We start from the raw sequence: 41,552 nt of genomic DNA on the forward strand, positions 1-41,552 counted from the left end.
AGCAACTGCAGGATGGACTGCGCCAATACATTCACTACTACAATCATGACCGCATCAAGCTCAAACTAAAAGGGCTGAGTCCCGTGCAATACAGGACTCAGCCCTTTCCGGCCTAGCCATCAACCGTCCAACTTCTGGGGGTCAGTTCATCCCCTACCGGACGGCGCGGCGTTTTGTCGCCTTATCGACGACTAGCCAGGTATCAGGCCACCTTCTTGTCGAAGAACTGCTCGTCTTCGGTCGAGCCCTTCAGCGCGGTCGTCGACGACTGGCCGCCTTCGATGGCCTGCGTCACGGCGTCGAAGTAACCGGTGCCCACTTCGCGCTGGTGCTTGACGGCGGTGAAGCCCTTCTCGGCCGCGGCGAACTCGTTCTCCTGCAGTTCCACGAACGCGCTCATCTGGTTGCGGGCGTAGCCGTGGGCCAGGTTGAACATCGAGTAGTTCAGCGAGTGGAAGCCAGCCAGCGTGATGAACTGGAACTTGTAGCCCATCGCGCCCAGTTCCTTCTGGAACTTGGCGATCGTGGCGTCGTCGAGGTTCTTCTTCCAGTTGAACGACGGCGAGCAATTGTAGGCCAGCATCTTGCCCGGGAACTTGGCGTGGACGGCCTCGGCAAACTTTTTGGCGAACTCCAGGTCCGGCTTGCCGGTTTCGCACCACACCAGGTCAGCCACTTCGGCGTAGGCCAGTGCACGGGCGATGGACTGCTCGATGCCCGGCTTGGTGCGATAGAAGCCTTCCACGGTGCGCTCGCCGGTCAGGAACGGCTGGTCGCGCTCGTCCACGTCCGAGGTCAGCAGGTCGGCGGCTTCGGCGTCGGTCCGGGCGATCACCAGCGTCGGGGTGCCCGAGACGTCGGCAGCCAGGCGCGCGGMCGTCAGCTTGGCCACGGCTTCACGCGTCGGCACGAGCACCTTGCCACCCATGTGGCCGCACTTCTTCACCGAGGCGAGCTGGTCTTCGAAGTGAACGCCGGCGGCGCCCGCGTCGATCATCGACTTCATCAGTTCGAACGCATTCAGCACACCACCGAAACCGGCTTCGGCATCGGCCACGATCGGGGCGAAGAAGTCGGTGTCACCCTTGCCTTCGCTCCACTGGATCTGGTCGGCGCGCTGGAACGTGTTGTTGATGCGCTTGACCACCATCGGCACCGAGTTGGCCGGGTACAGCGACTGGTCCGGGTACATCTCGCCGGCCAGGTTGGCGTCGCCGGCCACTTGCCAGCCGGACAGGTAGATGGCCTTCAGGCCGGCCTTCACTTGTTGCATGGCCTGGTTGCCGGTCAGCGCGCCGAGCGTGTTGACGAACGGCTCGGTGTTCAGCAGGTGCCAGAGCTTGTCGGCGCCGCGGCGGGCCAGCGTGTGCTCGATCTGGACCGAGCCGCGCAGGCGCACCACGTCTTCGGCGGTGTAGTGACGTTGAATGCCCTTCCAGCGGGGGTTGGTGTCCCAGTCTTTTTGCAGGGCGTCGATTTGTTGTTGGCGGGAAGTCATGTTCACTCTCCTGATGACAGATGGGTAGTTGGCGAAAATTCGGGTACTTGGCTTCGGATCTTGTGACACCCTGCGTCGCCGTGATTTTGGCGTCTCAGGTCATGTGTCTTATATAAGAGTGTAGGGAAGCTTCCCGCGTCGCAACAGCGCTCATTCATCGTCAGGCAGAGATTTTTAATCCTTAATAATCAGTATGTTGAAAAACAATTTTCACGATGCGGCACGCAATCTTTCATGATGAGAAATGCCCGTTGTGCCGCGCACCCATGTATTTTTGCGCACCAAAACAGCTTTCCACATCATGAAATATTGGCAGCCGAGGACGACACTCGGGCTTTTGCGAGGTCCGGCGACGCCGGTGCGCCTTCCAGATGGTCGACAAATTCGCTGACCATCGTCGCCATGCGCCGGGGCTGGGCCAGCGGCAACCAGTGGTGGGCCTCCACCTGCCGGCGCCAGAGCTCCGCCACCCATTTGCCGAGGTTCTCGGTGAGTGCGGGACGCACGTAGCGGTCCAGCGTCGGCACGATGACCTGCACCGGCGCATGGGCCCGGCGCTCGCGCGGGGCGCGCAGCCGGGCGCGGAAGTTGGCGCGATAGAGCCGCAGGCCATGGATGCCATCGGCGGTCTGCGTGGGATTGGGCGGCGCGAACAGCCCCTCGGTATGGCGCAGCCAGTGTGTCCAGCCGCGCCCGAGCCAGAGGCGCCAGTGCCATTCGGGCAGCTTGGGAATATGGAAGAAGACGATGTACCACGAGGCCAGCGCCTGCCGCAGCGTGGCGCGCCGCTGCGCCCACGTGCGCCGCTCCGATGTGCGCAGCGCGCTGGCGGCATGGTCGAGGCACGGCCCCGAGCACGAGGTKAACGACGCGATGCGCCCGTAGAGGCGCGGGTCGGTCACGAATTCCCAGCCCTGGATCGATCCCCAGTCGTGGCCKACCAGATGCACGCGCCGATCTGGCGCCACGGCGTCGATGACCGCGATGAAATCATCGGCGAGCCGTTCCAGCCGGTAGTCATCCACGCGCGGCGGCACGTCCGAGGCCCCAGCGCCGCGCACGTCGTACGCAATCACATGGAAGCGGTCGGCCAGCGCCTCGGCCACGCCGTGCCAGACGTGGCTGTTGTCCGGGTAGCCGTGCACCAGCACCACCACTGGCTTGGCGGGATCGCCCCACGCCGTTGCCGCCAGCCGTACGGTGCCGGACTGGACGTGGAACTGGCAGGCCGGATAGGGATACGGCTGCGGCCCGTCTCGCTCTATATCTATATGCAGGGGATGGCTGGCAGGCATCGGCGGCAGGCTCCGGGGATGGCGCGATGACAGCCGGTGCTGTCATCGTCGATCCATGCTACGCCGAACGCCGCACCGCCGCGAGCCGCGCGACGGTGTTTGAAACGTGACAAGTCTGGATCAGGCCGCCACGCCGTCGCGGGCCTTGCGGTAGGCCACCCAGTCGCCGCTGTCGATACGGGCGAGCCCGGCCACGGCAGCATCGGCCACCGGATACAGCAGACATTCGATGGGCGCGCCGTTGCAGTCGACGATGCAGGATTCGCGCAAGAACAGCGTGGCCTGACCCGGGTAGACCTCCTCGATCTCGTCGAGCACGGGCAGCAGCGCGTCGGGGATGTCGTAGAGATCGCCGGTCACCGGCCCGGCCGCCGCGTCCGGCACAAGCCCCGGATAGGTGCCGAAGTCATACAGCCGGCCCGCCAGCACGCCCGTGCCGATCAGCGTCGGCGCGGCAATGCCATGGCGCGCAGCCGCGCGGTTCAGGTCGTTGACCTCGCCGGCACGCAGCGTACCGTAGACGAAAACGCGGGGCATCAGGACGTCTCCTCAGGAAAATAGCCACTCGGGAAGCGGCCATGGTAGAGGAAATATGGCGGATTGAGGCGGCCTGCCGCCTTACATCTGCTTGAACAGGTGCGCGTACTGCCGCGCCACCGGCAGCACTTCCTCGCGGTCGCGCAGCCGCAGCGAGAGCCGGCCCAGCGACTGGGTGATCGCGCTGGCCACGCAGTCGATATTGACCACCGTGCCGCGATGGATCTGCCAGAAGCGGTCCGGGTCCAGCTGCTGCGCCAGTTCGCGCAGGCTGGTGCGGATCAGCGCCTCGCCGCTGGTGGAGACCACGTTCACGTACTTGTCGGTGGCTTCGAGGTAGACCACTTCGTCCACGGGGATGATGCGGACCTCCTGCCCCACCAGCGCCTTGATAAAGCGCAAATACTGCCCGGCGGAACGCGTCGGGGTCTGGTTCTCGAGCGACTCCAGCCGGTGCAGCAGTTGCGCGAGCTTGTCTGCATCGACCATCGCGCCCACGTCGTGGGTCTCGTGGCTGCTGTCCCGGGCCTCCATGCGCGCCTTGAGCCGGCAGACGGTGGCCTCCAGCCGCTCGCGCTGCACCGGCTTCAGCACGTAGTCCACGGCGGCGCGCTCGAAGGCTTCCAGCGCGAACTGGTCGTAGGCGGTGACGAAGACCACCAGCGGCGGGTCGTCGAACTCGATCAGTTCGCGCGCCACGTCCATGCCGCTCATGCCGGGCATGCGGATGTCGAGGAAGGCCACGTCGGGCCGATGTTCGCGCGCGGCATCGAGCGCCGTCACGCCGTCATGGACCACGGCGACGATATTCGCCTCGGGCCAGAGCCCGGCCAGTTCGGACGCCAGCACGCGGGCCAGCAGCAGTTCGTCGTCAGCGATCAGCAGGGTCGGACTCATGGGGTCGGACTCGGGGAGGCAGAAAGGAATCAGGAACTGGAAACGGCAGGCGCGGCCATGGCCGGCGCGCTACCTTGCGCGGGAGCGCGCACGGGGGCGAGCGTGGGATCGGTCCGCCGTACCAGCGGCAGCGTCACCCGCACCACCACGCCGCGCGGGGTGTTTTCTTCCATCTGCATGCTGGCTGTGGCGCCGAAGATCCGCGCCAGGCGCTCGCGCACATGGGTCAGACCCATGCCCGAGCCCTTGCTGTGGCCCTGGCAGAAGCCCACGCCGGTATCGGCGATGATGACCTGCACGCTGCCGTCGCCGGCTTCCCGGGCAGACAGCGTGATCTTGCCGCCCCGCATGCAAGGCTCGATGCCGTGCGTCACCGCGTTCTCCACCAGCGGCTGGATCAGCATCGGCGGAATCTCGGCCTCGGCCAGCGCCGGCGGCAGGTCGATCTGGAAGTCGAGCCGCGCGCCAAAGCGCATGCCCTGGATATCGAGATAGCTGCGCAGCAGCTCGAACTCCTGCTTCAGCGTGCACTGCTCCGCCCGCGTGTGTTGCAGCGACATGCGCAGGAAGCCGATCAGCCGCTGCAGCAGTTGCCGCGCCGCGCGCGGATCGGTGGCGATCAGCCCGTCGAGGTTGGCCAGCGAGTTGAACAGGAAATGGGGTTCGATCTGCGCCTGCAGCGCCATCAGCTGGGCGCGCACGAGCTGCTTCTCGGATTCTTCGCGCTGGAGCGCGTCCAGCGCGGCCTGCCGTTCCAGGTAGGCCAGCTTCTCGCGCGACCAGTAGAAATAGATCATGCTCGCCGAGGCCAGCATGCCCACCACCAGGCACATGCGCAGCATGTCGCCGGTCTCGGCCTGCGACTTGACCGGCAGCCCCAGCAGCGCGCGCGTGGCCCAGCTACCGAGCACCACGCCCAGCGGCACGGCCACCACGGCCAGGCACATGAACGGCCAGCGGCGCGGGCGGTCGTTCCACCAGATCAGCACGCGCGGCACGTCGATAAAGACCCAGATCGACAGGCCAATCAGCTGGCTATAGAGGAAGTTGTGCGCGAAGGTGCCACCCGTCTGGAAGCCGTAGTTCAGGCTGACGGCGATCACCGTGTTCATGCAAAGCACGAACAGCAGGTCGCGGCCAAGGATATTCAGCCGCGATGGCAGCGCGGTGGAGAGGCAGCGCTTCATAGGCGGACGTCCGCCAGGATGACGCACCCGTCCCCGGCGACATGGATTTGCCGCATGGTCTTCCCTCCTCGTTGATTCACGGCAATGGCCGCGTGGCATTCTGATGATGCACTGCAGCATGCATCCGCCTGTTATCGCAATTTGCTTAAAAGGCGGTCTGCGTGAGGGCACTTTACGCCGGACGCGGCGAGGAAGGAAGCATCGTGCGACGAAACGGCGGCACACGGCGCGAAGTGTGCGCCGGGCCGACCGGGAGGCAGGATTTTGGGGAGATCTGTTGTTGGCGACACCCGCGAACGGCCGTTTGAAAGCCGTTCGCGCAGGATCAGGCGGCCAGCGCCGGACGGTTGACGCTCTCGGCCAGCGCCGTGGACACCGTGTCGCGCGACAGATGCGGCGCGAACATATTGATGAACGCGTGCGCGTAGCCGCGCAGGTAGGCGCCCCGCCGCACAGCCACGCTGGTCGTGTTCGGCTCGAACAGATGGTCGGCGGAGATCCGCACCAAGCCGGCGTCCTTGCGGGCGTCGTAGGCCATCGAGGCGATGATCCCCACGCCCAGGTCCAGCTCGGCATAGGTCTTGATCACGTCGGCATCCATTGCCGTCAGCACGATTTCCGGCTGGAGACCGGCATCGGCAAACGCCCCGTCGATCTTGCGGCGCCCGGTGAAACCGGCGTCGTAGGTGATGATCGGGAAATTGGCGATGTCCTCCAGCGTCGGCTCGGGCAGCCGCGTCAGCGGATGCTCGGGCGAGACCACCAGCACGTGCTGCCAGCTATAGGCCTCGAACGAGGTCAGCCCGGCCTCGTTGGCCACGGCCTCCGTGGCGATGCCGATGTCGGCCTGCCCGGTCAGCAGCAATTCGACGATATGGGACGGCGACGCCTCCTGCAGCGCCAGCGTCACATGGGGATATTCGCGGCGGAAGCTCTGCACCACCTTCGGCAGCGCATAGCGCGCCTGCGTGTGGGTCGTGGCCACGGTCAGGCGGCCGGTATGGCGGCCCGCGAACTCATCGCCGGCCTGGCGCAGGTTCTCGGCCTCGAGCAATAGCCGTTCGACGATGCGGACGATCTCGCGGCCCGGCTCGGTCAGCCCGGTCAGCCGCTTGCCGTAGCGTTCGAAGATCTCCACGCCGAGTTCTTCCTCGAGTTCGCGGATCTGGCGCGACACGCCCGGTTGTGACGTATAGAGCGCATTGGCCACTTCCGTCAGGTTGAACTGACGGCGCACCGCCTCGCGGATCGATCTCAGTTGCTGGAAGTTCATGGGGGCGCTCCTGGGTGCTCTGTTTATAGGGGGCGATCAGTTACGGGTGCCGGCCGTGAAGACGCGCAACTGGCGCGGACGCACCGCCAGCAACTCGCCTTCCCGGAAGCCCGCATGGCGGAAGCGTTCGAGCGGCAGCGCCACCTCGATCACGTCCTGGTTGTCCTCGCGTTCCAGTTCGAGCTGGGCCACCGGGCCCAGCGTCAGCGCGCGGCGCAGCGTGACGGCGATGCCATCGGTGCCCGGCGCGTAGCGCTCCACGTCCAGGTCATGCGGGCGGACGTAGGCCACCGCGTCGCCGGCGGTCTCGTGGCCGCTGCCCACCACGGGCAGCACCGAATCGCCCGTGTGCAGCAGCCCGCCGGTATCGCCCACCTCCAGCCGGCCATGGAACAGGTTCACATTGCCGAGAAAGCCGAACACGAACGGCGTGGCCGGATGGTTGTAGACCGCCTCGGGCGTGCCGAACTGCTCCACGCGGCCGTGGTTCATCAGCACCACCTGGTCGGCCACTTCCAGCGCCTCTTCCTGGTCGTGCGTGACGAAGACGCTGGTCACGTGCAGTTCATCGTGCAGGCGGCGCAGCCAGCGGCGCAGTTCCTTGCGCACCTTGGCATCCAGCGCGCCGAACGGCTCGTCGAGCAGCAGCACGCGCGGCTCCACGGCCAGCGCGCGGGCCAGCGCAATCCGCTGACGCTGCCCGCCCGAGAGTTGCGCCGGGTAGCGGTCGGCCAGCCAGTCGAGCTGCACCAGCTCCAGCAGCGACTTCACCTTCTCGCGGATCTTCGCCTCCGAAGGCCGCTCGGCGCGCGGCTTCACGCGCAGGCCGAAGGCCACGTTCTCGAACACGCTCATGTGCTTGAACAGCGCGTAATGCTGGAACACGAAGCCGACGTTGCGCTGGCGCACGTGCTGCGCCGAGGCGTCCTGCCCGCCCAGCACCACCTGGCCCGCATCGGCGCGCTCCAGCCCGGCGATGATGCGCAGCAGCGTGGTCTTGCCGCAGCCCGAGGGCCCCAGCAGCGCGGTCAGCTCGCCTTCGTCGAAATCGAGCGAGACGTTGTCCAGCGCGACGAAATCGCCGAAATGCTTCTGTACGTTCCTGACCTGAATGCTCATGATGGCTGCCCTTGCAGTGTCGGCGCGGGGCGGCTCGCGCCCTCGTCCTGATGTTCCTTGCTGGCGCGGAGTTCCACCAGCGTCTTGATGCCCAGCGTGACCAGCGCCAGCAGCGTCAGCAGCGACGCCACCGCGAACGCGGCCGCGAAGTTGTACTCGTTGTAAAGAATTTCCACGTGCAGCGGCATGGTGTTGGTCAGGCCGCGGATATGGCCCGAGACCACCGACACCGCGCCGAACTCGCCCATCGCCCGCGCATTGCACAGGATCACGCCATACAGCAGGCCCCAGCGGATGTTCGGCAGCGTGATATGGCGGAAGGTCTGCCAGCCGGAGGCGCCCAGCACGATGGCGGCCTCCTCTTCCTCGCTGCCCTGGGCCTGCATCAGCGGAATCAGCTCGCGCGCCACGAACGGGAAGGTGACGAAGATCGTCGCCAGCACGATGCCCGGCACCGCGAACATGATCTTGATATCGTGCGCCTCCAGCCACGGGCCGAACCAGCCCTGCGCGCCGAACATCAGCACGTAGATCAGGCCCGAGATAACCGGCGAGACCGAGAACGGCAGGTCGATCAGCGTGGTCAGCAGCTGCTTGCCCCGGAATTCGAACTTGGCGATGGCCCAGGCGGCGGCCACGCCGAACACCACGTTCAGCGGCACGGCGATGACGGCCACCAGCAGCGTGAGCTGGATCGCCGAAACGGCGTCCGGCTCCACGAGCGCGGCGAAGTAGGTATCGACGCCCTTCTTCAGCGCCTCGTAGAACACCGAAGCCAGCGGGATGAACAGGAACAGGCCGAGGAACAGCACCGCCACTGTGATCAGGGTGTAGCGCACCCACGGGGCTTCGCCGGTGGCGTCGTGGCGGTGCGGGGCGCCGGTGTTGGCGCCGAGTCGGGAAATTGCGCCGGCCATGTCAGTTCGCCTCCGGATTGCCGTCAGGCAGCGCAGCAGCGCGGCGGCCCGACTGGGAACGGCGCGTCCACGCCTGCAACAGGTTGATCAACAGCAGCAGCCCGAACGAGATCACCAGCATCACCACCGCCACGGCGGTGGCGCCAGCGTAGTCGTACTGCTCCAGCTTCGAATAAATCATCAGCGGGGCAATCTCGGACACCATCGGCATGTTGCCGGAGATGAACACCACCGAGCCGTACTCGCCCGTGGCCCGGGCGAACGACAGCGCGAAGCCGGTCAGCAGCGCCGGCAGGATGGCCGGCAGGATCACGCGCCAGAAGGTCTGGAGCCGGGAGGCGCCCAGGCTGGCAGCGGCTTCCTCAAGCTCACGCTCCACGTCTTCCAGCACCGGCTGCACCGTGCGCACGACGAACGGCAGGCCGATGAAGGTCAGCGCCACCACCACACCAAGTGGCGTAAACGCCACCTTGATGCCGAGGGGCTCCAGATACTTGCCGATCCAGCCATTGCCCGCGAACAGCGCCGTCAGCGCGATACCGGCCACGGCGGTGGGCAGTGCGAACGGCAGGTCCACCAGCGCGTCGATCAGGCGCTTGCCCGGAAAGCGGTAGCGCACCAGCACCCACGCCACCACCAGTCCGAACACGGTATTGATGATGGCCGCCACCAGCGAGGCGCCAAAGCTCAACTGATAGGACGCCACCACGCGCGGCGCGGTCACCGTGGTCCAGAACGCGTCCCACGTCATCGTGAACGTCTTCAGGAACGTGGCCGACAGCGGGATCAGGACGATCAGCGTCAGATAGAAGATGGTGAAACCCAGGGACAGGCCGAAGCCGGGCAGCACGGTAAACCGTTGCGTGCCGGAGCGGGCCGGCCGACGCGGCGCGTCGGTGGGCGCGGGGGCCGCCAGGGTGATCGATGGGGGCATGTCGTCTCGTCTTATGAAGCCGGCGCATAAGGCGCCGGTGTACGAGACAAATTTTGCAGATGCGCCCTTATAAACAGAACGAATCTTTACGAATTTCTTTAATCGTTTTAAATATAAGGGAAGGTCGGACTGACCTCGGCGGAGGCCTCCCAGGTGTCTGACCCGTCACCTGAAGCCGAAATTCGTCCATCGGACTCAATTCTTTGCAGCAAAGTGGCGAGTAAGGCCTGCCCTTCTGGCCACTCGTCCAACCCCGAATCGGCATTGATATGACCGAGATGACCGGCATCGACCAGCTCGCTGCCCCACAGCGTGCCCCAGCAGAAGGCGGTGCGCTGGTGCATCCATGGATCGTTGCGGCTGGCGACGAGAATCGTCGGAAACGGCAGCCGGGAGGTCGGTAGCAGCGAGGCCACGCCGAATTTGTCCGGGTCGGCCGGGGCCACCAGCAGCACGCCCGCCACGCCGGCCGGGTCCAGCACCGCCTGGCGCAGCGTGGCCAGGCACCCGAAACTGTGCGCGACGAGTACCGCCCCGCGCGGCGCCACGCGCTGGGCGCGCGAGATGCCTTCCGAGACCCGTTCCGCCCAGAGCGGCAGGCTGGGGCGCCCCCAATCATGCTGATCGATGCGCTGCCAATCCGGAAACTTCGCTTCCCAACGGCTCTGCCAGTGGGCCGGCCCGCTGCCGTGGAGCCCGGGCACGGTCAGGATCTGCAAGCCGCGCGGCACCGCCAGGCGCGGCGCGGCCTTGCTATCCGGCAACAACGCAGACAACGAAGCGATCGATGCAGTCATGCGGGCTCCCTTGGCGCGGCAGTCGATGAATGTTCCGTTGCATGCAAGTGACGTGCCGACACCGGCTCCCCGGCCACAGCCACGCCCTGCCCCAGCGCGATGCCCGCGTCCTGCAGCCGCGCCACGGCCACGTCGTCCTGCAGCCGGCGGCCGATCAGCGTCACGCCGGCGGTATCGGCGCTCGCACGGAGGCCGGATAGCTGGCGGTCGGTCCAGGTGCGGCGCATGTCGAGCTTGAGCCAGTCCGGCAGCGCGTGCGCCATCAGCGCACCGGCCTCGGCCGGGTCCGATGCCTGCAGGCTCACCTTGAAGCCGTTGCGCCGGTAGTTGCCCACCACGTGCAGCAGCAGCGGCAGGTCATCATTGGCGCTAGCCGGCACCTGGATCACGAAACGGTCGATCGGCAGCCCCAAGGACTCCAGCGCGCGCCGGAACGCCGCGCCGTGGTCGTCCGCCACGGCGGCCAGCAGCCGATTGTGAACATTCAAGACAAGCTGATGGGAACCATCGGCCGCGAAGTAGTTGATGGCGTGCACCAGCCGCGACAGGCGGTCCAGCGAGACCAGCGAGGCATCGTCCGCCGCCATCGCGAACAGCTTCCACGCCGCCAGCCCCACGCCGTCCTCGGCATAGGTGCGGATGGAGCCCTCATGGGCCACCACCTCGCGCGCCGCCAGCGTCACCAGCGGCTCGAACGCGCTGGTCAGCGAGCAGTTGAAGTACTGGCCCTGCACCTGCCCGCGCGCATCGCGCCACAGCTCGCGCCCCGGCACCGGCTCACGCGGCAGGGTGTCGAGATAGGTGGCCAGCGAGCTGGCCGACGAAGACAGGGCTTGCGTCGAAAGGGTCATGGCAACTCCGCCGGCAACGCCGGTGTGTGGATGGCCTGATGGATCATGATAGAAGGTCGTCCGATAAAGGGGAGACGAAGTTTGTGGCCGCAGCGGGATGGCATGCGCCTACCCTCTCCCCCGCCCCTCTCCCGGAGGGAGAGGGGAGAAAGAGAGGCATTTCAAATGCTGAATGTGGTCTCCCCTCGCCCGCTTGCGGGAGAGGGGTCGGGGGAGAAGGTGGGCGCGTCAAACACCACGTGCGTCGGCTCTGCCTTCCGCATCACGCGGTCGAGCACCGCCGCCTCCCGTTCCGCAAACGCCGCCGCGCCGCGTTGGCGGGGCCGGGGCAGGTCCACGCGCTGGTCCAGCGCGATGCGGCCGTCCTCGATCAGCACCACGCGGTCGGCCAGCGCAATCGCCTCGGACACATCGTGCGTAACCAGCAGTGCCGTGAAGCCGAGCCGGCGCCACAGCGATTCGATCAGCCCCTGCATCTCGATGCGCGTCAGCGCGTCCAGCGCGCCGAGCGGCTCATCGAGCAACAGCAGGCGCGGATGGTGGACCAGCGCCCGCGCCAGTGCCACGCGCTGCCGCTGGCCGCCGGAGAGCCGCGCGGGCCATTCGCCGGCACGCTCGGCCAGCCCCACCTGGGCCAGCACGTTGGCCGCGTCGTCGCGGCGCGTGCGCGGCAGGCCCAGCGCCACGTTGTCCAGCACGCGCTTCCACGGCAGCAGGCGCGCGTCCTGGAACATCACGCGGATGTCCTCGCGCACCGCCTTGCCTGCCTTGGCTTCGCTGGTGTCGATGGTGACGGCGCCGCCATCGGCCGCCTCCAGCCCCGCCACCAGCCGCAGCAGCGTGCTCTTGCCGCAGCCGCTACGTCCGACGATGGCCACGAACTCGCCCGGCTGCGCCTGCAGGTCGATGCCGTGCAGCACCTCCCGGCCGTTGTAGCGCTTGACCACCTGCTCCACGCGCAGGGACACCCCCCCTGAAGGTCGGGTATCGCGCGTCACCGGCCGCGTCGGGGCGCGGGCGGCCAGCCCTGCGTCGAGGTAGGCCAGCGCCGCTTGTTCCACCGGATGGGTATGCATCGTCGACTCCTTGTTCGTCGTCATGCCGCGTTCAGGCGGACTGGTAGCCCGGATGCCAGCGCAGCCAGAAGCGCTCCAGCGCGCGCGACAGCACGTCCGCCAGCTTGCCAAGCAGCGCGTAGAGCAGGATGCCCACCAGCACCACATCGGTCTGCAGGAACTCGCGCGCGTTCATCGTCATATAGCCGATACCTGACTGCGCAGAGATCGTCTCGGCAACGATCAGAATCACCCACATCAGGCCGAGCGAGAACCGCACGCCCACCAGGATGTTCGGCAGCGCGCCGGGCAGGATCACCTCGCGGTACAGCCGCCAGCCGGACAAGCCGTAGCTGCGCGCCATCTCCACCAGCCCCGGGTCCACCGCGCGAATGCCGTGGTAGGTATTCAGGTAGACCGGGAAGAACACACCCAGCGCCACCAGGAACAGCTTGGCGGTCTCGTCGATGCCAAACCAGAGGATCACCAGCGGAATCAGCGCCAGCGTGGGGATGTTGCGCACCATCTGGAGCGTGCTGTCGAGCAGCGTGGCGGCGGTGCGGAAGGTGCCGGTCAGCAGCCCGAGCACGAGGCCCAGCCCGCCACCCACCGCCAGCCCTACCACCGCGCGCCAGGTGCTGACCCAGACATGGCGCCACAGCTCACCGGAGGCGGCCAGCGACCACGCGGCCTCCACCACGGCCAGCGGCGCCGGCAGCACGCGGTTGGACAGCCACCCCAGTTGCGAGGACGCCTGCCACACGCCAATCAGCAGCACCGGCACGATCCACGGGGCGATGGCCTGCGCGTTGAGGGTCGGCACGGAAATGCGTTTCGATTGAGACATCTTGAGACCCTCCCCCGCGCTAGCTCTGCGACGCACGCGGCACGATGCCGGTGGCCATCACTTCGCCGAACGGCCCGGACAGCACCTGTCCCGGCAGCTTCTCCCGCACGGTGCGCGGCAGCAGCGGGAAAACCAGCTCGGCGAAGCGGTACGCTTCTTCGAGGTGCGGGTAGCCGGACAGCACGAAGGTGTCGATGCCCAGCGCCGCGTATTCCTCGATACGCGCCGCCACGGTCTGCGGATCGCCGACCAGCGCCGTGCCGGCACCGCCGCGCACCAGCCCCACGCCGGCCCACAGGTTAGGACTGATCTCAAGCGCCTCGCGGGTGCGCTTGGCCCCGCCCGCGTGGAGCGCGGCCATGCGGCGCTGCCCTTCCGAATCCATCTTGGCGAAGACGGCCTGCGCGCGCGCCACGGTCTCATCGTCGAGCCGGCTGATCAGGTCCTCGGCGGCGGCCCAGGCGGCATCGTCGGTCTCGCGCACGATCACATGCAGGMGGATGCCGAACTTGACCGTGCGGCCATGCTTCGCCGCGCGGGCGCGCACATCGGCCAGCTTCTTCGCCACGTCTGCCGGCGGCTCGCCCCAGGTCAGGTAGGTATCGACCTGCTCGCCCGCCAGTTCGTGCGCGGCCTCGGACGACCCGCCGAAGTACACCGGCGGATGCGGGCGCTGCACCGGCGGGTACAGCACCCGGGCGCCCTTCACGGTCAGATGCTTGCCGCTGAAGTCGATCTGCCCGCTGTCATGGCTGGCGGCCAGCACGTCGCGCCAGATGCGGATGAACTCCGCCGAGGCTTCGTAGCGCGCCGCATGGTCGAGGAACACACCATCGCCTTCCAGCTCCGCCACATCACCGCCGGTGACCAGATTCACGAGCAGCCGCCCGCCAGAGAGTCGGTCGAACGTGGCCGCCATGCGCGCGGCCAGCGTCGGCGTCATCAGGCCAGGCCGCACGGCCACCAGGAACTTGAGCTGGCGCGTCACGGCGGACAACGCCGACGCCGCCACCCACGGGTCTTCGCACGAGCGGCCGGTGGGAATCAGCACGCCTTCGTAACCGAGCGTATCGGCGGCGACGGCAATCTGCTTCAGATAGTCGAAGCTGACCTCGCGCGCGCCTTCGGACGTGCCCAGGTAGCGGCTGTCGCCATGGGTGGGGATGAACCAGAACAGTTGCATGTCGGGCCTCGTGATTTATCTAGATAGGGGGACCAGGGATCAGCGTTGTGCCTGCTGGGTCGACGCCTTGCCGGCCGGCGGCGTCCAGGCGGCATCGGCCACCTGGATCGGCTTGGGAATCAGCTTGAGCGTGTGGAAGGCATCGGCAATGCGCTGCTGCTCGGCCAGCACAGCGGGCGTGACCGGCTTCGCGCCATAGGAAAATCGGGAAACGGCGAGGTCTAGCACGGTGGCGTCGAGGCCGGTTTCCTTCACCAGCACCGCGCTGGCGTCCTTCGGATGCTTCTCGGCCCACTGGCCCAGTTGCGCGAGTTCGTCGAGGATGGTGCTCACCACGTCCGGCTTGGCCTGCGCGTAGGGGCGCGAGGCCAGGTAGAACTGGTGATTGCTGACCACGTTCTTGCCATCCGCGCTGCGTCCGTCGATCAGCACGCGCGCGCCCAGCTGCTTCTCGGCGGCGGCCAGGAACGGGTCMCAGATCACCCAGGCGTCCACGGCGCCGCGCTCGAAGGCAGCCCGGGCATCGGCGGGCGGCAGGTAGACCGGCTGGATCTCGCTGTAGGCCACGCCGGCCGCCTCCAACTGCTTCACCAGCAGGTAGTGCACGTTCGAACCCTTGTTCAGCGCCACGCGCTTGCCGCGCAGGTCCGCCACGGACTTCAGCGCGGAGCCCTTCGGCACCACGATGGCCTCGGCGGTGGGCGCGGGCGGCTCATTGCCGATGTAGGCCAGTTGCGCGCCGGCGGCCTGCGCAAAGATCGGCGGGGCCTCGCCCACCGTGCCGAAATCGACGGCGCCCACGTTGAGCCCCTCCAGCAGCTGCGGGCCAGCCGGGAACTCGGTCCACTTGACCGTAATGCCCTGCGGCGCAAGACGTTTCTCAAGCGTGCCGCGCGCCTTGAGCAGCGTCAGCGTGCCGTACTTCTGGTAGCCGATGCGCAGCAGCTTCGGGTTCACAGTCTGCGACTGGGCCTGTACCGGGGCGGCCAGCAGCCCGTAGGCCAGGCCGGTGGCGAGTACCAGCGCGCCCGTCAGCAGGCGGCGGCGTTTGAAAAGGGAGCGAGCGATGGGCGATGTCATGCGAGTTGTCCTAAATCTGTCTGAAAGTGGAATCGGATAGCAACCGGCGACAGCCCTCCCTGCCGGCTGTCGAACAGCGGCATCGGGCACGTGGTCTTCCGGGAATGCGGCGCGCGTCAGGCGCGGCGCGGGGGATTCAGGTCAGGCGGGACATCGCCGGCGGGCGATGCGGAACAGGCTGGCGGACATCGGGCGCTCCTTGTTGGGTCTTCCTGATGGGTCTTCCGGATGGGCCGGGGCGGCGCACGCGATGGCGCCACCCCGTGACGGATTTACTTCCGGCCCGGCTGGTAGACCTGGTCGAACGACCCGCCATCGGCGAAGTGCGTCTTCTGGGCCTTCTGCCAGCCGCCAAATACCTCGTCGATCGTGAACAGCTTCACCTTCGGGAAGTTGGCCGCGTACTTGGCCGCCACCTTCTCGGAAATCGGCCGGTAGTAGTTCTTGGCGGCGATTTCCTGGCCCTCGTCGGTGTAGAGGAACTGGAGGTAGGCTTCGGCCGCCTTGCGGGTGCCCTTCTTGTCCACCACCTTGTCCACCACCGCCACGGGCGGCTCGGCCAGGATCGAGACCGACGGGGCGACGATATCGAACTTGTCCGGACCCAGTTCCTTGATGGCCAGGATGGCCTCGTTCTCCCAGGCGATCAGCACGTCGCCCAGGCCGCGTTCCACGAAGGTGGTGGTGGCACCGCGCGCGCCGGAATCGAGCACCGGCACGTTCTTGAGCAGCGCCGAGACGAAATCGCGGGCCTTGGCGTCATTGCCGCCCGGCTGGCGCAGCGCATAGCCCCATGCGGCCAGGTAGTTCCAGCGCGCGCCGCCMGAGGTCTTCGGGTTCGGGGTGATCACCTGCACGCCCGGCTTGATCAGATCGCCCCAGTCCTTGATCTGCTTGGGATTGCCCTTGCGGACCAGGAACACGATGGTCGAGGTGTACGGCGAGGCGTTGTGGGGGAGGCGCTTCTGCCAGTCCGGCTTGATCCAGCCCTTTTCGGCGATGGCGTCGATGTCGTAGCCGAGCGCCAGCGTGACCACGTCGGCGTCCAGCCCGTCGATCACGGAGCGGGCCTGCTTGCCCGAACCGCCGTGCGACTGGCGAATCGTCACGGCATCGCCACCCTGCGCCTTCCAGGCCTTGGCGAAGGCCGCGTTCACATCCACGTACAGCTCGCGCGTGGGGTCATACGATACGTTCAGCAGATTGGTGGCCGAGGCGGTCTGGGCGGCGCCGAGCGCGGAAAGTACGGCGAGGCCGATGGCCAGCTTGCGAATCATCTTGTCTTGCTCCCGTCTAGTGTCGTGAATGGCGTGGAAACCGGCCCGGATGGCTTCCGGGCTTCTGTCAGGGTTAGAGACTACCGACGGGGTCTTCTGAACGGAACGAATGGTTTCGCCGATCCAAGCACGAAATCCGCATAAGAACGGGCAGGAATATGCACATATCCGCCCGAAAGGCGCCGGGGCGGCGCCCAAAAAAGAAAGCCCGCGAAGCCGGAGAAGCATCGCGGGCCAAGTTTCCATTTCCGGAAACGGGTAGACAAGTCATGAAGAGCGCCCCCGCATCTCCATGACGGATGCCATCGTAACGACCGAGCCCTCGAATCACCTTGACTCAGATCAAGCGTCGGCAAAGCCGACGGCGCTGCCCGACTTCGCCCGGTCGTCCGTACCGTCGTTTTCAAAGATTTGGCTATTCAGGACCAAGCCCCCAACCTCCATTATTGGTGACATGCGGGAAGCCTTGGACGCCTAGCAAAAGTCTGAAGACTGCTCAGCCTCATTTGACTACGGTAGGAAGCGAAGATTATGAAAACGTCACGGAAAAGCACCAAGAACATCAAGTCCACCACGGCATTGCTGGCGATCAGCGCGTCCATCCTGAGCGCCGAAGATTCACGGGCCGGCTCGCTGGATGGCGGCAGGGCGACCGGCTCCAATGGCGCAATTGCTATTGGCAACCAGGCCCATGCCTCCGGCACGAGCGCCGTTGCGCTCGGCAATGGCGCCACGGCCTCCCACCACTCCGCCACAGCGATTGGCGTAGACGCCAAGGCTACCGCCCTCATGAGCACAGCCCTGGGCCCCAAAGCCCATGCCGCCGGTGTCTTCTCCACCGCGCTTGGCTTGAACTCCATCGCCAGCGGCATGAACTCCGTCGCGCTCGGTGCCGGGTCCAMCGCTACGGATCTCAATACGGTAGCCGTCGGCAGTGCAACTACCCGTCGCACGATCACCCACATGGCGGCTGGCCGAGGGGATACCGACGCCGCCAACGTGGGCCAATTGCGCGGGATTGCGGCGGGTCTGGGCGGTGGCGCCTCGGTCAGCGCCGATGGCACCGTCTCCGCGCCGACCTATACCGTCGGCGGCACCACCGTCAACAGCGTGGGCAACGCCATTACCAGTCTCGATGGCCACATCGCCACGGTMGATGGCCGCGTCAGCACGGTCGATAACCGGGTCACCACCGTCGATGGGCGCGTCAGCACGGTCGATGGCCGGGTCACCACCGTCAATGACCGCGTCACCACGGTCGATAACCGGGTTGCCGCAGTCGATGGCCGCGTCAGCACGCTCGATGACCGGGTCACCGCAGTCGATGGCCGGGTCAGCACCGTCAATGACCGCGTCAGCACCGTCAATGACCGCGTMACCACGGTCGATAACCGGGTTGCCGCAGTCGATGGCCGCGTCACGACGGTCGATAACCGCGTGACCAACGTCGAAGGCTCGGTGGCCCAGGTCACCAACCGGATCAACCGGGGCGCAGTCGGGCTGGTCAGGCAGGACGGCGCGGCGGGCGACGTCAACGTGGCCGCCACCCAAGGCGGCACGGTGATGAACGTGGCCGGCACGGACGGCGCGCGCCTGCTCACCGGCGTGGCCGACGGTGTGATTGGCGCGGGCAGCACGGATGCCATCAACGGCAGCCAGATCCACAGCCTGGCGGAGCGGCTGGCGAAGACCGGAGGCGTTGGCGTGTACTTCCAGGCGGTGGGCCGGTACGGCGGCAGCGCCGAGGCCGCCAGCGTCCGGCCGGATAGCGGCGGCATGGCAGCCGGCAGCGCCGCCGAGGCCAGCGGCGACGGCGCCGTGGCCCTGGGCGCCGACGCCCGGGCCCTCGGCGACAACAGCGTGGCACTGGGCGCCGGCTCGGTTGCGGACCGTGCGGACACCGTCTCGGTGGGCGCCGCCGATGCCGAACGCCAGATCGCGAACGTGGCGGCCGGCACCGAGGACACCGACGCGGTCAACCTCGGCCAGATGCGCAACCACACGGGCCAGAGCAACAGCCAGACGTTGATCCAGGCCAATACCTACGCCAGCCGGCTGGTCGGCGCGGTGCGCCGCGACGCCCACGCCGGCACCGCGTCGGCCATGGCGATGGCAGGCCTGCCGCAGTCGGTCCGGCCGGGMAAAGGCATGGCGTCGATGGGTGCCTCCGGGTACAGCGGGGAATCCGCGATCGCGCTGGGCGTCTCCAAGATGTCGAGCAGCGGGAAGTGGGTCTATAAGGCCATCGTGTCCTCCAACACGCGCGGCAACTATGGCTCGACGGTCTCCGCCGGCTTCCACTGGTAAGCCACGACAGCGGGCGCCACGCCAGCAAAGCCCGTCTCCTCCCGGAGGCGGGCTTTTTTCATGCGCCCCGGCACGGGAAAACCGCAGTGGCCGGCGCCCCCGGATCGGCGGACAATCGATGGCTCCCCATCGCCAGTCCCCACGCCGCCCATCGTGACGTCCCCCCTGCCCTTGCGCAGCCCCCGGCTGCATTTCGATCTCACGACGGTCCAGCTTTTCATCGCCGTGGCCGAACTCGGCGGCATCACGCGCGGCGCGGAGCGCCTGCACCTGGCCCCGGCCGCGGCCTCGCGCCGCGTGCTCGAACTGGAGGCCCAACTGGGCGTGGCCCTGTTCGAACGCCTGCCTCACGGCATGGCGCTGACCGAAGCCGGCCGCGCGCTGCTGGCCCACGCGCGCGGCATCACCCACACCGTGCAGCGCATGCAGGACGACGCCGCCTCCTTTATCGGCGGCGACCTGGGCGTGGTGCGCATTGCCGCGCCGAAGTCCGCCGTGATCCAGTTCCTGCCGTTCGATATCCAGCGCTGCGCCTCGGCTTGCCCCGGCGTGCGCATCGACCTCCAGGAAATGAACAGCCTCGAGGTGCAGCAGTCCCTGCGGCGCGGCACCGTGGACATCGGCATCTACGAAGGCAGCCTGGGTATGATCGATCTGCCGACCGCACCCTACCGCCATGACCGGCTGGTGCTGGTGGTGGCGCGCGACCATGCGCTGGCCGGGCACGCCCAGGTGACCTCGGACGATGTGCTCGACTGCGACCTGATCGTGCTGGGCGAAGGCTCGGCCATCTCGCTCGGACTGGAACGGCTGGCCGAGGAAGCCGGCCGGGTGCTACGCATGCGCATGCGCGTGGGCGGCTTCGACAGCATCGCCGCGCTGGTGGCGCAGAACCTGGGCTGCGGCGTGATGCCGGAGGCCGTCGCGGCCGAGGTGGCGGGCGGCAGCCGCTTCGTGCGCCTGCCCATCGACGCCCCCTGGGCGGAGCGGCAGTTCGTGCTGTGCCATCGCCCGGCGGACGCGCTGTCCTCGGCGGCGCTGGGCGTGCTCAAGGTGCTTGCGCAAAACGCGTAACCAGAATCCCCCAAATAGCGATAGCCCGCGCCGGGCGCATTGCGGATGATGGCTCCATAACGATTAAGGATGGAGACAGGCAATGCAGCGCAGACAATTCCTACTTGGAGCCGTGGCCGGACTGGCCGTGCCGGGCCTGATGCCCAGCCTGGCGCGGGCGGCCGATGTGGCCGGCCCGGTGCGCATCGTCGTGGGCTTCGCCCCGGGCGGCGGTACCGACGTGCTGGCGCGGGTCATCGGCCAGAAGCTGGGGATGATGTGGAACACCACCGTGCTGGTGGAGAACAAACCCGGCGCCACCGGGGCCATTGCCGCTGCATATGTGGCGAAACAGCCACCTGACGGCACCACGTTGCTGATGGCGCACGTCAACAGCCATGCCATCGCCCCGGCGCTGCTCGACGTCAAGTACGACCCGCGCGCCGACTTCACGCCGATTTCTATGGTCGGCGTCACCCCCAACATGCTGACCTGCCGGCCCGAGCAGAAGGTGCGCACGGTGAAGGATATCGTCGCGCTGTGCCGGCAGAAGCCGGGCCAGATCTCGTTCGGCTCGTCCGGCATCGGTTCGGCCCAGCATCTGGCGCTGGAAATGTTCCGGCTGCAGGCCAAGCTCGATGTGGTGCATGTGCCCTACAAAGGCTCCGGCCCGCTCGTGGCGGACCTGATCGGCGGCCAGATCGACTACGCGTTCGACACCATGACCGCCGCCACGCCCTTCATCCAGCAGGGCAAGGTCATCGCCATCGCCCAGACCCGGCTCAAGCGCGCGGCCAGCCATCCCAATGTGCCGACGCTGGCCGAGTCCGGCTTTCCCGGGCTGGACGCGGCGTCTTGGTACGGCCTGGTCGGGCCGAAGGGGATGTCCCCGGCGCTGGTGCAGCGCATGAACGACGACGTCAACCGCGTGCTGCTCATGCCCGACGTGGCCGAGCGGCTCAAGAGCTTCGGCGCCGAAGATTCCGGCGGCTCGAGCCAGCAGTTCGGCGCCTTTATCGCGTCCGAGTCCACCAAGTGGGCCAAGGTCGTGAAGGACGCCGGCGTGAAAGCCGAAAGCTGATGGCTGCGAGACGGCGCGCCCGCGCGCGCCACCCTCGCCCCCCTCTCCACGAATTCAGGATTCACCCGATGACAGATCTCAGCCAATCCGGCGCCCCGGCGCCTGCCACCCCCCTGCCGCTGGCCGGCGTGCGTGTGCTCGACGTGAGCCAGGTCATGGCCGGCCCCTACGCCTGCATGCTGCTGGCCGATCTCGGCGCCGACGTGATCAAGATCGAACCGCCCGACGGCGGCGACCAGACGCGCGGCGCCATGGGTTTCAAGATGAAGGGGCCGGACAGCATGGGCTTCCTTAACATGAACCGGAACAAGCGCAGCGTCACGCTGGACCTCAAGACCGATTCCGGCCGCGAGGTGCTCTACCGGCTGGCGGAAACCGCCGACATCCTGGTCGAGAACTACCGGCCCGGCGTGATGAAGCGGCTTGGCATCGACTATGAGACGCTGGCCAAGATCAATCCGAAGCTGGTGTACGTGAGCATTTCGGGCTTCGGCCAGAGCGGGCCGTGGGCCAACCGGCCCGGCTTCGACCTGATGGCGCAGGCCATGTCGGGCGTGATGAGCGTGACCGGCTACCCCGGCGGCGCGCCCGTGAAGGCTGGCGTGCCGGTCGCCGATATCGGCTGTGCTCTTTTCGCCACTTACGGCATGCTGGCAGCCTATATCGGCGCCAAGCAGACGGGCAAGGGGCAGTACGTGGATGCGTCGCTGTTCGACTCCGCGCTGGCGTTCTCGGTGTGGGACACCTGCGAGTACTGGGGCACCGGCCGCGAGCCCGAACCGCTGGGCACGGCCAACCGCATGAGCGCGCCCTATCAGGCCATGAAGGCGGCAGACGGCTACTTCGTGATGGGCGCCACCAACCAGAAGCTGTGGCAGCTGCTGTGCCAGACGCTGGATCGACATGACCTGCTCAAGGACGAGCGCTTCGCCACAGTGGCGCTGCGGCTGGCCAACCGGCCGGCGCTGATCGCCGAACTGGAGCAGAGCTTTGCCAAGGCGAGTTGCGATGACTGGATCGAACGGCTGCTCGCCGTAGGCATCCCGGCCGGGCCGATCCTGACCTACCCGCAGGCGTTCGCCAGCGAGCATGGCAAGCATCGGCAGATGCGGATCGAAATCGACCATCCGATCGAGGGCAAGGTGCCCAATATCGGCTTCGCGGTAAAGATGGGCGGCACGCCCCAGCAGGTGCGGCGCCCGCCGCCGCTGCTGGGCCAGCACACCAAGGAAATCCTGGCCGAACTGGGTCTCTCGCAGGACGAACAGCAGTCGCTGGCGACGGCCGGCGCGTTCGGATCATGAGCGCCCCGCTGCCGTCCCCGGACGGGCAGGTCACGCTGACGATGGCAGKCGGCATCGCCACGCTCACCTTCGACCGCCCCGCCGCGCGCAACGCGATGACCTGGGCGATGTACGAGCAACTGGCCGGGCATTGCCGCACGCTGGCCGCGCAAGGCACGGCCGGCGCGCGCGTGGTGGTGATGCGCGGCGCGGGCGGCGAGGCCTTCGTGGCCGGCACCGACATCGCCCAGTTCCAGCAGTTTTCCAGTGGCGACGATGGCGTGGATTACGAGTCACGCATCGACGAAGGCATCCAGCTGGTCGAGCAGCTGCCGATGCCTACCGTGGCAGTTGTCGAAGGCTGGGCGGTAGGCGGCGGGCTCGCCATCGCCACGGCTTGCGACTTCCGCCTCGGCACGCCCAAGGCCCGCTTCGGCGTGCCGATCGCCCGCACGCTGGGCAACACGCTGTCGGCACTGAACCTCACCCGGCTGCGCGCCGCGTGGGGCCTGCAACCGGTGCGCCGCATGCTGCTGCTGGCCCAGATCCTCGACGCGGACGCCGCCCTGGCCTGCGGCTTCCTCGAAGGCGTGCACGCGCCCGACGCCCTGGAGGCCGAAGTCGCCGCCCTCTGCGACCGCCTCGGCGCCCTGGCCCCCGTCACCCAGACCGTGGTCAAGGAAGCCCTCCGCCGCCAGACCGTAGCCGCCGTGGCAGACACCGACGACCTCGTCCGGCAATGCTATGGCAGCGAGGACTTCCGGGAAGGGGTGGATGCGTTCGTGGCCAAGCGGTCGCCGGTGTGGCGGGGAAGCTGACTCCAGGCGGGAATACTTGCGGACAAGACCATATTTGGTCTATATTTGGACCCCATCCACCATGGACCGAGGGAGCCAAGCCGTGAAATTCTCCACCCAGGTCAAACCCATCAGTTACCTCAAAAGCCACGCCGCCGAGATCGTCAAGGACATCTCGGCGTCGCGCGAGCCGATGCTGATCACCCAAAACGGCGAGGCCAAGCTCGTGGTCATGGATGTGCGCACGTTCGAGGAACAGGAAGAAACCCTCGCCCTGCTGAAGCTGCTGGCGATGGGCGCCCGCGACATCGAGCGCGGGCGTTTTCGTGATGTGGAGGACGTCTTCGCCGACCTAGATAAGGACGACGACGCGTGAGGGCCGTCTTCCTTGCAGCGGCAGAAGAGGATTTGCACGAACTGCGCCGCCACATCGTCCGGCGCTTCGGCAAGGCAAGTTGGCAGGAAACCTTGCAGGGCATCAAGGACTCGGTGCGCACGGTCCAGGCCTTTMCGGAAGGCGGTGCCATCCCCGACGAACTGGCAGACCTCGGCCTCCGGCAGTACCGACAGGTCATCTCGGGCATGAACCGGATCCTCTACGAGGTCAGGGCTGACGTCCTGTACATCCACATCGTCTGCGACACGCGCCGCGACATGCGCACCCTCCTTTCCCGCAGGCTCCTGCGAGCGATTCCAGAAGGCAACTAGATGCGAAAAACGGCCCGGAGGGTATCCCCCTCCGGGCCGTTTTCTTGTACCGGCAGATTTGCCAGCCGCTCAGTCCACCATCTTCCCAAACGTGAACGCGCCGTCTTCGTAGTCCACCGGGATCACGTCCTTGGCGGCGAACTTGCCTTCGAGGATGGCGCGGGCCACCGGGTTCTCGATCTGCTGCTGGATCGCGCGCTTCAGCGGCCGGGCGCCGAACACCGGGTCGTAGCCTGCGCTGGCAATCTTCTCCAGCGCCGCCTCGGTCACGTCCAGCGTCATGTCCATGCGTGCCAGACGCGCCTGCAGCCGTTGCAGCTGGATGCGGGCGATGGACTCGATGTGCTGCTGGTCCAGCGAGTGGAACACCACCACCTCGTCGATCCGGTTCAGGAACTCGGGGCGGAAATGCGTGCGCACCTCCTGCCAGACTGCGCCCTTCACCACGTCCTGCGGCTCGCCGGACATCGACTGGATCAGGTGCGAGCCCAGGTTGCTGGTCATCACGATCACCGTGTTCTTGAAATCGACCGTGCGGCCCTGGCCATCGGTCAGGCGGCCATCGTCCAGCACCTGCAGCAGCACGTTGAACACGTCCGGGTGCGCCTTCTCGACTTCATCGAGCAGGATCACCGCATACGGCTTGCGTCGCACCGCCTCGGTCAGGTAGCCGCCTTCCTCGTAGCCCACGTAGCCCGGGGGCGCGCCGATCAGCCGGCTCACGCTGTGCTTCTCCATGAACTCGCTCATGTCGATGCGGATCAGGTGGTCTTCCGAGTCGAACAGGAACTCGGCCAGCGCCTTGCACAGCTCGGTCTTGCCGACGCCGGTCGGCCCCAGGAACAGGAACGAGCCATAGGGCTTGTTCTCGTCCGCCAGGCCGGCACGCGAGCGGCGGATGGCGTCGGACACCAGCCGCACGGCCTCGTCCTGGCCCACCACGCGTGCGTGGAGGCGGTCTTCCATCTTCAGCAGCTTGTCGCGCTCGCCCTGCATCATCTTGGCGACCGGAATCCCGGTGGCACGGCTGACTACCTCGGCGATTTCCTCGGCACCCACCTGCGTGCGCAGCAGCTTGTTCGGCTGCTTCTGCTCGCTGGCCTCGGCCTTGGTCGCCGCCTGCAGCTTGCCTTCCAGTTCCGGCAGCTTGCCGTACTGAAGCTCCGCCACCTTGTCCAGCTTGCCCTCGCGCTGCAGCCGGGTGATCTCGAGCTTGATCTTCTCGATCTCTTCCTTCAGCGCAGCCGCGCCCTGGGCAGCGCCCTTCTCGGCGCGCCAGATCTCGTCCAGGTCGGCATATTCCTTCCCAAGCCGCTCGATTTCCTGCTCGATCAGCTCCAGCCGCTTGCGCGACGCCTCGTCGCTCTCCTTCTTCACGGCCTCGCGCTCGATCTTGAGCTGGATCGTGCGGCGCTCGAGCTTGTCCATCGCCTCCGGCTTGGAGTCGATTTCCATCTTGATGCGCGCGCCGGCCTCGTCGATCAGGTCGATGGCCTTGTCCGGCAGGAAGCGGTCCGTGATGTAGCGGTGCGACAGTTCCGCCGCCGCGACGATGGCCGGGTCGGTGATCTCCACGCCGTGGTGCAGTTCGTACTTCTCCTGCAGGCCGCGCAGGATGGCGATGGTCGCCTCCACGCTCGGCTCTTCCACCAGCACCTTCTGGAAGCGGCGCTCCAGCGCGGCGTCCTTCTCGATGTACTTGCGGTACTCATTGAGCGTGGTCGCGCCAATGCAGTGCAGCTCGCCGCGCGCCAGCGCCGGCTTGAGCATGTTGCCGGCGTCGATGGCGCCCTCGGCCTTGCCCGCGCCGACCATGGTGTGGATTTCGTCGATGAAGACGATGGTCTGGCCTTCATCCTTGGCCACGTCGTTCAGCACAGCCTTGAGCCGTTCCTCGAACTCGCCGCGATACTTGGCGCCAGCCAGCAGGCCGGCCATGTCGAGCACCAGCACGCGCTTGTTCTTGAGCGTCTCGGGCACCTCGCCGTTGACGATGCGCTGGGCCAGCCCTTCGACAATGGCGGTCTTGCCCACGCCCGGCTCGCCGATCAGCACCGGATTGTTCTTGGTACGGCGCTGCAGGATCTGGATGGAGCGGCGGATTTCGTCGTCACGGCCGATCACCGGGTCGAGCTTGCCCGCACGGGCGCGCTCGGTCAGGTCGACGGTGTATTTCTTGAGCGCCTCGCGCTGGGATTCGGCATCGGCACTCTGCACGGTGTCGCCACCCCGCACGGTCTGGATGGCCGCCTCGAGCGACTTGCGCGACAGCCCATGCTCGCGCGCAATACGGCCGCCCTCGCCTTTGTCGTCAGCCACGGCGAGCAGGAACAGCTCGCTGGCAATGAACTGGTCATTGCGCTTGATGGCTTCCTTCTCGGTGGCGTTGAGCAGGTTGTTGAGGTCACGGCCCACCTGGACCTCGTTGGTGCCCTGCACCTGCGGCAGCCGCTTGATGGCGGCGTCCAACGTGGTCTGCAGCCCACTGACGTTCACACCGGCGCGCGCCAGCAACGTGCGCGCGGCGCCATCGTTCTGCGCCAGCAGCGCGCGCAGCAGGTGCACCGGTTCGATGTACTGGTTGTCGTGACCCAGCGCCAGGCTCTGCGCATCAGCAAGCGCCTCCTGGAACCGGGTGGTGAATTTATCAAGTCGCATTCGGATCCCTCTCTCTCTAGGAAAGTGTGTCCTGTTGCGCGGGGTGGCCCGGCCCGGACACGTTACTTCGGAAAGATAGGGCTTTGACTTGACATTTCAAGGCTGACGGGCGGATTTCGAGCGGCGGCGCCAAAGCCATATGGCGACCGCAGTKACCACCAGCGTCGTCAGAAACGAGGGAAGCCAATACAACAACGCTTCGAAGTTGTATCCGTCCTCAGCGGGATCGAAACGCCGGTAATGGTCGAACAACCACTGTCCGAGCCACGGAGGAATAGAAATGACCTCCGAGTAATCCAGCCACTTGGCAGTCAGGTACAGAGGAAAAAGCACAAGCCACGCGGCCAGCAACACGACTTTKACAAGTGCCTTTAAGACCGCCGTCACGGCGTGGACCTCTTGACCGTGAGTCTGCCGTAGCAGGCAACATCCGTGTTGGGAATCCGGCCGACAGTCGATGCTTTGAGCAAAGCCCTCAGGCGGTCAAAGTCGGTGCGAGACATCGTCCACTCTTCCATCCGCGGCGAAGAGGGCGAACCACCTGCGCCTGTCGGTCGAAAACGGATTTTGCTCCCGAAACCATCTCAAACGCCCGCCAGAGGGCCGGTCTAACACGTAATAAGTGCCAGGCGTGATCGGACCGGAGTTCTTGCGACAGGCGGCAAGATATCTATTGATGTCCCCATCTCGTCCCGAGAATGCCGGCACATCGAGTACGCCGGACCGAAGCCGACTCATGGGCCGGTCGTTGAGATAAAACGTCAAATCGATCATGACTCGATGCTCCTTCGTGAAACGAGCATCGAGATTGGCTTAGGGGCGCGCCAGGCCCAATAGGAATTGTTCGAAAGCGGTCATCAAACTGACTGGGGTCAGAACGCTCCCGTCGAGATGTGGGGTCTCTCGACGGGAAATGTGGCGTTTAACGCACCCGTCCGACTAGTTCGGCACGTTCACCGTCGATCCACTCACCGAAATCACATCGCCCGCCGCCGGGGTGGCGGCGATCGGGGGGACGTTCGAGGGCAGGATCTGCGGTGCCGGGGCGGCGGTGCCTCCGCGTGACGTGGTGCGCACCACTTGGGACGGCGGCAGGGCCGTGCCGCTGCGCAGGTTGGCGTACACGGCGTCAAGCGCCCGGTTCAGGTACACGTGCAGCGGGATGAAGGTGTTGGCGTAGCCAGGCAGTACGTCGATGAAGGCGTCGAAATGCTGGCCGTTGGTCACCTCTATATAAGAGAGTTTGCTGCTGGTGCCCTCGGCCACCTTGTTCAGCCCCAGGTAAGGCCGCGACGTGTGGTTGACCGGCAGCAGGCCGTCGCTGCGGCCATGGACGATCATCGCCGGCTTGCCGCGCAGATTGCCCGTGCGCAAGGTCTGGCCGATGCCCGCCTGGAGTGCTGCGCTGTTGGTCAGCAGGTCGCGCAGGCAATTGGCGCCGGGCAGGTTGGCGTCCGCGACGCCGCCGACGCTGTTGGTGGAGAGGAAGTCGCGGGCGGGGCCGCCCTGGGCTTTCTCGTTCATGAGCGTCACGCCGGTGCTCGGCGGCACGCCGTTGCCGGTGGAGAACGTCAGGGCCAATATGTTTGGCGGGATGGTCACCGGGGTGCCGGTAGCGCCGCCCGGCGAGGCGAAGGTGTAGTCGCACAGCTTGTCGGTGACGCTGGCACGCGAGTAGGAGTTGGCGTACGTCACCGAGATCGAGCTGGCCACTTCGAGCGATGAAAGCGATGCATGCAGCACATCGGATTCTGGCTCCCAGCCGGCGGCGTGCAGGCGTGTGAAGGCATCGGTCGACTGGTCAGTCAGCGACGCGCCCGTGAGTTGCCCGTTGCCGACCAGCGAGCCGCAGCGATTGGCGCCCTGGATGACCGTCACCGAGGTGAACGGTGCCGGCAGCGACGCCGTGCCCGCGCAAAGCGAGAACAGGTTCGCCGTGGTCGTGTAGTCATACAGATGCCGCCCCGATGACCCCACCGTCACCCCGCCCCGCTTCACCGTGATGGCCGGCACGGCGGGCATGTTCACGTTCGGCTCGCCCACAGCCACGCCGTCGATCAGGCCGTTCGTATCCTGCTCCGCCGCCGCGATGGCCGCGCCGCCGCCGTTGGAGACGGCCGAGGCGATCACCAGGATCTTGTCCTTGCCGATGGAGGCCTGCCGCACCCCGTCGGACCCCACGGTGCCGAATTTATCGTTGATCGCCCACATGGCGAACTCGATGGCCTGGAGCGTGTTCAGCCCCCAGTTGGCCTCGGGATTCTGCTTCGAGTGGGCGTGCTTGTAGGCCAGCCGGTGCGGATTGGCAGTGGTGAAGTCCGCCAGCGACTGCGCGCCCGGCTGCGCCGCGAACTGGGCCAGCTTGCCGGCGCCGGTGCGAGCCTGGCGAGTGCCGTTGATCAGCGGCACGGTGTCCGAGTCGAGGTCGTGCGGCCCCGCGCCCGTGCCCTTGTCGGTATAGGCCACGGCACAGCCGCGCTTGAGCCCCCATTCGCCGACCGAAATCCCGCCATAAATGCCGCGCGAGCCCGACGAGGTCGCCGAGATCAGGCAAGGATTGGCGGGATCGAAGTTGGTCGGGATCTGCGCCATGATCGTCACGTTCTGCTGGCCGGTGCCGTCGTCGGCAAAGGCGATGTACTCGGTACCGGGCACCTTGCCCTGGCTGGCCGTGACGTTGCCCTGGGCATCGACGTTCGGTCCGTACAGCGAGCCGTACCCGCCCAGCGGATTGGTATCGACGATGGCGCGGTAGTTATTGAAGATGGCGATGCGGCGCAGCTCGGCCGCCGTGGGCGCGGCGGGATCGGCGGGAACCGGCGCGGTAGCCGTGGCGATCAGGCCGTCCTTGCCGAGCCCGGCGGTCAGCAGGTCGTCGGTCGTGCCGTCGTAGTTCTGCACGCCGATGGTGCCCACCACGAAGGTCGGCCGGTTGTTCGGGTTCTGCGTGACCGGGCCGCCACCGCCCCCACCGCTGTTGTTGTTGTCCCCGCCGCCGCAGGCGCCAATCAGCAGCACCGCCACGGCGGCGGCAACGGCGGTGTGGCATCGTGGATCGACTAGGAATTTTCCTGCGCGCGTTGCAAGGCTATGCGTCATGGGGTGTCTCCTGTTATGTATGCCGGCGGGGCCGGATCGGTAAAACAGAAACAAGACCTACGAACCGCAAACTGCAAACCGCAAATGCAAACCAACGGGGGCGACGGGGGCGACGGGGGCGATGGGGAGCACGCCCGGCGGAGCGTCGTATTCGTCCCTCCCGGGACATAGTAGACGGTTCAGGCGTTTGGATGCGAGCAGGCAGTCAGTCGAATGCCAGCTATAGCGCCGATGCCGGAACCTGTATGTGCGACCCGATACATAGGCATCGGGCCAGCCAAGTGTTTGACGGAAAAGGGAAAATACTTAGGCGAGCGCGCGCCAGGTCCAGATGCCGAAGGCCGTGAGCACCAGCGAGCCACCCAGGTGCACCACCACGTGGGCGAGCGCCCAGCGATAGTCGCCCGCCATCAKGTTGCCGACCACCTCGCTGGAGAACGTCGAGAACGTGGTCAGGCCGCCGAGAAAGCCGGTGACGGCCAGCAGCCGCCATTCGGGCGAGAGGCCCGGGTGCGACTGGAAGAACGCCACGGCGATCCCGACCAGATAGCCGCCCACCAGGTTGGCGGCCAGCGTGCCGTACGGCAGCGCCGGGTTGGCCGCGTTCCACAGCACGGAAAATCCCCAGCGCAGCCAGGCGCCCGCGGCGGCGCCGACGCCCACCGCCACAAACCCGAGCGGACCCATTCAACCTTCCTTATTGTTGTTCGATGTGTTCGATGATTCGGCGTTGAACGATTCGATGCCCCAGCGGCGCAGCGCCGCGTCGTCCGAGACCCGCGCATCGACCCAGCGCGCGCCCTCGGGCGTTTCTTCCTTCTTCCAGAACGGCGCCTCGGACTTCAGGTAGTCCATGATGAACTCGCACGCCGCGAAGGCATCGCCCCGGTGCGCGGACGCCACGGCGACCAGCACGATCTGGTCCAGCGGCTGCAACAGCCCCACGCGATGGACAATGGTCACGCCGAGCAACGCCCAGCGCTCGCGCGCGGCGGCCTCGATGCGTTCCAGCGACTTCTCGGTCATGCCCGGATAGTGCTCGAGTTCCATCGTCCGGACCGCCGTGCCGTGCGTGACATCGCGCACGGTGCCGATGAAGCTGGCCACGGCGCCCACGCCGGGATTGCCGGCCCGCAGCGCCGCCACTTCGGCGCCGAGGTCGAAATCATCGTGCTGCACGCGTGCGCTCATCTCAGCCTCCGGTCACGGGCGGGAAGAACGCCACCTCGCAGCCCTCGGCCAGCGGCGTGTCGGCGCGGGCCACGGCGTGGTCCACGGCCATGCGCAGCGCGCGGCCCTCGGCCAGCGCCTCGGCCCACTGGCCGCCGCGCTCGCGCAGCCAGCCGCGCAGGTCGCCCACGGTGCGTACGCTGGCGGGCACCTCGGCGCGCTCGGCGCCCTGCCCCACCTGCTCGCGCACGCTGGCGAAGTATCGGAGTTCGATTTGCATGATGTTCGGGTCCGCGCGTCAGCCCAGCAGGCCGTCGAACGGGATGAATTGCACGGTGTCGCCGCGACGAATGGTCTGGTTCGGCGGGTTGTCGATCAGCCCGTCGCCCCAGACCGTAGACGTCAGCACGCCCGAACTCTGGTTCGGGAACAGGTCGAGGCCGCCCGCGTCGTTGAGGCGCGCGCGCAGGAATTCGTTGCGGCGGTCGCCACGCGCCAGATCGAAATCGGCACGCAGCGGCAGGCGGCGCGGCGTCACATCGGCCACGCCTTGCAGACGCAGGATGAACGGCCGCACGAACAGCAGGAAGGTGACGAAGCTCGACACGGGGTTGCCCGGCAGGCCGAGGAAGTGCGCTGGACTGTCCGAGCCGTTCGCCACCTGGCCGAAGGCCAGCGGCTTACCGGGCTTGATGGCGATCTGCCAGAGGTCCAGCCGCCCTTCGGCCTGCACGGCCGGCCGGATATGGTCTTCCTCACCCACCGAGACGCCACCCGAGGTGATGATCAGATCACACCCTTCGGCGGCGCGGCGCAGGGTGTCACGCGTGGCGGCCAGCGTGTCCGGCACGATGCCGAAGTCGGACACTTCGCAGCCCAGGTTTTCGAGCAGGCCGCGCAGCGTGAAGCGGTTGGAGTTATAGATGGCGCCCGGCTTGAGCGGCTCGCCGGGCATGGCCAGCTCGTCGCCCGTGAAGAACACGGCCACGCGCACGCGGCGCACCACATCCAGCTTCGCCTGCCCGACCGAAGCCGCCAGGCCCAGCGCCTGCGGCGTCAGCCGCGTGCCGGCCGGCAGGATCTCGGCGCCGGTTTCGATGTCCTCGCCCGCGCGGCGAATCCATTCGCCCGAAGCCGGCACATGATTGACGATGACCGCGTCGCCATCGGCCACGCACTGCTCCTGCATGACCACGGCATCGGCGCCGGGCGGGATCAGGCCGCCCGTGAAGATGCGCGCGGCGGTGCCGGCGGCCAGCGCCGTGCCCACGTGGCCGGCCGGAATCCGCTGCGAGACCGGCAGGCGCGTACCCGGCGCGGGGACGTCGGCGGCGCGCATCACGTAGCCATCCATCGAGGTATTGTCGGCGGGCGGCACGCGCAGCGTGCTGGTCACGGGCGCGGCCAGCACGCGGCCGTTGGCGTCGAGCGTGTCGACGGTCTCGGTGGCCGTCAGCGGACGCACGCCGGCCATCAGGGCCGCGAGGGCCTCGGCCATGGTCAGCATCGGCGGACGGTTGGCGGCAGCAGTTGGAGTGKGGGCTTGGGTCATGTGAGCGTGGCTGGAATCAGGTTGGCCCATGAAAAACAGCCCCCGGCGCGAAGCCTGGGGGCCGTGGCAGCGGGCCCGGCAAACCCGATTGTAACGAGTTGGGCGCCGGTCGGTCGCTGGACAGTCGCTTACAGTCCGGTGTGCCGGGCGATGTACGCCTTGACCTGCGCGGCATCCGCCGGCATCACCTCGAAACGCTGCGGCAGCGCCTCGATCCCATCGAACGCGGCGGGCCGCTCGGGCTCGTGCCCCAGTGCCTCGCGGATCGTGTCGGCGAACTTGGCCGGCAGTGCCGTTTCCAGCACTACCATCGGCACGCCCGGCGTCAGGTACTCGCGCGCCACCTTCACGCCATCGGCGGTATGGGTGTCGATGGTGACGCCGTAACGCGCGTGCACGTCGCGGATGGTGGCCAGGCGGTCGTCATGCGTGCTGCGGCCCGAAACGAAGCCGAACTGGCGGATGCGGTCGAATTCCGGCGTGCCGGAGAGATCGAAGCCCCCCTTGGCATCCACGTCGCGGAACAGCGCGGCCAGCTTGTCGCCGTCCTGGCCGAGCAGGTCGAACACGAAGCGCTCGAAGTTCGAGGCCTTGGAGATATCCATGCTCGGGCTCGACGTGTGGTACGTCTGCGCCGAGGTCCGCACGCGGTAGGTGCCGGTGCGAAAGAACTCGTCGAGCACGTCGTTCTCGTTGGTGGCCACCACGAGCTTGTCGATCGGCAGGCCCATCATGCGCGCGATATGGCCGGCGCAGACGTTGCCGAAGTTGCCCGACGGCACGCAGAACGACACCTTCTGGCCAGGGCCATCGGTGGCCAGCAGCCAGCCCTTGAAGTAGTAGACCACCTGGGCCACCACGCGCGCCCAGTTGATCGAATTGACGGTGCCGATGCACTGGCGCGCCTTGAAGGCGTGGTCGTTCGACACCGCCTTGACGATGTCCTGGGCGTCGTCGAACACGCCTTCGATGGCCAGGTTGAAGATGTTCGGGTCCTGCAGGCTGAACATCTGCGCGGTCTGGAACGCGCTCATCTTGCGGTGCGGGCTCAGCATGAACACGCGGATGCCGTCCTTGCCGCGCATCGCGTACTCGGCGGCGCTGCCGGTGTCGCCGGACGTCGCCCCGAGGATGTTCAGCTTCAGGCCGGCCCGGCGCAGTGCGTACTCGAACAGGTTGCCGAGCAGCTGCATCGCCATGTCCTTGAAGGCCAGCGTCGGGCCGTTCGACAGGCCCAGCAGTTGCAGCGGCGTGCCGCCTTCCTCGCCCAGCGTGCGCAGCGGGGTGATGTCCGCCGTGTTATCGCCCGGACGTGCGTTGCAGTACACCTCGGCGGTGTAGGTCTGGCGCGTCAGCGCGCGCAGGTCGTCGGCGGGGATGTCATCGCAGAAGCGCGAGAGCACCTMGAACGCCAGGTCGGCATAGGACAGCTTGCGCCAGGCTTCCAGTTCGTCGGCCGTGATCTGCGGGTACTGCTTCGGCAGGTAKAGCCCACCGTCCGGCGCCAGGCCGCCCAGCAGGATCTCGGAGAACGATTGCGGCATGTCATGGCCGCGCGTCGATTGGTATTGCATGAGCGAGGGCGTCTTAGTTCAGTTCTTCCATGCGCAGGCGCGTCACGGCGGACAGCACCGTCGGCAGCGACTCGATGCCGCGGATGGCGGCGTTCACGTGCTTCTCGCGCGTGAGGTGCGTCAGGATGATGATGTCGGTCTGCGGCTCGCCCTGGCGCGACTCCTTCTGGAGCATTGCGTCGATGCTGATGCCGCCCTCCGCCAGGATGCGCGTGATCTCGGCCAGCACGCCGGTCTCGTCGGACACGCGCATGCGCAGGTAGTAGGAGCTGGTGACTTCCTCGATCGGCAGCACCGGCACGCTGGACAGCTCGTCCGGCTGGAACGCCAGGTGCGGCACGCGATGGTTCGGATCGGCCGTATGCAGGCGCGTCACGTCCACCAGATCGGCGATCACGGCCGAGGCGGTCGGCTCAGCGCCGGCGCCCTTGCCGTAGTACAGCGTGGTGCCCACGGCGTCGGCCTGCACCAGCACGGCGTTCATCGCGCCTTCCACATTGGCGATCAGGCGGGATGCCGGCACCAGCGTGGGATGCACGCGCAGCTCCACACCCTCCTCGCGGCGGCGCGTGATGCCGAGCAGCTTGATGCGGTAGCCCAGTTCCTCGGCGTACTTGATGTCGATGGCGGACAGGTTGGTGATGCCTTCCACGTGCGCCTTGTCGAACTGCACCGGCATGCCGAAGGCGATGGCGCTCATCAGCGTGACCTTGTGGGCGGCGTCGATGCCCTCGATGTCGAAGGTCGGGTCAGCCTCGGCATAGCCCAGCTGCTGGGCTTCCTTGAGCACCACGTCGAAGTCCAGGCCCTTGTCGCGCATTTCGGACAGGATGAAGTTCGTCGTGCCGTTGATGATGCCGGCGATCCACTGGATGCGGTTCGCGGTCAGGCCCTCGCGCAGCGCCTTGATGATGGGGATGCCCCCAGCCACGGCGGCCTCGAACGCCACGATCACGCCCTTGCGTCGCGCAGCTTCGAAGATCTCGTTGCCATGCACGGCCAGCAGCGCCTTGTTGGCGGTGACCACGTGCTTGCCGTTCTCGATGGCCTTCAGGACCAGCTCGCGGGCGATGCCGTAGCCGCCGATCAGCTCCACCACGATGTCGATTTCCGGGMGGGTGACCACCTCGTTGGCATCGCTGACGACTTCCACCTCGCCGCCGGTCAGCTCCCGGGCGCGCTCGGTGTTGAGGTCGGCCACCATCGCAATCTCGATGCCGCGGCCTGCACGGCGACGAATTTCTTCCTGATTGCGCTTGAGCACGTTGAACGTGCCGCTACCAACGGTACCGATGCCGAGAAGGCCGACTTTAATGGGTTGCATGGACGTCTGACTCTGGGTTGCTTGATGCGGGATGAACGGGGGCGCCGCGGCGGCTCAGGCCGTGCCGTGACGTTTTCGATAGGTTTCGAGGAAGCGGCCGACGCGCGTCACGGCCTCGCGCAGGTCTTCCTCGTGCGGCAGGAACACGATCCGGAAGTGATCCGGCGCGCCCCAGTTGAAGCCGGTGCCCTGCACCAGCAGCACCTTCGATTCCTGCAGCAGTTCGTAGATGAATTCCTGGTCGTCCTGGATCGGGTACATCGACAGGTCGAGCTTGGGGAACAGGTACAGCGCGGCCTTGGGCTTGACGCAGCTCACACCGGGGATCTGGGTGATCAGCTCATAGGCCAGGTCGCGCTGGCGGCGCAGCCGGCCGCCCTCGCCCACCAGGTCGTTGATGCTCTGGTAGCCGCCCAGCGCGGTCTGGATGGCCCACTGGGCCGGCACGTTGGCGCACAGCCGCATCGAGGACAGCATGTTCAGGCCCTCGATATAGTCCAGCGCCGGGCGCTTGTCGCCCGACACCACCATCCAGCCAGCGCGGTAGCCGCACGAGCGGTAGTTCTTCGACAGGCCGTTGAAGGTCACTGTCAGCACGTCCGTGGACAGCGCGGCGATCGAGGTGTGCGAATGGCCGTCGTACAGCACCTTGTCGTAGATCTCGTCGGCAAAGATGATCAGGCCGTGCTCGCGCGCGATGGCCACGATCTCCTGCAGCAATTCGTCCGAGTACAGCGCCCCGGTGGGGTTGTTCGGGTTGATGACGACGATCGCCTTGGTGTTCGGGGTGATCTTCTTGCGGATGTCGTCGAGGTCCGGCATCCAGTCGTCGGCCTCGTCGCAGATATAGTGCACCGGAGTGCCGCCGGACAGGCTCACGGCGGCGGTCCACAGCGGGTAGTCCGGCGCCGGCACCAACACCTCGTCGCCGCTGTTGAGCAGCGCGTTCATCGACATCACGATCAGCTCGGAGGCGCCGTTGCCCACGTAGATGTCGTCCAGCCCCACGCCCTGGATCTTCTTCTCCTGGGTGTAGTGCATGATGGCCTTGCGCGCCGCGAAGATGCCCTTGGAGTCCGAGTAACCCGCCGAATTGGGCAGGTTGCGCATCATGTCCTGCTGGATCTCCTCCGGGGCATCGAAACCGAACACGGCCAGGTTGCCGATGTTCAGCTTGATGATCTTGTGCCCTTCCTCCTCCATCTGCCGGGCCTTTTCCAGCACCGGGCCGCGGATGTCATAGCAAACGTTCTGGAGCTTGTTCGATTTCTGGATGGGTTTCACGGCGGTGTTGGCGATGTCAGGGCAGGCTGCCGGTCTCCGTGGCAGCGGATTTTCGGAATCTTCTGGAATGTCCTGGCAAGTCTGGGCGGACGGCGGCGCATCCGCGGTGATGTGCCCGGCGCGTGGCAGACAGGGAGGCAAAAGCTATAATTTATCGGATTATGACAGACTTCGGCATGGATTCTTGCATTGCAGCGACGCTTTCCCGCGCCGGGCGCACGATCCTGCCACCGCGAGCCCCCTCTTGAAACTCCACGCTGACAAACCCCACAATCTCAATACCGTGACCAGCTACGGCCCCGGGTATATCGAAATCAACCTGGTCCGCCACAACCAGTCCGTGCTCGTCATGCCGGAAGGCCCGGTCGAGCCGTGGCCGGTTGCCCGTTTCGAGGACCTGGAACCCGCCCATTTCGACGTCCTGCTCGATAAACAGGCAGAAGTCGTCCTGCTGGGTACCGGCAACAAGCTGCGTTTTCCCCACCCGCGCCTGACCGCCGCGCTGGCTCGCCGCCATATCGGCGTGGACGCCATGGATCTCCAGGCCGCATGCCGCACCTACAATATCCTGATGGCCGAGGGCCGCAAGGTGGCGGCGATCCTGCTGGTGGAGCCGATCGACGAAGCTTGAGCGGCGGGCCCCTGGTGCGAATATCGGCTGGCAACCTGCCGAGGTTGAGCACACGCCACGCTTGAAGTCTGGCCGACTGCCCCAAACTGCACCCGCCATGGCACAAGCCCGGATCCCCCCCACAACAAACGGGCCGCCATCACCGATGATGCACCGCCATCCAGGAGAGCCACCAGCATGACAGTCAGTCTCAACCAGGCCGTTCCGGACTTCCGCGCCCCCGCTACCGGCGGGGAGTTCCATCTTGCCGGCCAGCGCGGCAAGACCGTGGTCCTGTACTTCTACCCGAAGGACAACACGCCGGGCTGCACCACCGAAGCGATGAACTTCCGCGACCAGTACGCCGAGGTCGAGGCGGCCGGCGCCGTGGTGTTCGGCATCTCGCGCGACAGCATGAAGTCTCACGAGAACTTCAAGGCCAAGCTTGAGCTGCCCTTCGCGCTGATCTCGGACGCCGACGAGGCGCTCTGCAGCCTGTTCGATGTCATCAAGATGAAAAAGATGTATGGCAAGGAAGTGCGCGGGATCGAGCGCAGCACTTTCATCCTCGACGGCAAGGGCATCCTGCGGCACGAGATGCGCGGCATCAAGGTGCCGAACCACGTGGACGAAGTCCTCGAACTCATCCGCAAGATCTAGTCCGCCAGGCGCCACTGCCACGGGCGCAACACCGCGCAACACTCCGTCCGCAGGGTCATTGCCAAACCGAAAACGTTCGGATACATTGGCCCGTAATGCGTTCAGATCCCAGTTGCCACGCTGTTGTACCGTTCCGGCCCAGGAGAGAAAGTCCCCGGGCTGGTAGCGGACCTGCCGTGTCCGGGGTCCGCGAAGAAGCCGCCACACCTGTTCATCAGGCATGGCGGCTTTTTTGTTTGCCTGCCCTTTTCCGCCCCCCTGAAAGGATGTCCAAGCATGCCGCTGCCTACMATGCCCGCCAAGCCTGCCCAATTGCTGGACCCGAGCGAATTCGCACCGGTCTCACTGCCCAAGGCCAAAGCCGCGCAGGGTAAGAAACCTGTGCCGACGCTCGAGCGCGAGGCATTGCTCGATTCAGGCCCGACCGGTGACACGGGCGACCTCCAGGCGCCCGCCACGCGCGGCCGCGCCGGCAGCCCCACGCGCGCCCGCACCCCGGACGCCCCGGCGCCAGCCACGACCGCCCCGTCCGCGCCGGCCGTGAGCCTGGTCAAGCCGGCGGCCGGCCCCACGCGCCGCGCCCGCAAGGCCGAGGGGCCCAGCAAGCTGTTCGTGCTGGACACCAACGTGCTAATGCACGACCCGAGCTCGCTGTTCCGCTTCGAAGAGCACGACATCTATCTGCCGATGATGACGCTCGAGGAGCTGGACAACCACAAGAAGGGCATGAGCGAAGTCGCTCGCAACGCGCGGATGGTCAGCCGCACGCTCGACTCGCTGGTCGGCGCCACCGACGGCGTGCTCGACGACGGCCTGCCGCTGGCCACGCTCGGCAACCGCGATGCGCAGGGCAAGCTGTTCTTCCAGACCCGCCTGAACGAGATCAAGCTGCCCGAAGGCCTGCCGCAGGGCAAGGCCGACAACCAGATTCTGGGCGTGGTCAGTGCGCTCCAGCAGCAGTTCCCGGAGCGCCAGGTCGTGCTGGTGTCGAAAGACATCAACATGCGCATCAAGGCGCGTGCGCTGGGGCTGCCGGCCGAGGACTACTTCAACGACCAGGTCCTGGAAGACAAGGACCTGCTCTACGCGGGCGTGATGCAGTTGCCCAACGACTTCTGGGCCAAGCACGGCAAGGGCGTGGAAAGCTGGCAGGACCCGAAGTCCGGCGCCATGTTCTATCGCCTGACCGGGCCGCTGGTGCCGTCGTTCCTGGTCAACCAGTTCGTCTACCTGGAACCGATGGACGGCAGCCTGCCGCTGTACGCGCAGGTCAAGGAAATCAACGGCAAGACCGCCCTGCTCCAGACCCTGAAGGACTACACCCACAACAAGAACAACGTGTGGAGCGTGGTGGCCCGCAATCGCGAGCAGAACTTCGCGCTGAACCTGCTGATGAGCCCGGACATCGACTTCGTCACGCTGCTGGGCCAGGCCGGTACCGGCAAGACGCTGCTGGCGCTGGCGTCCGGCCTGGAGCAGGTGCTGGACCAGAAGCTCTACAACGAGATCATCGTCACCCGCGCCACCGTGCCCGTGGGCGAGGACATCGGCTTCCTGCCGGGTACCGAGGAAGAGAAGATGCAGCCCTGGATGGGCGCGTTCGACGACAACCTCGAAGTCCTGCAGAAGAGCGATGACAGCGCCGGTGACTGGGGCCGAGCGGCCACGCAGGAGCTGATCCGCTCGCGCATCAAGGTCAAGAGCATGAATTTCATGCGCGGGCGCACGTTCGTGAACAAGTTCGTCATCATCGACGAGGCCCAGAACCTGACGCCGAAGCAGATGAAGACGCTGGTCACGCGGGCCGGCCCCGGTACCAAGATCGTCTGCCTGGGCAATATCGCGCAGATCGACACGCCGTACCTGACCGAGGGCTCGTCGGGCCTGACCTATGTGGTAGACCGCTTCAAGGGCTGGAGCCACAGCGGCCACGTCACGCTGGCGCGCGGCGAACGCTCGCGCCTGGCCGACCACGCGGCGGACGTTCTTTAAGTACCGCCCGCCCGGCATTGTCCGCCGGGTGGCGTTCGTCTCCCTTTTTACCCGGATCCGGGCGTCCGCGTGGATGCCCGTCCATGTCGTCACGTCGCGTCGGGCTTTGGCTGACAGCCAAAGCGCGGCAGTGGCGCTATGATCGTCCGGTGTTCATGTCGATACGGAGGCGTCGATGGACAAGCCACAATCGTTCAATCCCTACCTGTCCGGCAATCCACGGACCCTGTTTTCCCGCCATTCGCGCACCACGCGGCGGCGCCGCATCCTGGCGGCCACGCTGATCGGCACGTCGCTGGTCGTCGCCGCCACCTGGCGTCCGGCCCGGGCGGCCGAGGAAATGGTCATCCGCACGATGGGCCCCGTCAGCTATGTCTGCGGCGGCGTGGCGGAGGATGAGCGCGCCAAACTGACCGAGCAGGAGAAGAACTTCAACATGGGCATCCTGTTCACACAGGGCCCGAATGGCGAATTTTTGTCGGAAGTTGACGTCAATCTGACACGCGACGGCCAGCCGGTGGCCAATTTCAAGGCTGGCGGCCCCCGCTGCCTCATACGTGCGCCCGAAGGCAGCTACAATATCGAAGCGACCTATAAGGGTCAGGCCAAGTCCATGAAGATCAGCACCGGCACGCGCAACGCCCAGCTTCGCTGGTGATGCATTAACAATGCGCTAACCGCGCTGCACCGCGGACGGACGCGTGACCCGGCAACCGAACAAAAAGAAGGATGCCGCAGCGCCCGCTTCGCCTTTTCTCTCTCAATGCCTCCCGCACCGCCGCCCTCGCGGTAAGTGCCGCCGCGCTGCTACTGGCCGCCTGCGCCGGCGGGCCGCCGCCCCGGCAGGGTTCGTCCGTGCCCCGGGCACCCGGCAAACCGATGATCGACCCGAGCGCCGGACTTGAGGAAATCTCGATCCAGGCGATGTCGCTGGTCGGCACCCCCTACCGCTACGGCGGCAACACCCCCGATTCCGGTTTCGATTGCAGCGGCCTGGTTCGCTACGTGGTGCAGCGCGCCGCCAACGTGAACCTGCCCCGCACGACCGAGCAGATGGGCCAGCGCGGTTCGTCGCTGGACCGCAGCCAGGTGGCCTCCGGCGACCTCGTGTTCTTCAACACCACGGGACGCGCCAATTCCCACGTAGGCATCTATGTCGGCCAGAACCGCTTCGTCCATGCGCCCGCCACCGGTGGCACGGTGCGGCTCGAGGACATGGGCAAGTCTTATTGGGCCTCCCGCTACAACGGCGCCCGCCGCGTGGTGGCAGCTAGTAATTTGCCGATGACGCCGGCGCCCGCCCCAGAAGCCCCCTCGCCCGCCCCTGCGCCCACCCAGGAAGACGACGACCCCATCGCCGCCTTCGCCCGGCAATAGTCGTCTAGTAAAAGGCGTAAAAAAAAGCCAGGCGCGATGAACTGCACCCCAAAAGTTGGACACCAACTTTTGGGGTGTTTTCATGTATCGGTACTCGGAGCAGTTCAGGCTGACAGTTATCCAGAGCTACCTGGACGGTCAGGCAGGCTATGGTGAGATCGCCAAACGCCATGAAAGAGACAGCGGAACAGTACGGCGCTGGGTGGCGGGATACCGCCTGCATGGCGCGGCGAGCATCAAACGGAAGTACACGCACTACAGCGCCGAGTTCAAGCT

At 66.5% G+C, this 41,552-nt stretch carries 40 protein-coding genes; 14 read left to right on the forward strand and 26 right to left on the reverse strand.

Going from position 1 to position 41,552, the window contains the following annotated elements:
- The coding region (locus tag AC1EJR_RS25915) for an IS3 family transposase (protein WP_441592170.1) at positions 1 to 116 on the forward strand (116 nt) is incomplete at its 5' end.
- 86 nt (positions 117 to 202) lie between these two features.
- Here AC1EJR_RS25915 and aceA read toward each other — a convergent pair.
- From aceA to AC1EJR_RS25995, 16 genes are all read right to left on the reverse strand, one after another.
- Positions 203 to 1,498, reverse strand: a complete 1,296-nt coding sequence (gene aceA, locus AC1EJR_RS25920; protein ID WP_477147778.1) for an isocitrate lyase — start codon at positions 1,496 to 1,498, stop codon at positions 203 to 205.
- A 299-nt stretch (positions 1,499 to 1,797) separates the two neighbouring features.
- Positions 1,798 to 2,793, reverse strand: coding sequence for an alpha/beta fold hydrolase (locus AC1EJR_RS25925; RefSeq protein WP_477147779.1), 996 nt, complete (start codon positions 2,791 to 2,793; stop codon positions 1,798 to 1,800).
- Between the two features lie 120 nt (positions 2,794 to 2,913).
- On the reverse strand, positions 2,914 to 3,330 hold the full coding sequence (locus AC1EJR_RS25930; RefSeq protein WP_092289381.1) for a gamma-glutamylcyclotransferase family protein: 417 nt from the start codon (positions 3,328 to 3,330) through the stop codon (positions 2,914 to 2,916).
- Between the two features lie 81 nt (positions 3,331 to 3,411).
- Positions 3,412 to 4,227 (reverse strand): LytR/AlgR family response regulator transcription factor, encoded by an 816-nt coding sequence (locus AC1EJR_RS25935; RefSeq protein WP_477113874.1) that lies wholly within the window; start codon positions 4,225 to 4,227, stop codon positions 3,412 to 3,414.
- A gap of 29 nt (positions 4,228 to 4,256) precedes the next feature.
- The gene (locus AC1EJR_RS25940; protein WP_092289385.1) at positions 4,257 to 5,414 is read right to left on the reverse strand and encodes a sensor histidine kinase; all 1,158 of its coding nucleotides are present in this window, start codon (positions 5,412 to 5,414) and stop codon (positions 4,257 to 4,259) included.
- Between the two features lie 325 nt (positions 5,415 to 5,739).
- Complete coding sequence (locus AC1EJR_RS25945; RefSeq protein WP_092289387.1) at positions 5,740 to 6,687, reverse strand: CysB family HTH-type transcriptional regulator; 948 nt, start codon at positions 6,685 to 6,687, stop codon at positions 5,740 to 5,742.
- Between the two features lie 36 nt (positions 6,688 to 6,723).
- Positions 6,724 to 7,806 carry a sulfate/molybdate ABC transporter ATP-binding protein gene (locus AC1EJR_RS25950; protein WP_092289389.1) on the reverse strand — a complete coding sequence of 361 codons (1,083 nt, stop codon included), beginning with the start codon at positions 7,804 to 7,806 and terminating at the stop codon, positions 6,724 to 6,726.
- Positions 7,803 to 8,723 carry a sulfate ABC transporter permease subunit CysW gene (cysW, locus tag AC1EJR_RS25955; protein WP_441593587.1) on the reverse strand — a complete coding sequence of 307 codons (921 nt, stop codon included), beginning with the start codon at positions 8,721 to 8,723 and terminating at the stop codon, positions 7,803 to 7,805. The genes AC1EJR_RS25950 and cysW overlap by 4 nt, the downstream gene beginning before the upstream one ends.
- Before the next feature lies 1 nt (position 8,724).
- Positions 8,725 to 9,657, reverse strand: coding sequence for a sulfate ABC transporter permease subunit CysT (cysT, locus tag AC1EJR_RS25960; RefSeq protein ID WP_092289392.1), 933 nt, complete (start codon positions 9,655 to 9,657; stop codon positions 8,725 to 8,727).
- 107 nt (positions 9,658 to 9,764) lie between these two features.
- Positions 9,765 to 10,454, reverse strand: coding sequence for an RBBP9/YdeN family alpha/beta hydrolase (locus AC1EJR_RS25965; protein ID WP_092289394.1), 690 nt, complete (start codon positions 10,452 to 10,454; stop codon positions 9,765 to 9,767).
- Positions 10,451 to 11,305: an EAL domain-containing protein gene (locus AC1EJR_RS25970; RefSeq protein WP_477113875.1), complete on the reverse strand. Its 855-nt coding sequence runs from the start codon at positions 11,303 to 11,305 to the stop codon at positions 10,451 to 10,453. The genes AC1EJR_RS25965 and AC1EJR_RS25970 overlap by 4 nt, the downstream gene beginning before the upstream one ends.
- 161 nt (positions 11,306 to 11,466) lie before the next feature.
- Positions 11,467 to 12,381 carry an ATP-binding cassette domain-containing protein gene (locus AC1EJR_RS25975; protein ID WP_477113884.1) on the reverse strand — a complete coding sequence of 305 codons (915 nt, stop codon included), beginning with the start codon at positions 12,379 to 12,381 and terminating at the stop codon, positions 11,467 to 11,469.
- Between the two features lie 31 nt (positions 12,382 to 12,412).
- Positions 12,413 to 13,207 carry an aliphatic sulfonate ABC transporter permease SsuC gene (gene ssuC / locus AC1EJR_RS25980; protein ID WP_092289399.1) on the reverse strand — a complete coding sequence of 265 codons (795 nt, stop codon included), beginning with the start codon at positions 13,205 to 13,207 and terminating at the stop codon, positions 12,413 to 12,415.
- Positions 13,208 to 13,226: 19 nt separating this feature from the next.
- Entirely contained in the window at positions 13,227 to 14,390 is a 1,164-nt protein-coding gene (ssuD, locus tag AC1EJR_RS25985) for an FMNH2-dependent alkanesulfonate monooxygenase (protein ID WP_477147780.1), read from the reverse strand.
- 39 nt (positions 14,391 to 14,429) lie between these two features.
- Entirely contained in the window at positions 14,430 to 15,470 is a 1,041-nt protein-coding gene (locus tag AC1EJR_RS25990; protein ID WP_477147781.1) for a sulfonate ABC transporter substrate-binding protein, read from the reverse strand.
- 272 nt (positions 15,471 to 15,742) lie between these two features.
- On the reverse strand, positions 15,743 to 16,747 hold the full coding sequence (locus tag AC1EJR_RS25995; RefSeq protein ID WP_092289404.1) for a sulfate ABC transporter substrate-binding protein: 1,005 nt from the start codon (positions 16,745 to 16,747) through the stop codon (positions 15,743 to 15,745).
- Positions 16,748 to 17,278: 531 nt separating this feature from the next.
- Here AC1EJR_RS25995 and AC1EJR_RS26000 point away from each other — a divergent pair.
- The 7 genes from AC1EJR_RS26000 to AC1EJR_RS26030 all read left to right on the forward strand — a co-directional run bounded on the left by AC1EJR_RS26000 (position 17,279) and on the right by AC1EJR_RS26030 (position 23,976).
- Positions 17,279 to 19,054 (forward strand): YadA family autotransporter adhesin, encoded by a 1,776-nt coding sequence (locus AC1EJR_RS26000; protein WP_477147782.1) that lies wholly within the window; start codon positions 17,279 to 17,281, stop codon positions 19,052 to 19,054.
- Between the two features lie 153 nt (positions 19,055 to 19,207).
- Positions 19,208 to 20,128, forward strand: a complete 921-nt coding sequence (locus tag AC1EJR_RS26005) for a LysR family transcriptional regulator (protein WP_092289408.1) — start codon at positions 19,208 to 19,210, stop codon at positions 20,126 to 20,128.
- A gap of 82 nt (positions 20,129 to 20,210) precedes the next feature.
- Positions 20,211 to 21,188, forward strand: a complete 978-nt coding sequence (locus AC1EJR_RS26010) for a Bug family tripartite tricarboxylate transporter substrate binding protein (RefSeq protein ID WP_092289410.1) — start codon at positions 20,211 to 20,213, stop codon at positions 21,186 to 21,188.
- Between the two features lie 68 nt (positions 21,189 to 21,256).
- Positions 21,257 to 22,492 (forward strand): CaiB/BaiF CoA transferase family protein, encoded by a 1,236-nt coding sequence (locus AC1EJR_RS26015; RefSeq protein WP_441645733.1) that lies wholly within the window; start codon positions 21,257 to 21,259, stop codon positions 22,490 to 22,492.
- Entirely contained in the window at positions 22,489 to 23,289 is an 801-nt protein-coding gene (locus AC1EJR_RS26020) for an enoyl-CoA hydratase/isomerase family protein (protein ID WP_477147783.1), read from the forward strand. Before AC1EJR_RS26015 ends, AC1EJR_RS26020 begins: the two co-directional genes overlap by 4 nt.
- A gap of 82 nt (positions 23,290 to 23,371) precedes the next feature.
- A complete protein-coding gene (locus tag AC1EJR_RS26025) occupies positions 23,372 to 23,644 on the forward strand; it encodes a type II toxin-antitoxin system Phd/YefM family antitoxin (protein ID WP_092289416.1) in 273 nt (90 codons plus the stop codon).
- On the forward strand, positions 23,641 to 23,976 hold the full coding sequence (locus tag AC1EJR_RS26030) for a type II toxin-antitoxin system RelE/ParE family toxin (RefSeq protein ID WP_477147784.1): 336 nt from the start codon (positions 23,641 to 23,643) through the stop codon (positions 23,974 to 23,976). The genes AC1EJR_RS26025 and AC1EJR_RS26030 overlap by 4 nt, the downstream gene beginning before the upstream one ends.
- 69 nt (positions 23,977 to 24,045) lie before the next feature.
- Here AC1EJR_RS26030 and clpB read toward each other — a convergent pair whose 3' ends face one another.
- The 10 genes from clpB to AC1EJR_RS26080 form a co-directional block, all read right to left on the reverse strand.
- Positions 24,046 to 26,634 (reverse strand): ATP-dependent chaperone ClpB, encoded by a 2,589-nt coding sequence (clpB, locus tag AC1EJR_RS26035; RefSeq protein WP_441593582.1) that lies wholly within the window; start codon positions 26,632 to 26,634, stop codon positions 24,046 to 24,048.
- 483 nt (positions 26,635 to 27,117) lie between these two features.
- Positions 27,118 to 27,408: a tlde1 domain-containing protein gene (locus AC1EJR_RS26040; protein ID WP_477113879.1), complete on the reverse strand. Its 291-nt coding sequence runs from the start codon at positions 27,406 to 27,408 to the stop codon at positions 27,118 to 27,120.
- A 165-nt stretch (positions 27,409 to 27,573) separates the two neighbouring features.
- Complete coding sequence (locus AC1EJR_RS26045; protein ID WP_477113880.1) at positions 27,574 to 29,733, reverse strand: 3-hydroxybutyrate oligomer hydrolase family protein; 2,160 nt, start codon at positions 29,731 to 29,733, stop codon at positions 27,574 to 27,576.
- A gap of 306 nt (positions 29,734 to 30,039) precedes the next feature.
- The gene (crcB, locus tag AC1EJR_RS26050; RefSeq protein WP_477147785.1) at positions 30,040 to 30,420 is read right to left on the reverse strand and encodes a fluoride efflux transporter CrcB; all 381 of its coding nucleotides are present in this window, start codon (positions 30,418 to 30,420) and stop codon (positions 30,040 to 30,042) included.
- Positions 30,421 to 30,924, reverse strand: coding sequence for a molybdenum cofactor biosynthesis protein MoaE (locus AC1EJR_RS26055; protein ID WP_092289426.1), 504 nt, complete (start codon positions 30,922 to 30,924; stop codon positions 30,421 to 30,423). It lies immediately after the preceding gene.
- 1 nt (position 30,925) lies between these two features.
- Positions 30,926 to 31,183, reverse strand: a complete 258-nt coding sequence (moaD, locus tag AC1EJR_RS26060) for a molybdopterin converting factor subunit 1 (protein WP_092289428.1) — start codon at positions 31,181 to 31,183, stop codon at positions 30,926 to 30,928.
- A gap of 18 nt (positions 31,184 to 31,201) precedes the next feature.
- Positions 31,202 to 32,410 carry a molybdopterin molybdotransferase MoeA gene (locus AC1EJR_RS26065; protein WP_441645737.1) on the reverse strand — a complete coding sequence of 403 codons (1,209 nt, stop codon included), beginning with the start codon at positions 32,408 to 32,410 and terminating at the stop codon, positions 31,202 to 31,204.
- Positions 32,411 to 32,583: 173 nt separating this feature from the next.
- On the reverse strand, positions 32,584 to 34,029 hold the full coding sequence (gene thrC / locus AC1EJR_RS26070) for a threonine synthase (protein WP_477147786.1): 1,446 nt from the start codon (positions 34,027 to 34,029) through the stop codon (positions 32,584 to 32,586).
- A gap of 13 nt (positions 34,030 to 34,042) precedes the next feature.
- Complete coding sequence (locus AC1EJR_RS26075) at positions 34,043 to 35,353, reverse strand: homoserine dehydrogenase (protein ID WP_477147787.1); 1,311 nt, start codon at positions 35,351 to 35,353, stop codon at positions 34,043 to 34,045.
- 54 nt (positions 35,354 to 35,407) lie between these two features.
- Positions 35,408 to 36,637, reverse strand: coding sequence for a pyridoxal phosphate-dependent aminotransferase (locus AC1EJR_RS26080; protein ID WP_092289436.1), 1,230 nt, complete (start codon positions 36,635 to 36,637; stop codon positions 35,408 to 35,410).
- A 244-nt stretch (positions 36,638 to 36,881) separates the two neighbouring features.
- On the opposite strand from AC1EJR_RS26080, the gene AC1EJR_RS26085 reads away from it, so the two are divergent.
- From AC1EJR_RS26085 to AC1EJR_RS26110, 6 genes are all read left to right on the forward strand, one after another.
- Positions 36,882 to 37,268, forward strand: coding sequence for an Mth938-like domain-containing protein (locus AC1EJR_RS26085; RefSeq protein WP_092289438.1), 387 nt, complete (start codon positions 36,882 to 36,884; stop codon positions 37,266 to 37,268).
- A gap of 177 nt (positions 37,269 to 37,445) precedes the next feature.
- On the forward strand, positions 37,446 to 37,907 hold the full coding sequence (locus AC1EJR_RS26090) for a peroxiredoxin (RefSeq protein WP_092289440.1): 462 nt from the start codon (positions 37,446 to 37,448) through the stop codon (positions 37,905 to 37,907).
- Positions 37,908 to 38,183: 276 nt separating this feature from the next.
- Complete coding sequence (locus AC1EJR_RS26095) at positions 38,184 to 39,899, forward strand: PhoH family protein (RefSeq protein ID WP_092289442.1); 1,716 nt, start codon at positions 38,184 to 38,186, stop codon at positions 39,897 to 39,899.
- A 175-nt stretch (positions 39,900 to 40,074) separates the two neighbouring features.
- The gene (locus AC1EJR_RS26100; protein ID WP_092290797.1) at positions 40,075 to 40,557 is read left to right on the forward strand and encodes a hypothetical protein; all 483 of its coding nucleotides are present in this window, start codon (positions 40,075 to 40,077) and stop codon (positions 40,555 to 40,557) included.
- Between the two features lie 71 nt (positions 40,558 to 40,628).
- Positions 40,629 to 41,276 (forward strand): C40 family peptidase, encoded by a 648-nt coding sequence (locus tag AC1EJR_RS26105; protein ID WP_441645728.1) that lies wholly within the window; start codon positions 40,629 to 40,631, stop codon positions 41,274 to 41,276.
- 82 nt (positions 41,277 to 41,358) lie between these two features.
- Positions 41,359 to 41,552: transposase (locus AC1EJR_RS26110; protein WP_477147788.1), on the forward strand; the 194-nt coding region annotated here is incomplete at its 3' end.

The sequence above is a fragment of the Cupriavidus sp. 05T42 genome (assembly GCF_056396345.1).

Bases quoted from the DNA above. Each gene is read 5' to 3' on its own strand.
- AC1EJR_RS25930 (WP_092289381.1), bottom strand. From the start codon at position 3,330: ATGCCCCGCGTTTTCGTCTACGGTACGCTGCGTGCCGGCGAGGTCAAC.
- AC1EJR_RS25935 (WP_477113874.1), bottom strand. From the start codon at position 4,227: ATGAGTCCGACCCTGCTGATCGCTGACGACGAACTGCTGCTGGCCCGC.
- AC1EJR_RS25940 (WP_092289385.1), bottom strand. From the start codon at position 5,414: ATGAAGCGCTGCCTCTCCACCGCGCTGCCATCGCGGCTGAATATCCTT.
- AC1EJR_RS25945 (WP_092289387.1), bottom strand. From the start codon at position 6,687: ATGAACTTCCAGCAACTGAGATCGATCCGCGAGGCGGTGCGCCGTCAG.
- AC1EJR_RS25950 (WP_092289389.1), bottom strand. From the start codon at position 7,806: ATGAGCATTCAGGTCAGGAACGTACAGAAGCATTTCGGCGATTTCGTC.
- cysW (WP_441593587.1), bottom strand. From the start codon at position 8,723: ATGGCCGGCGCAATTTCCCGACTCGGCGCCAACACCGGCGCCCCGCAC.
- cysT (WP_092289392.1), bottom strand. From the start codon at position 9,657: ATGCCCCCATCGATCACCCTGGCGGCCCCCGCGCCCACCGACGCGCCG.
- AC1EJR_RS25965 (WP_092289394.1), bottom strand. From the start codon at position 10,454: ATGACTGCATCGATCGCTTCGTTGTCTGCGTTGTTGCCGGATAGCAAG.
- AC1EJR_RS25970 (WP_477113875.1), bottom strand. From the start codon at position 11,305: ATGACCCTTTCGACGCAAGCCCTGTCTTCGTCGGCCAGCTCGCTGGCC.
- AC1EJR_RS25975 (WP_477113884.1), bottom strand. From the start codon at position 12,381: ATGCATACCCATCCGGTGGAACAAGCGGCGCTGGCCTACCTCGACGCA.
- ssuC (WP_092289399.1), bottom strand. From the start codon at position 13,207: ATGTCTCAATCGAAACGCATTTCCGTGCCGACCCTCAACGCGCAGGCC.
- AC1EJR_RS26010 (WP_092289410.1), top strand. From the start codon at position 20,211: ATGCAGCGCAGACAATTCCTACTTGGAGCCGTGGCCGGACTGGCCGTG.
- AC1EJR_RS26015 (WP_441645733.1), top strand. From the start codon at position 21,257: ATGACAGATCTCAGCCAATCCGGCGCCCCGGCGCCTGCCACCCCCCTG.
- clpB (WP_441593582.1), bottom strand. From the start codon at position 26,634: ATGCGACTTGATAAATTCACCACCCGGTTCCAGGAGGCGCTTGCTGAT.
- AC1EJR_RS26040 (WP_477113879.1), bottom strand. From the start codon at position 27,408: ATGATCGATTTGACGTTTTATCTCAACGACCGGCCCATGAGTCGGCTT.
- AC1EJR_RS26045 (WP_477113880.1), bottom strand. From the start codon at position 29,733: ATGACGCATAGCCTTGCAACGCGCGCAGGAAAATTCCTAGTCGATCCA.
- AC1EJR_RS26055 (WP_092289426.1), bottom strand. From the start codon at position 30,924: ATGAGCGCACGCGTGCAGCACGATGATTTCGACCTCGGCGCCGAAGTG.
- moaD (WP_092289428.1), bottom strand. From the start codon at position 31,183: ATGCAAATCGAACTCCGATACTTCGCCAGCGTGCGCGAGCAGGTGGGG.
- AC1EJR_RS26065 (WP_441645737.1), bottom strand. From the start codon at position 32,410: ATGCTGACCATGGCCGAGGCCCTCGCGGCCCTGATGGCCGGCGTGCGT.
- AC1EJR_RS26090 (WP_092289440.1), top strand. From the start codon at position 37,446: ATGACAGTCAGTCTCAACCAGGCCGTTCCGGACTTCCGCGCCCCCGCT.
- AC1EJR_RS26100 (WP_092290797.1), top strand. From the start codon at position 40,075: ATGGACAAGCCACAATCGTTCAATCCCTACCTGTCCGGCAATCCACGG.
- AC1EJR_RS26105 (WP_441645728.1), top strand. From the start codon at position 40,629: ATGCCGCAGCGCCCGCTTCGCCTTTTCTCTCTCAATGCCTCCCGCACC.